The 55,325-nt window shown below is 54.3% G+C and carries 60 protein-coding genes (2 of these 60 running past the window's edge); 26 read left to right on the forward strand and 34 right to left on the reverse strand.

The features are described 5' to 3' along the window. From wecA to trxA, 3 genes are all read right to left on the reverse strand, one after another. A protein-coding gene (gene wecA, locus HWQ14_RS04035; RefSeq protein ID WP_001050933.1) for a UDP-N-acetylglucosamine--undecaprenyl-phosphate N-acetylglucosaminephosphotransferase crosses the window boundary here: on the reverse strand, positions 1–454 show its beginning. Its footprint begins 650 nt before the window's first position; 454 of the gene's 1,104 nt are visible here — the first part of the coding sequence; its start codon is at positions 452–454; its stop codon lies beyond the left edge, outside the window. A gap of 242 nt (positions 455–696) precedes the next feature. Continuing rightward, complete coding sequence (gene rho / locus HWQ14_RS04040; protein WP_001054528.1) at positions 697–1,956, reverse strand: transcription termination factor Rho; 1,260 nt, start codon at positions 1,954–1,956, stop codon at positions 697–699. A 341-nt stretch (positions 1,957–2,297) separates the two neighbouring features. Continuing rightward, the gene (gene trxA / locus HWQ14_RS04045) at positions 2,298–2,627 is read right to left on the reverse strand and encodes a thioredoxin TrxA (protein ID WP_006812392.1); all 330 of its coding nucleotides are present in this window, start codon (positions 2,625–2,627) and stop codon (positions 2,298–2,300) included. A gap of 144 nt (positions 2,628–2,771) precedes the next feature. On the opposite strand from trxA, the gene rhlB reads away from it, so the two are divergent. Then, complete coding sequence (gene rhlB / locus HWQ14_RS04050; protein WP_148421650.1) at positions 2,772–4,040, forward strand: ATP-dependent RNA helicase RhlB; 1,269 nt, start codon at positions 2,772–2,774, stop codon at positions 4,038–4,040. Between the two features lie 6 nt (positions 4,041–4,046). After that, positions 4,047–5,531, forward strand: a complete 1,485-nt coding sequence (gppA, locus tag HWQ14_RS04055) for a guanosine-5'-triphosphate,3'-diphosphate diphosphatase (RefSeq protein WP_176609021.1) — start codon at positions 4,047–4,049, stop codon at positions 5,529–5,531. 42 nt (positions 5,532–5,573) lie between these two features. Here gppA and rep read toward each other — a convergent pair whose 3' ends face one another. Next, positions 5,574–7,598: a DNA helicase Rep gene (gene rep, locus HWQ14_RS04060; protein WP_176609022.1), complete on the reverse strand. Its 2,025-nt coding sequence runs from the start codon at positions 7,596–7,598 to the stop codon at positions 5,574–5,576. 85 nt (positions 7,599–7,683) lie between these two features. Between rep and ppiC the strand changes: the two genes are divergently transcribed. Then, on the forward strand, positions 7,684–7,965 hold the full coding sequence (gene ppiC / locus HWQ14_RS04065; RefSeq protein WP_006812396.1) for a peptidylprolyl isomerase PpiC: 282 nt from the start codon (positions 7,684–7,686) through the stop codon (positions 7,963–7,965). 53 nt (positions 7,966–8,018) lie between these two features. Here ppiC and cysE read toward each other — a convergent pair whose 3' ends face one another. The 5 genes from cysE to HWQ14_RS04090 all read right to left on the reverse strand — a co-directional run bounded on the left by cysE (position 8,019) and on the right by HWQ14_RS04090 (position 11,129). After that, positions 8,019–8,840, reverse strand: coding sequence for a serine O-acetyltransferase (gene cysE, locus HWQ14_RS04070; RefSeq protein WP_012908151.1), 822 nt, complete (start codon positions 8,838–8,840; stop codon positions 8,019–8,021). 75 nt (positions 8,841–8,915) lie between these two features. Next, positions 8,916–9,935 carry an NAD(P)H-dependent glycerol-3-phosphate dehydrogenase gene (gene gpsA, locus HWQ14_RS04075; protein ID WP_148421653.1) on the reverse strand — a complete coding sequence of 340 codons (1,020 nt, stop codon included), beginning with the start codon at positions 9,933–9,935 and terminating at the stop codon, positions 8,916–8,918. Then, positions 9,935–10,402, reverse strand: coding sequence for a protein-export chaperone SecB (secB, locus tag HWQ14_RS04080; protein WP_003860835.1), 468 nt, complete (start codon positions 10,400–10,402; stop codon positions 9,935–9,937). The genes gpsA and secB overlap by 1 nt, the downstream gene beginning before the upstream one ends. Before the next feature lie 32 nt (positions 10,403–10,434). Next, entirely contained in the window at positions 10,435–10,686 is a 252-nt protein-coding gene (gene grxC, locus HWQ14_RS04085) for a glutaredoxin 3 (RefSeq protein ID WP_148421654.1), read from the reverse strand. Between the two features lie 11 nt (positions 10,687–10,697). Next, positions 10,698–11,129, reverse strand: coding sequence for a rhodanese-like domain-containing protein (locus HWQ14_RS04090; protein ID WP_003860840.1), 432 nt, complete (start codon positions 11,127–11,129; stop codon positions 10,698–10,700). A 250-nt stretch (positions 11,130–11,379) separates the two neighbouring features. Here HWQ14_RS04090 and gpmM point away from each other — a divergent pair, with 250 nt between their 5' ends. The 3 genes from gpmM to HWQ14_RS04105 are packed head-to-tail and all read left to right on the forward strand — an operon-like array spanning position 11,380 to position 15,153. Beyond that, positions 11,380–12,924, forward strand: coding sequence for a 2,3-bisphosphoglycerate-independent phosphoglycerate mutase (gpmM, locus tag HWQ14_RS04095; protein ID WP_176609023.1), 1,545 nt, complete (start codon positions 11,380–11,382; stop codon positions 12,922–12,924). A gap of 33 nt (positions 12,925–12,957) precedes the next feature. Further along, positions 12,958–14,217, forward strand: coding sequence for a murein hydrolase activator EnvC (gene envC / locus HWQ14_RS04100; RefSeq protein ID WP_245166457.1), 1,260 nt, complete (start codon positions 12,958–12,960; stop codon positions 14,215–14,217). 3 nt (positions 14,218–14,220) lie between these two features. Next, complete coding sequence (locus HWQ14_RS04105; protein WP_176609025.1) at positions 14,221–15,153, forward strand: divergent polysaccharide deacetylase family protein; 933 nt, start codon at positions 14,221–14,223, stop codon at positions 15,151–15,153. Here the strand turns inward: HWQ14_RS04105 and HWQ14_RS04110 are convergent, their stop codons facing one another. After that, entirely contained in the window at positions 15,154–15,954 is an 801-nt protein-coding gene (locus tag HWQ14_RS04110) for a glycosyltransferase family 2 protein (RefSeq protein ID WP_176609026.1), read from the reverse strand. A 287-nt stretch (positions 15,955–16,241) separates the two neighbouring features. Here HWQ14_RS04110 and HWQ14_RS04115 point away from each other — a divergent pair, with 287 nt between their 5' ends. Then, on the forward strand, positions 16,242–17,339 hold the full coding sequence (locus HWQ14_RS04115; RefSeq protein WP_176609027.1) for a glycosyltransferase family 9 protein: 1,098 nt from the start codon (positions 16,242–16,244) through the stop codon (positions 17,337–17,339). A 28-nt stretch (positions 17,340–17,367) separates the two neighbouring features. Here HWQ14_RS04115 and tdh read toward each other — a convergent pair whose 3' ends face one another. Next, a complete protein-coding gene (gene tdh / locus HWQ14_RS04120; RefSeq protein ID WP_148421660.1) occupies positions 17,368–18,396 on the reverse strand; it encodes an L-threonine 3-dehydrogenase in 1,029 nt (342 codons plus the stop codon). A gap of 9 nt (positions 18,397–18,405) precedes the next feature. Continuing rightward, positions 18,406–19,602 (reverse strand): glycine C-acetyltransferase, encoded by a 1,197-nt coding sequence (gene kbl, locus HWQ14_RS04125; protein WP_176609028.1) that lies wholly within the window; start codon positions 19,600–19,602, stop codon positions 18,406–18,408. 215 nt (positions 19,603–19,817) lie between these two features. Between kbl and rfaD the strand changes: the two genes are divergently transcribed. From rfaD to HWQ14_RS04155, 6 genes are all read left to right on the forward strand, one after another. Then, positions 19,818–20,750: an ADP-glyceromanno-heptose 6-epimerase gene (gene rfaD / locus HWQ14_RS04130; RefSeq protein WP_148421661.1), complete on the forward strand. Its 933-nt coding sequence runs from the start codon at positions 19,818–19,820 to the stop codon at positions 20,748–20,750. A gap of 2 nt (positions 20,751–20,752) precedes the next feature. After that, on the forward strand, positions 20,753–21,799 hold the full coding sequence (gene rfaF / locus HWQ14_RS04135; protein ID WP_176609029.1) for an ADP-heptose--LPS heptosyltransferase RfaF: 1,047 nt from the start codon (positions 20,753–20,755) through the stop codon (positions 21,797–21,799). Positions 21,800–21,802: 3 nt separating this feature from the next. Further along, a complete protein-coding gene (rfaC, locus tag HWQ14_RS04140) occupies positions 21,803–22,783 on the forward strand; it encodes a lipopolysaccharide heptosyltransferase RfaC (protein ID WP_176609030.1) in 981 nt (326 codons plus the stop codon). Between the two features lie 3 nt (positions 22,784–22,786). Further along, positions 22,787–23,866 (forward strand): glycosyltransferase family 9 protein, encoded by a 1,080-nt coding sequence (locus tag HWQ14_RS04145; protein ID WP_176609031.1) that lies wholly within the window; start codon positions 22,787–22,789, stop codon positions 23,864–23,866. 64 nt (positions 23,867–23,930) lie between these two features. Further along, on the forward strand, positions 23,931–24,704 hold the full coding sequence (locus HWQ14_RS04150) for a sugar glycosyltransferase (RefSeq protein WP_245166436.1): 774 nt from the start codon (positions 23,931–23,933) through the stop codon (positions 24,702–24,704). Positions 24,705–24,775: 71 nt separating this feature from the next. Beyond that, a complete protein-coding gene (locus HWQ14_RS04155; RefSeq protein WP_176609032.1) occupies positions 24,776–25,939 on the forward strand; it encodes an O-antigen ligase family protein in 1,164 nt (387 codons plus the stop codon). 2 nt (positions 25,940–25,941) lie between these two features. Here HWQ14_RS04155 and HWQ14_RS04160 read toward each other — a convergent pair whose 3' ends face one another. Further along, positions 25,942–26,916: a polysaccharide deacetylase family protein gene (locus HWQ14_RS04160; RefSeq protein ID WP_176609033.1), complete on the reverse strand. Its 975-nt coding sequence runs from the start codon at positions 26,914–26,916 to the stop codon at positions 25,942–25,944. A 150-nt stretch (positions 26,917–27,066) separates the two neighbouring features. Between HWQ14_RS04160 and rfaQ the strand changes: the two genes are divergently transcribed. The 7 genes from rfaQ to coaD all read left to right on the forward strand — a co-directional run bounded on the left by rfaQ (position 27,067) and on the right by coaD (position 33,959). Next, entirely contained in the window at positions 27,067–28,134 is a 1,068-nt protein-coding gene (gene rfaQ / locus HWQ14_RS04165) for a putative lipopolysaccharide heptosyltransferase III (RefSeq protein WP_176609034.1), read from the forward strand. Next, positions 28,134–29,261, forward strand: a complete 1,128-nt coding sequence (locus HWQ14_RS04170) for a glycosyltransferase family 4 protein (RefSeq protein ID WP_176611149.1) — start codon at positions 28,134–28,136, stop codon at positions 29,259–29,261. Before rfaQ ends, HWQ14_RS04170 begins: the two co-directional genes overlap by 1 nt. Positions 29,262–29,263: 2 nt before the next feature. Beyond that, positions 29,264–30,334, forward strand: a complete 1,071-nt coding sequence (locus HWQ14_RS04175) for a glycosyltransferase (RefSeq protein WP_176609035.1) — start codon at positions 29,264–29,266, stop codon at positions 30,332–30,334. A 41-nt stretch (positions 30,335–30,375) separates the two neighbouring features. Continuing rightward, positions 30,376–31,365 carry a glycosyltransferase gene (locus HWQ14_RS04180; protein WP_148421670.1) on the forward strand — a complete coding sequence of 330 codons (990 nt, stop codon included), beginning with the start codon at positions 30,376–30,378 and terminating at the stop codon, positions 31,363–31,365. Positions 31,366–31,431: 66 nt separating this feature from the next. Further along, the gene (waaA, locus tag HWQ14_RS04185; protein ID WP_148421671.1) at positions 31,432–32,706 is read left to right on the forward strand and encodes a lipid IV(A) 3-deoxy-D-manno-octulosonic acid transferase; all 1,275 of its coding nucleotides are present in this window, start codon (positions 31,432–31,434) and stop codon (positions 32,704–32,706) included. Further along, a complete protein-coding gene (locus HWQ14_RS04190) occupies positions 32,706–33,476 on the forward strand; it encodes a glycosyltransferase family 2 protein (protein ID WP_176609036.1) in 771 nt (256 codons plus the stop codon). The genes waaA and HWQ14_RS04190 overlap by 1 nt, the downstream gene beginning before the upstream one ends. A 3-nt stretch (positions 33,477–33,479) precedes the next feature. Beyond that, complete coding sequence (gene coaD, locus HWQ14_RS04195) at positions 33,480–33,959, forward strand: pantetheine-phosphate adenylyltransferase (protein WP_148421673.1); 480 nt, start codon at positions 33,480–33,482, stop codon at positions 33,957–33,959. Between the two features lie 2 nt (positions 33,960–33,961). Here coaD and mutM read toward each other — a convergent pair whose 3' ends face one another. The 4 genes from mutM to radC form a co-directional block, all read right to left on the reverse strand. Continuing rightward, positions 33,962–34,771, reverse strand: a complete 810-nt coding sequence (gene mutM, locus HWQ14_RS04200) for a bifunctional DNA-formamidopyrimidine glycosylase/DNA-(apurinic or apyrimidinic site) lyase (protein ID WP_176609037.1) — start codon at positions 34,769–34,771, stop codon at positions 33,962–33,964. A 72-nt stretch (positions 34,772–34,843) separates the two neighbouring features. Then, the gene (rpmG, locus tag HWQ14_RS04205; RefSeq protein WP_003024094.1) at positions 34,844–35,011 is read right to left on the reverse strand and encodes a 50S ribosomal protein L33; all 168 of its coding nucleotides are present in this window, start codon (positions 35,009–35,011) and stop codon (positions 34,844–34,846) included. 22 nt (positions 35,012–35,033) lie between these two features. Then, complete coding sequence (gene rpmB, locus HWQ14_RS04210) at positions 35,034–35,270, reverse strand: 50S ribosomal protein L28 (RefSeq protein WP_002436699.1); 237 nt, start codon at positions 35,268–35,270, stop codon at positions 35,034–35,036. A 217-nt stretch (positions 35,271–35,487) separates the two neighbouring features. Next, the gene (radC, locus tag HWQ14_RS04215) at positions 35,488–36,153 is read right to left on the reverse strand and encodes a RadC family protein (protein WP_176609038.1); all 666 of its coding nucleotides are present in this window, start codon (positions 36,151–36,153) and stop codon (positions 35,488–35,490) included. 173 nt (positions 36,154–36,326) lie between these two features. Between radC and coaBC the strand changes: the two genes are divergently transcribed. The 3 genes from coaBC (at position 36,327) to slmA (ending at position 38,691) form a co-directional block, all read left to right on the forward strand. Then, positions 36,327–37,538: a bifunctional phosphopantothenoylcysteine decarboxylase/phosphopantothenate--cysteine ligase CoaBC gene (coaBC, locus tag HWQ14_RS04220; RefSeq protein WP_176611150.1), complete on the forward strand. Its 1,212-nt coding sequence runs from the start codon at positions 36,327–36,329 to the stop codon at positions 37,536–37,538. Continuing rightward, positions 37,516–37,974, forward strand: a complete 459-nt coding sequence (gene dut, locus HWQ14_RS04225) for a dUTP diphosphatase (protein WP_015570042.1) — start codon at positions 37,516–37,518, stop codon at positions 37,972–37,974. Before coaBC ends, dut begins: the two co-directional genes overlap by 23 nt. 120 nt (positions 37,975–38,094) lie before the next feature. After that, positions 38,095–38,691 (forward strand): nucleoid occlusion factor SlmA, encoded by a 597-nt coding sequence (gene slmA, locus HWQ14_RS04230; protein WP_063868771.1) that lies wholly within the window; start codon positions 38,095–38,097, stop codon positions 38,689–38,691. A 68-nt stretch (positions 38,692–38,759) separates the two neighbouring features. Here the strand turns inward: slmA and pyrE are convergent, their stop codons facing one another. Together pyrE and rph are read right to left on the reverse strand one after the other, a co-directional pair. Next, positions 38,760–39,401: an orotate phosphoribosyltransferase gene (gene pyrE / locus HWQ14_RS04235; protein WP_148421676.1), complete on the reverse strand. Its 642-nt coding sequence runs from the start codon at positions 39,399–39,401 to the stop codon at positions 38,760–38,762. A gap of 66 nt (positions 39,402–39,467) precedes the next feature. Further along, positions 39,468–40,184, reverse strand: coding sequence for a ribonuclease PH (gene rph / locus HWQ14_RS04240; protein WP_148421677.1), 717 nt, complete (start codon positions 40,182–40,184; stop codon positions 39,468–39,470). Positions 40,185–40,309: 125 nt separating this feature from the next. On the opposite strand from rph, the gene HWQ14_RS04245 reads away from it, so the two are divergent. Then, entirely contained in the window at positions 40,310–41,173 is an 864-nt protein-coding gene (locus tag HWQ14_RS04245) for a YicC/YloC family endoribonuclease (RefSeq protein ID WP_148421678.1), read from the forward strand. A gap of 82 nt (positions 41,174–41,255) precedes the next feature. Here HWQ14_RS04245 and HWQ14_RS04250 read toward each other — a convergent pair whose 3' ends face one another. From HWQ14_RS04250 to HWQ14_RS04305, 12 genes are all read right to left on the reverse strand, one after another. Continuing rightward, on the reverse strand, positions 41,256–41,894 hold the full coding sequence (locus HWQ14_RS04250; RefSeq protein ID WP_176609039.1) for a hypothetical protein: 639 nt from the start codon (positions 41,892–41,894) through the stop codon (positions 41,256–41,258). Then, positions 41,887–42,936 (reverse strand): plasmid segregation protein ParM domain-containing protein, encoded by a 1,050-nt coding sequence (parM, locus tag HWQ14_RS04255; protein ID WP_176609040.1) that lies wholly within the window; start codon positions 42,934–42,936, stop codon positions 41,887–41,889. Before parM ends, HWQ14_RS04250 begins: the two co-directional genes overlap by 8 nt. A 41-nt stretch (positions 42,937–42,977) precedes the next feature. Beyond that, a complete protein-coding gene (locus HWQ14_RS04260; RefSeq protein ID WP_176609041.1) occupies positions 42,978–43,574 on the reverse strand; it encodes a C40 family peptidase in 597 nt (198 codons plus the stop codon). Positions 43,575–43,781: 207 nt separating this feature from the next. Next, on the reverse strand, positions 43,782–44,711 hold the full coding sequence (gene lafU / locus HWQ14_RS04265; RefSeq protein ID WP_148420473.1) for a putative lateral flagellar export/assembly protein LafU: 930 nt from the start codon (positions 44,709–44,711) through the stop codon (positions 43,782–43,784). After that, the gene (gene motA, locus HWQ14_RS04270) at positions 44,711–45,574 is read right to left on the reverse strand and encodes a flagellar motor stator protein MotA (protein WP_148420472.1); all 864 of its coding nucleotides are present in this window, start codon (positions 45,572–45,574) and stop codon (positions 44,711–44,713) included. Before motA ends, lafU begins: the two co-directional genes overlap by 1 nt. A gap of 7 nt (positions 45,575–45,581) precedes the next feature. Continuing rightward, entirely contained in the window at positions 45,582–46,283 is a 702-nt protein-coding gene (locus HWQ14_RS04275; RefSeq protein WP_148420471.1) for a FliA/WhiG family RNA polymerase sigma factor, read from the reverse strand. 13 nt (positions 46,284–46,296) lie between these two features. Continuing rightward, entirely contained in the window at positions 46,297–46,767 is a 471-nt protein-coding gene (locus HWQ14_RS04280; RefSeq protein ID WP_176609042.1) for a flagellar basal body-associated FliL family protein, read from the reverse strand. 11 nt (positions 46,768–46,778) lie between these two features. Continuing rightward, positions 46,779–47,855, reverse strand: a complete 1,077-nt coding sequence (locus tag HWQ14_RS04285) for a flagellar hook-length control protein FliK (protein WP_176609043.1) — start codon at positions 47,853–47,855, stop codon at positions 46,779–46,781. Next, entirely contained in the window at positions 47,855–48,154 is a 300-nt protein-coding gene (locus HWQ14_RS04290) for a hypothetical protein (protein WP_227009605.1), read from the reverse strand. Before HWQ14_RS04290 ends, HWQ14_RS04285 begins: the two co-directional genes overlap by 1 nt. 2 nt (positions 48,155–48,156) lie before the next feature. Further along, positions 48,157–48,549 (reverse strand): flagellar export chaperone FliS, encoded by a 393-nt coding sequence (gene fliS / locus HWQ14_RS04295; protein WP_176609044.1) that lies wholly within the window; start codon positions 48,547–48,549, stop codon positions 48,157–48,159. Positions 48,550–48,570: 21 nt separating this feature from the next. Continuing rightward, positions 48,571–49,905, reverse strand: coding sequence for a flagellar filament capping protein FliD (gene fliD, locus HWQ14_RS04300; protein ID WP_176609045.1), 1,335 nt, complete (start codon positions 49,903–49,905; stop codon positions 48,571–48,573). A gap of 203 nt (positions 49,906–50,108) precedes the next feature. Then, a complete protein-coding gene (locus tag HWQ14_RS04305) occupies positions 50,109–51,002 on the reverse strand; it encodes a flagellin (protein ID WP_176609046.1) in 894 nt (297 codons plus the stop codon). A gap of 776 nt (positions 51,003–51,778) precedes the next feature. Between HWQ14_RS04305 and HWQ14_RS04310 the strand changes: the two genes are divergently transcribed. Both HWQ14_RS04310 and HWQ14_RS04315 read left to right on the forward strand, forming a co-directional pair. After that, on the forward strand, positions 51,779–52,711 hold the full coding sequence (locus HWQ14_RS04310) for a winged helix-turn-helix domain-containing protein (protein ID WP_176609047.1): 933 nt from the start codon (positions 51,779–51,781) through the stop codon (positions 52,709–52,711). Continuing rightward, a complete protein-coding gene (locus tag HWQ14_RS04315; protein WP_176609048.1) occupies positions 52,683–53,150 on the forward strand; it encodes a hypothetical protein in 468 nt (155 codons plus the stop codon). The genes HWQ14_RS04310 and HWQ14_RS04315 overlap by 29 nt, the downstream gene beginning before the upstream one ends. A gap of 25 nt (positions 53,151–53,175) precedes the next feature. Here the strand turns inward: HWQ14_RS04315 and HWQ14_RS04320 are convergent, their stop codons facing one another. The 3 genes in view from HWQ14_RS04320 to flgK are tightly spaced (at most 22 nt apart) and all read right to left on the reverse strand, a layout consistent with a single transcriptional unit that may run on beyond the window. After that, positions 53,176–54,186 (reverse strand): hypothetical protein, encoded by a 1,011-nt coding sequence (locus tag HWQ14_RS04320; protein ID WP_176609049.1) that lies wholly within the window; start codon positions 54,184–54,186, stop codon positions 53,176–53,178. Positions 54,187–54,192: 6 nt separating this feature from the next. Continuing rightward, the gene (flgL, locus tag HWQ14_RS04325; protein ID WP_176609050.1) at positions 54,193–55,107 is read right to left on the reverse strand and encodes a flagellar hook-associated protein FlgL; all 915 of its coding nucleotides are present in this window, start codon (positions 55,105–55,107) and stop codon (positions 54,193–54,195) included. Between the two features lie 22 nt (positions 55,108–55,129). Continuing rightward, positions 55,130–55,325, reverse strand: the final stretch of a protein-coding gene (flgK, locus tag HWQ14_RS04330; RefSeq protein WP_176609051.1) for a flagellar hook-associated protein FlgK. It continues 1,172 nt past the right edge of the window; the window shows 196 of its 1,368 coding nt (coding positions 1,173–1,368); its start codon lies off the right edge, out of view — the gene reads right to left on this strand; the stop codon is at positions 55,130–55,132.

Below are 55,325 nucleotides of genomic sequence, written 5' to 3' on the forward strand. Positions count from 1 at the left end.
AGGCATTGATGGCGGCCCAGACGGCAAACAGCGTCAGGAAGAAGCCGAATGGCCCAAGCACAAGCTCCCAGGGACCAAACACGTAGCCCAGGCTTCTGAGATAGAGACCGCCCACCACCATCATAATGATGCCGATGGCCGCCTGTACCGTGGCGCGGAACTTCACGCTGATATCAAAACGGTCATCAAGGGCGCCGACTAACACCAGCACGCCTGCACATGCCAGGTAGAGCGCGGCATGAGGAATGTAGTAATCCGCGATCCCGAATGTGAAACAGATGCCTGCGTACACCGAAATACCGCCCACCAGCGGAATAAGCCCCTGATGGCGTTTACGGAAATTCGGTTTGTCCACTAACCCAATTCTTTTTGCTACCTTGCGCGCAATGAACAAAAAACAGGTTGTGAATAAAAAAATACTGATCAGCTCAGTTACTGCAGTGAGTAGATTCACAATGGATTGCTCTCAACAAATGTTAGTCCCGGAAGTATAACCATGAAGCCTCTGCCTCAGAAGGATTAAAGACGGCCTCTCACAACTCCCTTTGTATATTTTTCAATCAATTATTTCTTTGACTGTACAAACCTGCTTATTGTCGCACCGACCGGTCAAAATTGGGAGTGTGTGGTAATAGCGTATAGTCCATAAATAAAAAACGCCACGTAAAAACGTGGCGTTTACTGGGAATATTTGCGTTACGAGCGTTTCATCATGTCGAAGAAATCGTCGTTCGTTTTGGTCATCGCCAGTTTGTTAATGAGGAATTCCATGGCGTCGATCTCACCCATTGGGTGAATGATTTTGCGCAGGATCCACATTTTCTGTAGCTCTTCCTGAGTGGTAAGCAGCTCTTCTTTACGGGTACCGGAACGGTTGTAGTCGATAGCCGGGAAGACGCGTTTTTCTGCGATCTTACGAGAAAGGTGCAGCTCCATGTTGCCTGTCCCTTTAAACTCTTCGTAGATAACTTCGTCCATTTTGGAGCCCGTATCGATCAGCGCCGTCGCGATAATGGTCAGGCTACCGCCCTCTTCCACGTTACGCGCCGCACCGAAGAAACGCTTCGGACGATGCAGGGCGTTGGCGTCCACACCACCGGTCAGTACTTTACCGGAAGCCGGCACCACGGTGTTGTAGGCACGCGCCAGACGCGTAATGGAGTCGAGGAGGATGATCACGTCTTTTTTGTGCTCAACCAGGCGTTTTGCCTTCTCGATAACCATTTCGGCAACCTGAACGTGGCGAGATGCCGGTTCGTCGAAGGTAGACGCAACCACTTCACCTTTCACCAGACGTTGCATCTCGGTCACTTCTTCAGGACGTTCGTCAATCAGCAGCACCATCAGCACGCAGTCTGGGTGGTTGTAGGCAATGCTCTGCGCGATGTTTTGCAGCAGCATGGTTTTACCCGCTTTTGGCGGTGCCACAATCAGACCACGCTGACCACGACCGATTGGCGAGGCCAGATCCAGAACGCGAGCGGTTAAGTCTTCAGTAGACCCGTTACCACGCTCCATGCGCAGGCGAGAGTTCGCGTGCAGCGGCGTTAAGTTCTCGAACAGGATCTTATTGCGCGAGTTTTCCGGTTTGTCGTAGTTAACTTCGTTAACCTTCAACAGCGCAAAGTAGCGTTCACCCTCTTTTGGAGGACGAATCTTACCTGAAATGGTGTCACCAGTGCGGAGGTTGAAACGGCGGATTTGGCTAGGGGATACGTAGATGTCGTCAGGGCCGGCGAGGTAGGAGCTGTCTGCAGAGCGGAGGAAACCAAATCCGTCTTGCAATATCTCCAGCACACCGTCGCCAAAGATATCTTCGCCACTCTTAGCGTGCTGCTTCAGGATGGCGAAAATGATGTCCTGCTTGCGCATACGAGCCTGGTTTTCCAGTCCCATATTTTCGCCGAGAGTGATCAGCTCAGAAACCGGCGTATTCTTTAATTCGGTAAGATTCATAATGGTGTGGGTTCTTAAACTCGGGGTGATTCTCGAACTTAATGTTGTGAATGGTATGGCAGGGTCATCCATGCCTGTTTAGCGGCCATCACCTCATGTCTGTTCGCTGTCTGGTCACAGGGAAAGAACGCAGAACTGAAACGACAAGACGGATTGAGTGACAAGCCCGGAATCTAGCAACTTCACGCAATGTTTATGTTAACAACGGGAAGTATCGGGTAAAACAAGATTCAAACAACAAGATATGTTTAAAACGTAGTCATAGCTAACTTAGCACGACTAAAGCCGGGCGTCCAGAGTTCACCATTAATTAGGCGATCTGGACGCTCGGCTGAGAAACCTTACGCCAGGTTAGCGTCCAGGAACTCTTTCAGTTGACCTTTGGACAGTGCGCCCACTTTGGTCGCCGCCACGTCGCCGTTTTTGAACAGCAGCAGGGTCGGAATGCCACGGATACCGTATTTTGGCGCGGTGCCCGGGTTCTGGTCGATGTTCAGCTTGGCAACGGTCAGTTTGCCCTGATATTCGTCAGCGATTTCATCCAGAATCGGAGCGATCATTTTGCAAGGACCACACCATTCAGCCCAGAAATCAACGAGGATCAGCCCGTCAGCTTTAAGTACGTCCGTGTCAAAACTGTCGTCAGTCAGGTGAATAATTTTATCGCTCATATATAACTCCACAGGAATAAGCCTGGTACGTTGGTTTTATCTCCACCAACGACGTGTTGATGTCGCATTAACCAACTAAAGGTTGACTTTATTTCACCGGATACGCTTTCGTAAAGCAATAGTAAGCTGATATTCTACCACACTATGAGCAAAACACATTTAACAGAACAGAAGTTTTCCGACTTCGCCCTGCACCCGAAGGTGATCGAAGCCCTTGAAACAAAAGGGTTTCATAACTGCACGCCCATTCAGGCTCTCGCCCTGCCGCTGACGCTGGCCGGTCGCGACGTTGCAGGGCAGGCGCAAACCGGTACCGGCAAAACGATGGCGTTTTTAACGTCAACGTTTCATTATTTACTTTCTCACCCGGCGATTGCAGACCGCAAAGTTAACCAGCCGCGCGCGCTAATTATGGCCCCGACGCGAGAACTGGCGGTACAGATCCACGCAGACGCTGAGCCTCTGGCGCAAGCCACCGGCCTGAAACTCGGCCTGGCCTATGGCGGGGACGGCTACGATAAGCAACTGAAGGTGCTGGAAAGCGGCGTGGATATCCTGATTGGGACCACTGGCCGTCTTATCGACTACGCCAAACAGAACCATATCAACCTCGGCGCAATCCAGGTGGTGGTGTTGGATGAAGCAGACCGCATGTACGATCTGGGCTTCATCAAAGACATCCGCTGGCTGTTCCGCCGTATGCCTGCCGCAGACCAGCGTCTGAACATGCTGTTCTCCGCAACCCTGTCATATCGCGTGCGTGAACTCGCATTCGAGCAGATGAACAACGCCGAATATGTAGAAGTGGAACCGGAGCAGAAAACCGGCCACCGCATTAAAGAAGAGCTCTTCTATCCATCTAATGAAGAGAAAATGCGCCTGCTGCAAACGCTGATTGAAGAAGAGTGGCCGGATCGCGCCATTATCTTTGCGAACACCAAGCACCGCTGTGAAGATATCTGGGGCCACCTGGCGGCAGATGGTCACCGCGTAGGCCTGCTGACCGGCGACGTTGCGCAGAAAAAACGCCTGCGTATTCTCGAAGAATTTACCCGCGGCGACCTCGATATTCTGGTCGCAACCGACGTGGCGGCCCGTGGCCTGCATATTCCAGCCGTGACGCACGTCTTTAACTACGACCTGCCAGACGACTGCGAAGACTATGTACACCGTATCGGTCGTACCGGTCGTGCGGGCGCAAGCGGTCACTCTATTAGCCTCGCGTGTGAAGAGTATGCGCTGAATCTTCCGGCCATTGAGACCTATATCGGTCACTCTATTCCGCAGAGCAAATACAACCCGGACGCGCTGTTAAGCGAGCTGCCGCCGCCTAAGCGCCTGACCCGCCCGCGCTCCGGCAATGGCCCGCGTCGTTCCGGCGGCGCACCGCGTAATCGTCGTCGTTCAGGTTAAGAAAATATGCTCAGCTCCACCTCGCTTTATGCGGCAATCGATCTCGGTTCGAATAGCTTTCATATGCTGGTTGTGCGCGAGGTGGCAGGAAGCATACAAACGCTGACGCGCATCAAGCGCAAGGTCCGCCTCGCGGCGGGCCTGAGCGGCGATAACCACCTCTCTCCTGAAGCCATGGAACGTGGCTGGCAGTGCCTGCGTCTGTTTGCCGAACGTCTGCAGGATATCCCCCTCAGTCAAATTCGCGTTGTTGCCACGGCAACCCTTCGTCTGGCGGTTAACGCTGGCGATTTCATAGCCAGAGCGCAGGACATTCTGGGCTGCCCGGTGCAGGTCATCAGCGGTGAAGAAGAAGCGCGCCTGATCTATCAGGGTGTAGCGCACACTACCGGCGGCGACGATCGCCGTCTGGTCGTGGATATTGGCGGAGCAAGTACCGAACTGGTGACCGGCACGGGCGCACAGGCTACGTCGCTTTTCAGCCTGTCGATGGGCTGCGTGACCTGGCTGGAGCGTTACTTTACCGACCGCAACCTTGCGAAAGAAAACTTCGATGAAGCGGAAAACGCTGCACGTGAAGTGCTGCGCCCGGTCATGGACGAACTGCGCTATCACGGCTGGAAAGTCTGCGTAGGGGCATCCGGAACCGTACAGGCGTTGCAGGAGATCATGATGGCGCAGGGGATGGACGAGCGAATCACGCTTGCCAAGCTCCAGCAGCTGAAACAGCGCGCCATCCAGTGTGGTCGCCTGGAAGAGCTTGAAATTGAGGGGCTGACGCTCGAACGCGCGCTGGTTTTCCCAAGCGGGCTCGCCATTCTGATCGCCATTTTCACCGAGCTGAATATCCAGTGTATGACGCTGGCAGGCGGCGCGCTGCGCGAAGGTCTGGTTTACGGAATGCTGCACCAGTCTGTCGATCAGGACATCCGTAGCCGCACGCTGCGTAACGTTCAGCGCCGCTTTATCGTCGATACCGACCAGGCGCAGCGGGTGAGCCAGCTGGCCTCATTGTTTGCCGATCAGGTAAAGAAAAGCTGGGATATTGAACCTTTAAGCCGCGATCTGCTGCTTAGCGCCTGCGCGTTACATGAAATTGGTTTGAGCGTGGAGTACAAGCAGGCGCCGCTGCACGCGGCCTGGCTGGTGCGCAATCTCGATTTGCCGGGCTTTACGCCCGCGCAGAAGAAGCTGCTGGCCACCCTGTTGCTGAACCAGACCAACGCCGTCGATCTCTCTTCGCTTCATCAGCAGAACGCTGTGCCCCCGCGCGTGGCCGAGCATCTTTGCCGCCTGCTGCGCCTGGCCATTCTGTTTGCCAGCCGCCGTCGCGATGATTTGCTGCCGGACATTACGCTGGTGGCGGACGACGAGAAACTGACGCTGACGCTACCGAAAAACTGGCTTGAAGATCACCCGCTTGGCGCAGAACTGGTTGAGCAGGAGTTCCAGTGGCAAAGCTATGTGCACTGGGCGCTTGAGGTGAAGTAATCGTCTGTACAGTGCCGGGGGCGCTTACCCGGCCTGCAAAAATTATCCTTTCTCTTTGGCTTTTGCCAGCATCGCGCGAATGTTTGCCACGTTTGCCTGGCCTTTGTGCATGCGCTCTTCAGCGGTAATGACTTTGCGTTCCTGCTCCCAGATAAGATCGTCCTGCGGCAACTCCAGCAGGAAACGGCTCGGCTCCGGGCGCACCAGCTCGCCGTACTGGCGGCGCTCTTTGCACAGCGTGAACGTCAGCTCTTTCTGCGCACGGGTGATCCCCACGTAGGCCAGACGGCGCTCTTCGTCGACGTTATCTTCATCGATGCTGCTCTGGTGCGGCAGTAACCCCTCTTCCATACCCACCAGATAGACATACGGGAACTCCAGCCCTTTCGACGCATGCAGCGTCATCAGCTGAACCTGATCGGCCTCTTCTTCACTTTCGCCGCGCTCCATCATATCGCGCAGCGTGAAGCGGGTGACCACCTGCGTCAGGGTCATTGGCTCGTCTATCTCAGTACCCTCCAGCATTTCGGTCATCCAGCTGAAAAGCTGGTTAACGTTTTTCATACGCATCTCTGCCGCTTTCGGGCTGGCGGAGGTTTCGTACAGCCAGGATTCATAGTCAATGCCGTGGATCAGATCGCGCACCGCCGCCACGGGCTCGCGCTCGGCCAGGCGCTGCACCTCACCCAGCCAGTGGGTGAAGCGGGTCAAGGAGTCATAACCGCGCCCGGTCAGGGTCTGGCTCAGCCCCATGTCGAAGCTGGCGGTAAACAGGCTCTTGTTGCGGGTCATCGCCCATTCGCCCAGCTTTTGCAGCGTCGCAGGACCAATCTCGCGCTTCGGCGTGTTCACGATACGCAGAAAAGCACTGTCGTCGTCCGGATTCGTCAGCACGCGCAGATAGGCCAGCAGATCCTTGATTTCAGGACGCGAGAAGAACGACGTGCCGCCGGAAATTTTGTACGGAATGCGGTTCTGCATCAGCATCTTTTCAAAGACGCGGGACTGGTGATTACCGCGATAGAGGATCGCATAATCCTTGTATTCGGTTTTGTTGACGAAGTGGTGGGCAATCAGCTCCCCCGTTACGCGCTCCGCTTCGTGCTCTTCGTTATTGGCGCTAAGCACTTTCAGTTCGGTACCGTAGCCCAGCTCGGAAAACAGACGCTTCTCAAACACGTGCGGGTTATTGGCAATCAGGATGTTCGCCGCCTTCAGAATGCGTCCGGAGGAACGGTAGTTCTGCTCCAGTTTAATCACCTGCAACGCCGGAAAGTCTTTGCTCAGCAGCACCAGGTTTTGCGGACGCGCGCCGCGCCAGGAGTAAATGGACTGGTCGTCGTCGCCTACGACGGTAAAGCGCGCCCGCTGTCCTACCAGCAGCTTAACCAGCTCGTACTGGCTGGTGTTGGTATCCTGATATTCATCCACCAGCAGGTAGCGGATTTTGTTCTGCCAGCGCTCGCGCACCTCTTCGTTACGCTGGAGCAGCAGCGTCGGCAGCAGGATCAGGTCGTCGAAATCCAGCACGTTACACGCTTTCATATGCGCGTCGTACAGCCCGTAGCAGTGGGCAAAAATGCGATCGCGCTCGCCTTTGGCGCTCGCCGCCGCCTGGGCTGGCGTCATCAGATCGTTTTTCCAGTTGGAGATCGTCGAGATCAGCTGTTGCAGCAGAACCTTGTCGTCCTCAATCAGCCCTTCCGTCAGCTCTTTAAGCAGCGCCACCTGGTCAGTGTCATCGAAGAGCGAAAAGTTGGACTTCATCCCCAGCGCCGCGTATTCGCGCTTGATGATATCCAGACCCAGCGTGTGGAAGGTGGAGATCATCAGCCCGCGCGCCTCTTTACGGCCCAGCGTCTGGCCCACGCGCTCTTTCATTTCGCGCGCCGCTTTGTTGGTAAAGGTGACCGCCGCGATATGGCGCGCCTGGTATCCGCAGCCGCGAATCAGGTGGGCGATTTTGTTGGTGATCACGCGTGTTTTACCGGATCCCGCCCCCGCCAGCACCAGGCATGGTCCGGTGACGAATTCGACAGCTTGTTGTTGTCCGGGGTTTAAACGCATAAACGATCGCTCAATGAAAGTAGGGAGAGGAGGAAAAACGCGTGGTAGTATACCGATCGTAAACAAGTCGACTCAAGGCACGATCATGGCAAAAACAGCAGCAGCACTGCATATCCTTGTTAAAGAAGAGAAACTGGCACAGGATCTTCTGGAGCAGATCAAAAACGGCGCCGACTTCGGCAAGCTGGCGAAGAAGCACTCTATTTGCCCTTCAGGCAAACGCGGTGGTGATTTAGGCGAGTTCCGCCAGGGCCAGATGGTTCCGGCATTTGATAAAGTGGTCTTCTCCTGCCCGGTGCTGGAGCCAACCGGCCCGCTGCACACGCAGTTCGGATATCACATTATCAAAGTGTTATACCGCAACTAATCCAAAGCCCGGTGCATTCACTCACCGGGCTTTTTTTTCGGGATTGCCGGCGCTTAAATTCCATCGCCGTATTCGAAGGTGTGGTGGATCCCGTTGAAGTGCTGATCCATATCCATCGACGGTTTATCGCTGTCTGGCTTACCGACGATGCGCGCCGGGACGCCAGCGGCAGTGGTATGCGGCGGTACCGGCTGTAGCACAACCGACCCCGCGCCAATCTTCGCTCCGCGTCCGACTTCGATATTGCCCAGGATTTTAGCGCCTGCGCCAATCATCACCCCTTCACGAATTTTCGGATGGCGATCGCCGCTGGTTTTACCGGTACCGCCCAGCGTAACGGATTGCAGGATCGACACGTCATCCTCAATCACCGCCGTTTCCCCGACGACAATGCCGGTGGCGTGATCGAGCATGATCCCGCGGCCAATTTTCGCCGCCGGGTGAATATCGACCTGGAAGGTCACGGAGACCTGGTTTTGCAGGAAGATAGCCAGCGCGCGGCGGCCCTCTTTCCATAACCAGTGACCGATGCGGTAAGCCTGTAAGGCGTGAAAGCCTTTGAGATACAGCAGCGGCGTGGAATATTTATCGACGGCCGGGTCACGCGTGCGCACGGCCTGAATATCACAGGCGGCAGAGGCGATCATCTCCGGATCTGCGGCGTAGGCTTCTTCCACCACTTCGCGGATGGCGATAGCAGGCATGATAGGGGAAGCCAGCTTATTGGCGAGCATATAGCTCAGGGCGCTGCCGAGATTTTCGTGCTTGAGTAGCGTCGCGTGATAGAAACTGGCCAGCATAGGCTCACAGTCTGCCAAAGCTCGCGCTTCGGCTTTAATATTGTTCCAGACGATATCCAGTTCTTCACACGGCATTGCTTGCTCCAGACGATAGTTAATGACCAGCCAGTTCTGCGCTGGCTGGGTCATTCAGGTGACGATATTTCCCGGCTAATTGCTGCTGCGCTCGTCCTTGCGCGCACGACCTAATAAGGTCAATGCTGCCTCGCGCGCATTTTTTCCGCAATACAATACCTGATAAATTTCCTCGGTTATTGGCATTTCGACACCAAAACGGTGCGCCAATTCGCGAACTTCTTTGGTATTGCGATAGCCTTCAACCACCTGACCAATCTTCTCCTGCGCGCTTTTAACATCGCTGCCCTGTCCGAGCATCATGCCAAAGCGGCGGTTACGCGACTGGTTGTCGGTGCAGGTCAGCACCAGGTCGCCCAGGCCTGCCATCCCCATAAAGGTGGCCGGATCGGCACCCAGCGCTTCGCCAAGGCGGGACATTTCGGTCAGCCCGCGGGTAATCAGCGCCGTACGCGCATTCGCGCCGAAACCGATGCCGTCGGACATCCCGGCGCCAATAGCAATGACGTTCTTCACCGCACCGCCCAGCTGCACGCCGATAAAATCGGGGTTACTGTACACGCGGAAGCTCTTGCCGCAGTGCAGCAGCTGCTGGAGATCGTCGGAGAAGGCCTGGTCGGTGGATGCCAGCGAAATCGCTGTCGGCAGGCCAGCAGCCAGCTCTTTGGCAAAGGTCGGCCCGGAGATCACCGCCAGGGGGATCTCCGTACCCAGCGCTTCGCGGGCAACGTCCTGCAACAGACGTCCGGTTTCGGCTTCCAGCCCCTTCGTCGCCCACACAACGCGCGCATCCGCACGCATCAGCGGCTTAATCTGACGCAGCACTTCGCCAAACACATGGCTCGGCACCACAATCAGAATATTGCGGCTGGCGGCCAGCGCGGTCGCAAGGTCGCTTTCCAGATGCAGGGAATCAGGGAACGGAACGTCCGGGAGAAACGCCACGTTGCAGCGGTCGTGTTGCAGCGTCGCGATATGTTTTGGATCGTGGCCCCACAGGACCACGTCGTGACCATTTCTTGCCAGCGTGATGGCAAGAGCGGTGCCGTAAGAGCCGGCACCGATCACAGTCATTGACGCATTAACAGTGCTCATCAGGCATCCTGATGTTGTTCGGCACCTTCGCCAGCCTGCTGTTGCAGGTAGTTCATGAACAGCGCATCAAAGTTCACTGGCGCAAGGTTCAGCTGTGGGAACGTACCGCGAGAAACCAGGCTGGTGATGCATTCACGTGCATACGGGAACAGGATGTTCGGGCAGTATGCACCCAGGCAATGCGCCATCTGGTTGCCTTCAATACCGCCGATGGAGAAGATGCCGCCCTGCTGTACTTCGCACAGGAATGCAGTTTCTTCGCCCAGAGAAGCGGTTACGGTTACACGCAGTACGACTTCATACACGTCATCCGCCAGCTGGGTGGATGCGGTATCCAGATCAAGTTTAACCTCTGGCTGCCAGTCTTTCTGGAAAACGTGCGGCGCATTTGGCGCTTCGAAAGAGACATCCTTGGTGTAGATGCGCTGGATCTGGAAAGTCATTTCGGTGTTGTTTTGTTCTGACATGGAAAAACCCTTTTTAATTGTCCTAAAGTCTCTTAGCGCAGCAGCGGATCGAGTCCGCCACGCGCGTCGAGCGCATACAAGTCATCACAGCCGCCAATGTGCTGCGCATCAATAAAAATCTGTGGAACCGTCGTGCGGCCACTGCGTTGGATCATCTCTTCGCGTTTAATCGCGTCACCATCGATCGGCAGTTCCTTGAACGTTACGCCTTTGCTGGTCAGCAGCGCTTTCGCCCGGTGGCAGAACGGGCACGTTGCTTTGGTGTAGATCTCAATATTGGCCATCACTTAACTCCTTATTTGCCGCGCACTAAAGGAAGATTCTCCCCGCTCCAGCCGGAAATGCCTTCTTTCAGTACCGTTACGTTTTCAAAACCTGCTTTATGCAGTGCGTTGGCAGATTCCTGCGCCTGCATGCCGGTGCCGTCAACAACGATAATCGGCTGGGCTTTATGCTTCTCCAGCTCACCAATGTTGTTTGCTTTGATTTCCGCAGGCAGCAGGTTGATAGCACCTGCAATGTGGCCCTTACGGAAATCGTCGCGCTGACGCAAATCAACCACAACGGCGTCCTCTTTGTTGATCAGACGAGTCGCTTCACCGCGGGTGATCACCTTAATTTTAGACGTCAGTCCCTTAAATGTGGTGAACAGTACAGCGACCAGCAGGCCAATCCACGCGATGCTCAGGACCGGATGGCGGCTAACGAATTGCATAATTTCTTGCATGGGGGGTAACTACTCCCGACGTAGTGATTAAAAAAAACCAGGACAGGAGTATACCTGTGCGTTGTGGCAAATACAGCCAGCGACATAAAGCTAATCTATTTTCTGCGGCATGCCACGTAAAAAAAAGCCTCAAAATGTCCTGAGAACAGCATTGCCTCCGCTCTTTCTTTGATCTTCTGCGGCTATTTTATCGATTCAGCTGTAGTAAAATTACGCAAATTTTTTGTCTCTTGAGCATGAGGTTGTCGCAATGTCGGTGTCTAAAAAACCTATGGTACTGGTGATTCTGGATGGCTATGGCTACCGTGAAGATCAACAGGATAATGCCATTTTCAACGCCAAAACCCCGGTTATGGATGCGCTATGGGCAAAACGTCCCCACACGCTGATTGATGCGTCTGGCCTGGAAGTGGGTCTGCCAGATCGCCAGATGGGTAACTCTGAAGTGGGTCACGTTAACCTGGGTGCGGGCCGTATCGTTTATCAGGACCTGACGCGTCTGGACGTTGAAATCAAAGAACGTACCTTCTTTGCCAACCCAACGCTCACCGGGGCGGTTGATAAAGCCGTTGCCGCAGGTAAAGCCGTTCACATCATGGGCCTGCTCTCTGCGGGCGGCGTTCACAGCCACGAAGATCACATCATGGCGATGGTAGAGCTGGCCGCCGAGCGCGGTGCGGAAAAAATCTATCTGCACGCGTTCCTGGATGGCCGTGATACGCCTCCGCGCAGCGCTAAAGGTTCTCTGGAAGCGTTTGAAAACAAATTAGCCGCGCTGGGCAAAGGCCGCGTGGCGTCCATCATTGGCCGTTACTATGCCATGGATCGCGACAACCGCTGGGATCGCGTAGAGCAGGCCTATGACCTGCTGACCCTGGCAAAAGGCGAGTTCCAGTTCGCGACCGCCGTTGAAGGCCTTGAAGCCGCTTACGCGCGCGATGAAAACGACGAGTTCGTGAAGGCAACCGTTATCCGCGCTGAAGGCCAGGCCGATGCCGCCATGGAAGATGGCGATGCGCTGATCTTCATGAACTTCCGTGCTGACCGCGCGCGTGAAATCACCCGTGCCTTCGTCAACGCCGATTTCGACGGTTTCGCCCGTAAGAAGGTGGTGAAGATCGATTTCATCCAGCTGACCGAGTACGCAGCGGATATCAAAGCCCCTTGCGCTTATCCGCCCGCGTCGCTGGAAAATACCTTCGGTGAGTGGATGGCGAAAAACGATAAAACCCAGCTGCGTATTTCTGAAACTGAAAAGTATGCACACGTGACCTTCTTCTTTAACGGCGGCGTGGAAGAGCCGCTCAAAGGCGAAGACCGCATTCTGATTAACTCACCGAAAGTTGCGACGTACGATCTGCAGCCGGAGATGAGCTCTGCGGAGCTGACCAAAAAACTGGTGGCCGCGATCGAAAGCGGTAAATACGACACCATCATCTGTAACTACCCGAATGGCGATATGGTAGGCCACACCGGCGTGATGGAAGCCGCGGTGAAAGCGGTTGAAGCGCTGGATCGCTGCGTTGAGCAGGTTGCGAAAGCGGTCGAATCCGTAGGTGGCCAGCTGCTGATCACCGCCGACCACGGCAACGCGGAACAGATGCGCGATCCGGCAACGGGACAGGCGCACACCGCACATACCAACCTGCCTGTTCCGCTGATTTATGTAGGTGATAAATCAGTAAAAGCAGTGGAAGGCGGCAAGCTTTCCGACATCGCGCCAACCATGTTGTCGCTGATGGGTATGGAAATCCCTAAAGAGATGACTGGCAAGCCGCTGTTCATCGTGGAATAATCGCTCCCCATGAGGGGAAAGGCGATTTTTTCAATCACATGGGTCGTGAAGCCGCTTAGGTTATCAGTCAGACCTCTGCTTTACGCCAGCGCACTCAGCGCTGGCGTATTGCTGTGCGCCGCATCCGCCCACGCGGATGACCGCGACCAGCTTAAATCCATTCAGGCTGATATCGCCGCTAAAGAGCGCGCCGTACGCCAGCAGCAGCAGCAGCGTTCAGCCCTGCTTGCCCAGCTTAAAAAGCAGGAAGAGGCCATCTCCGCCGCCGCGCGTAAGCTGCGTGAAACGCAAAACACCCTTGCTCAGCTCAATAAGCAAATCGATGAAATGAACGCGTCGATTGCGAATCTGGAGCGTCAGCGTGACGCACAGGAGCGCAACCTTGCTGCACAGCTTGATGCCGCCTTCCGCCAGGGTGAGCACACCGGCCTACAGCTGATCCTCAGCGGTGAAGAGAGCCAGCGCGGGCAGCGCCTGCAAGCCTACTTTGGCTACCTGAATCAGGCGCGTCAGGAGACTATCGCGCAGCTCAAACAGACGCGCGAAGAGGTCACCACGCAAAAAGCCGAGCTGGAAGAGAAGCAGAGCCAGCAGCAGACGCTGCTCTACGAACAGCAGGCCCAGCAGGCGAAGCTTGAGCAGGCGCGGAATGAACGTAAAAAGACGCTCGCCGGACTGGAGTCCTCTATTCAGGCAGGACAAAGCCAGCTGAGCGAAATGCGCGCCAACGAATCGAAGCTGCGTAACAGCATCGCCCGTGCGGAAGCCGCGGCCAAAGCGCGCGCTGAAAAAGAGGCGCGTGAAGCACAGGCCGTGCGTAATAAGCAGCAGGAAGCCTCCCGTAAAGGCACCACCTATAAGCCTACTGAAAATGAACGTTCCCTGATGTCGCGTACCGGCGGCCTCGGTTCACCTCGTGGCCAGGCCTACTGGCCCGTTCGCGGTACGATTCTGCATCGCTATGGCGAACAGTTGCAGGGTGAGCTACGTTGGAAGGGGATCGTTATCGGTGCGTCTGAAGGTAGCGAAGTGAAAGCCATCGCCGATGGTCGCGTTATTCTGGCCGACTGGCTGCAGGGTTACGGACTTGTGGTGGTGGTTGAACACGGTAAAGGCGACATGAGCCTTTACGGCTACAACCAGAGCGCGCTGGTCAGCGTCGGCACTCAGGTGCGCGCCGGCCAACCCATTGCCCTTGTGGGCAGCAGTGGCGGTCAGGGCCGCCCGTCACTCTATTTCGAAATTCGTCGCCAGGGTCAGGCGGTCAATCCACAGCCGTGGTTGGGAAGATAAGTTTTGCTTCAATTTCGTCGAATTATTCTCTCCGTCGTCAGCGCGCTGGCGCTGGCTGCACCGGTTTATGCAGGCAAACTCGCGATAGTGATCGATGACTTCGGTTATCGCCCTCACTACGAAAATCAGGTGCTGGCGATGCCGCCAGCCATCTCCGTCGCCGTTCTTCCTAACGCGCCACATGCCCGTGAAATGGCGACGAAAGCCCATAATAGCGGCCATCAGGTCCTCATCCATCTGCCGATGGCGCCCCTCAGCAAGCAGCCGCTGGAAAAAGATACTCTGCGCCCGGATATGAGCAGCGACGAGATCGATCGCATCATCCGCGACGCCTATAACAAAGTGCCGTATGCCGTGGGCCTGAATAACCATATGGGCAGCGCGATGACCTCCAGCCTGTACGGCATGCTGAAAGTGATGCAGGCGCTGGAGCGTTACAATCTCTATTTCCTCGACAGCATGACCATCGGCAACAGCCAGGCAATGCGTGCCACTCAGGGGACGGGCGTGAAGGTCATCAAGCGCAAGGTCTTCCTGGACGACTCCCAGAACGAGGCGGATATCCGCGTGCAGTTCAACCGTGCGGTACAGCTGGCGCGCCGTAACGGGTCGGCGATTGCCATCGGCCATCCGCATCCGTCTACCGTACGCGTGTTGCAGCAAATGCTGCCGACCTTACCTGCCGATATTACGCTGGTGCGTCCGGGCGATCTGCTCAATGAACCTCAGGTGGATACGTCTCGTCCGGGTAGCGCGCAGCCACCAGCAACACAACCGCGTAATCCGTTCCGCGGCGTGAAGCACTGCACGCTGAAACAGCCGCCTGAACCGGTGCATGCAACCCGCTTCTTCACGGTAATCAGCGAAAGCGTGAGCCAGAGTACGCTGGTGCAGTATTTCCAGCATCAGTGGCAGGGCTGGGGGAAAAAGTCGTAACTATCTAATAAGATGTGAATCCGTATGCTTTCGGGCTGCGGGTTCCCCTTCATCCTGATGGCGATACCAGGCTTTGAAATATTTTAAAAAACTGTACAAGGTTGCATAGAGTCCCGTAACCACCCCAACTTTTCCCTGTCTCCATGCACCGCTAAATAAATACCATTTAAAGAAGGCGCCAATAGCACTGACGATACCGCGTACGATTGAAGGTCTGGGTGCCTGATACTTTACCACTCGCGATGTATACGTATTTAACTTATCAAACACTTCATGCAGGGAATAAAAGGTATCGTGTCGGACATGACCCGGTATTCGCATCACCTGCCCTGCACCAACGGCTTTATCATCTACTGGTCGATTGTTAAATGTGACATAACGACGATTGAATAACCTCAAGGGATAGTCAGGGGAAGAAACCGGGTAGATTGTTCGGGTGCGCTCGCCTAATACATACCAGTAACGAGACAGACTCCACCCCCAGTCTGCTGGAGGTTCCTCTCTGGATTTTAGCGCGATGATATATTCCAGGGTATCTTCATCCAGTATTTCATCACTGTCCATGCATAAAACCCAATCGTTACTTGACCGAGAAATGGCTATATTCATCTGTTCACCATGCATTGCATAGGGATGATAAATTGGTGAGATTCCATATTCTTCGAGAACAGATAACGTTTCATCATGGCTCCCGGAATCAACCACAACAATCTCATCCGCAATACGTATCAAAGGAGGTAAAACCTGATGTAACAAACGAGCAGAGTTGTACGTCAAAAGGCATACGGTTAGCTTGAACATATTGTCCCCTGATCTTAATCAATTCGATCATGAGAGGATAGCTTCAGCCATTACCACTGTCATATCCGGGTCTGAACCATAATTTTTATTTACAAAACGGTGCTGGCATTAGCGAGTAGGGGTGACGCACGTCAGAAACGGGATAAACCAGAGAGCATATGATTTAACTACTTGTTAAGTAACAATAAAATGATGCAGGCCCCTCTCTGGCATCGCAATCATTCCTTTTGGCAGACGTTAAGATTATACTATCGTCAATATACTGCTTAAGTTGGTTTGGCGCGAACATGAAGAAAATTATTAGTTACCTGAAGGAAATTAACAGGCAACGAAACCATAAAACGAAAGAATTAAAAAGACGGTTAAAGCTACTTTCAGTAGCGCGCCAGCTCCATGATAAGCGGCAGGAAAAAATTGATGTTTCCCGTGTGAAGCGCATCCTTTTCCCTTTTGTAGACCTTGGAATTGGTGATGCTGTTTGCCACACCGGGACCTGGCATAGTTTAAAAGAAGCAGGGTATACGCTGCAGGTCATCGTCGAGGAACGAAATCGCGATTTATTCGAAAAAATGACGGATATTGATGAAGTTTATATTGCTGATATCAATAACATCGATGCAATGAACACCATCGAGACAGATTTAGTCATTAGCCATTACGCATGGATGAAAAGAAAAGAATTGTTCAATACGCTTCTCCTGCGTAAAGTGCATTATAAATATGCCGTTGGATTTGGCGGCTGGCTGGATAAGCCTTATAACTTAATGTTGCCAATTGATTCCGAGTTCCACATTACCCATCCTCAAAAAGAAATACTTAACATATTGAATGTTAAGCCTGAATTCCTTCGTTATTCGTTACCCGATTTGCCGGAGCACGATGACTTTATTGACAGTTATCTGCAATCGCATTCTGGTAAAACGTGCGTTGTTCTCAATCCATTCGCAAGCGTTGCAGAGCGCAGCCTCTCGCCTTCACAGTTAGAAAAATTGGCGAATGAGATTACACAAAACCCAGATGTTCATGTGTTTATCATTGGCGAAGGTAAGAAACTTGCTGGCCTCCACATTGAAAATAGCCAGGTCACCATTTGTCGTTTCAACTCGCTCTGGGATGCCATAACACTTATCAAAAAAGCCGATTTGATTGTCTCTGTAGATACAGCCATCGTACATATCGCCTGCGCCTTTGATAAAAAACTTATTGCTATCTATTTTTCCATGCTGCTGGATCATAATAAAAAATTCGAAGGCAATATCATTTTCGCGCCTGTTGGTAATAACTCAGAGCAGCTAATATTCGATAAACACCACAACAAACTTGATATCCAGTCTATTGCTGCAAAAGTACTCATCAAGCTTGGTTGCGAAAGAACTGCTGCATAAGTAAAAGGGGCCCTCGGCCCCTTTCTCATTATTTACCCCAGCTCAGAATCACTTTCCCGGACTGGCCAGAACGCATAGCGTCAAAGCCCTGCTGGAACTCATCGACAGAGAATCGATGGGTAATAATCGGGGACAGATCCAGGCCAGACTGAATTAATGCCGCCATCTTGTACCAGGTTTCGAACATTTCACGGCCATAGATGCCTTTAATGAACAGCCCCTTGAAGATCACTTTATTCCAGTCGATAGACATATCTGACGGCGGAATACCCAGCATCGCGATACGCCCGCCGTGGTTCATGGTGTCAAGCATGGTGCGGAACGCCGGTGGCGCACCGGACATCTCCAGACCCACATCGAAGCCTTCAGTCATGCCCAGTTCTTCCATCACGTCGGTCAGGCTCTCCTTAGAGACGTCCACCGCGCGGGTAACGCCCATTTTACGTGCCAGCGACAGACGGTATTCGTTGACGTCGGTGATCACGACGTTGCGTGCACCCACGTGCTTCGCCACCGCTGCCGCCATAATACCGATTGGGCCCGCGCCGGAGACCAGCACGTCTTCACCCACCAGGTCGAAGGAGAGCGCCGTATGTACCGCATTGCCGAACGGGTCAAAGATGGAGGCCAGGTCGTCAGAGATATTGTCCGGAATTTTGAACGCGTTGAACGCCGGGATCACCAGATACTCCGCGAAGCAGCCCGGACGGTTTACGCCCACGCCGACGGTATTGCGGCACAGGTGCGTACGACCACCGCGGCAGTTACGGCAGTGACCGCAGGTAATATGGCCTTCACCGGAGACGCGATCGCCGATGTTGAACCCTTTTACTTCCTGGCCGATGCCAACCACTTCACCCACATATTCATGGCCGACCACCATCGGGACAGGAATGGTTTTCTGTGACCACTGGTCCCAGTTGTAGATGTGAACGTCAGTACCGCAGATGGCGGTTTTACGAATTTTGATCAGCAGATCGTTATGACCGACTTCCGGCTCCGGCACGTCGGTCATCCAAATCCCTTCTTCCGCTTTCAGTTTGGATAACGCTTTCATCACACGTCCTCAGGCAATTACGCCCAGCTGTTTGCCGATGCGGGTAAAGGCTTCCACCGCACGCTCAATTTGTTCAGGCGAGTGCGCCGCAGACATCTGGGTGCGGATACGCGCCTGACCTTTTGGTACCACCGGGAAGAAGAACCCGGTCACGTAAATCCCTTCTTTCTGCAGCTCGCGAGCAAATTTCTGCGCGACGACCGCATCGCCCAGCATCACCGGAATGATCGCGTGGTCGGCACCGGCCAGGGTGAATCCTGCGGCACTCATTTTTTCGCGGAACAGGCGGGCGTTAGCCCACAGGCGGTCGCGCAGCTCAGCACCGGATTCCACCATCTCCAGCACTTTAATGGAGGCGGCCACGATCGCTGGCGCCAGGGAATTGGAGAACAGATACGGGCGGGAGCGCTGACGCAGCCACTCAACCACCTCTTTACGCGCGGCGGTATAGCCGCCGGATGCGCCGCCGAGCGCTTTGCCCAGCGTACCGGTGATGATATCCACGCGGCCCATTACGTCACAGTATTCGTGGGAGCCACGGCCATTTTCGCCCACAAAACCAACCGCGTGCGAGTCGTCTACCATCACCAGCGCGTCGTATTTGTCGGCCAGGTCGCACACGCCCTTCAGGTTAGCGATCACGCCGTCCATAGAGAACACGCCATCGGTGGCGATGAGCACATGACGCGCGCCGGCTTCGCGGGCCTCTTTAAGGCGGGCTTCCAGCTCAACCATGTCGTTGTTGGCGTAGCGGAAACGCTTCGCTTTACACAGGCGGACGCCGTCGATAATAGAGGCGTGGTTCAGGGCGTCGGAGATAATTGCGTCTTCTGCGCCCAGCAGCGTCTCAAACAGACCGCCGTTGGCGTCGAAGCAGGAGGAGTAGAGGATTGCGTCTTCCATTCCAAGGAAGTTCGCCAGCTTTTGTTCAAGCTGCTTGTGGCTGTCCTGGGTGCCGCAGATAAAGCGCACGGAGGCCATGCCGAAGCCGTGGGTATCCATGCCGCTTTTCGCTGCGGCAATCAGCTCAGGGTGATTCGCAAGACCCAGGTAGTTGTTCGCACAAAAGTTGATCACATGGCTGCCGTCGGCAACGGTGATGTCCGCCTGCTGAGCAGACGTGATAATACGCTCTTCCTTGAACAACCCTTCCGCACGGGCGGTTTCGAGGTCGCTGTTTAACTCTTTGTAAAAATCACCACGCATTGCAATTCTCCAGACTCGGCAAATTTCGGCACATATTACCCAAACCTATAGTTCATGACGAGATGACGCAGTATCACTTCTCGTTTTTGCAGCATAAATCACGTGTACCCCTGCTGCATATCGGTGAATGGCTGAAGACCGGGCATTGTGATGATATGATAAAGACATTAGCGTCCGGGATTGTCCCCGGACTCAACACTTCAAAGGTTACAGTTATGATCATCGTTACCGGCGGCGCGGGCTTTATCGGCAGCAATATTGTTAAAGCTCTCAATGACAAAGGCATCACCGACATTCTGGTGGTGGATAACCTGAAAGACGGCACCAAGTTCGTCAACCTGGTGGATCTGAACATCGCTGATTATATGGATAAAGAGGACTTCCTTATCCAGATTATGGCAGGCGAAGAGTTCGGCGAGATCGAAGCCATCTTCCACGAAGGTGCATGCTCATCCACCACCGAGTGGGACGGCAAGTACATGATGGACAACAACTATCAGTACTCCAAAGAGATCCTGCACTACTGTCTGGAGCGTGAAATTCCGTTCCTGTACGCCTCCTCTGCGGCAACCTACGGCGGCCGCACCTCTGATTTCATCGAGTCCCGCGAATATGAGCAGCCGCTGAACGTTTACGGCTATTCCAAGTTCCTGTTTGATGAGTACGTGCGCCAGATCCTGCCTGAAGCGAACTCCCAGATTGTTGGCTTCCGCTACTTCAACGTTTACGGTCCGCGCGAAGGCCACAAAGGCAGCATGGCGAGCGTGGCGTTCCACCTGAACACCCAGCTGAATAATGGCGAAAGCCCGAAACTGTTTGAAGGCAGCGACGGCTTCAAGCGTGACTTCGTCTACGTAGGCGACGTGGCGGCCGTCAACCTGTGGTTCCTGGAAAATGGCGTATCCGGTATTTTCAACCTGGGCACAGGCCGCGCGGAATCCTTCCAGGCCGTGGCTGACGCAACGCTGGCGTACCATAAAAAAGGCAGCATTGAGTACATTCCTTTCCCGGATAAGCTGAAGGGCCGCTACCAGGCGTTCACGCAGGCTGACCTGACCAACCTGCGTGCCGCAGGCTACGACAAGCCGTTCAAGACCGTTGCCGAAGGCGTAACGGAATACATGGCCTGGCTGAACCGCGACGCATAAGTATGAAAATTCTGGTGATCGGCCCGTCATGGGTGGGTGACATGATGATGTCGCAAAGTCTCTATCGCACGCTCAAGGCGCGTTATCCCCAGGCGATAATCGACGTGATGGCACCCGCGTGGTGCCGTCCGCTGTTATCGCGTATGCCAGAAGTGAACGAGGCGATCCCAATGCCGCTCGGCCACGGTGCGCTGGAAATTGGCGAGCGTCGCAGGCTCGGCCATAGCCTGCGCGAAAAACGCTATGACCGTGCCTATGTGCTACCTAATTCCTTCAAATCCGCCCTTGTGCCCTTTTTTGCTGGCGTGCCGCACCGTACCGGCTGGCGAGGCGAAATGCGCTACGGCCTGCTGAACGACGCCCGCGTGCTGGATAAAGAGGCCTGGCCGCTGATGGTTGAGCGCTATGTGGCGCTGGCCTATGACAAAGGCGTAATGCGCAGCGCGAAAGACCTGCCGCAGCCGCTGCTGTGGCCGCAGCTTCAGGTCAACGATGGGGAGAAGTCCCACACCTGCAACGCGTTTGGCATGTCGTCCGAGCGTCCGATGATTGGTTTTTGCCCTGGCGCGGAATTTGGTCCGGCAAAACGCTGGCCGCACTATCACTACGCCGAACTGGCGAAACAGCTGATCGACGAAGGCTATCAGATTGTGCTGTTTGGCTCGGCAAAAGATCACGAGGCGGGCAATGAAATTCTCGCCGCGCTGAGCATCGATCAGCAGGCCTGGTGCCGGAACCTTGCGGGGGAAACGCAGCTTGAGCAGGCCGTAATTTTGATTGCCGCCTGTAAAGCCGTGGTCACTAACGATTCCGGTTTGATGCACGTCGCCGCCGCGCTGGACCGCCCGCTGGTCGCGCTGTATGGCCCCAGCAGCCCGGACTTCACGCCGCCTCTGTCACACAAAGCGCGCATTATCCGGCTAATCACCGGCTACCATAAGGTTCGCAAAGGCGATGCCGCAGAGGGCTATCATCAGAGTCTAATCGACATCACGCCGCAGCGCGTTCTCGAAGAACTCAACGAACTGCTGTTGAGCGAAGAAGGATAACGGATGCGGGTATTGATCGTTAAAACCTCCTCGATGGGTGATGTCCTGCATACGCTGCCGTCGCTGACGGACGCCATGCGGGCCATTCCCGGCATCCGTTTTGACTGGGTGGTGGAAGAAGGCTTCGCGCAAATCCCCACCTGGCATGAGGCGGTCGATCGCGCGATCCCGGTGGCGATTCGCCGCTGGCGCAAAGCGTGGTTCTCCGCACCGATTAAAGCCGAACGTAAAGCCTTCCGCGAAGCGGTGCAGGCGCAGCGTTACGACGCGATCGTCGACGCCCAGGGGCTGGTCAAAAGCGCGGCGCTGGTGACGCGTCTGGCACACGGCGTAAAGCACGGTATGGACTGGCAAACCGCACGCGAACCGCTGGCGAGCCTTTTCTACAACCGACGCCACCATATTGCGAAGCAGCAGCACGCCGTGGAGCGCACCCGCGAGCTGTTCGCGAAAAGCCTGGGCTATGCAAAACCTGAAGCCCAGGGTGACTACGCTATCGCACAGCATTTTTTGCGCGAGACGGAGCATGCCGAGCCGTATCTGGTGTTCCTGCATGCCACAACGCGCGACGATAAGCACTGGCCGGAAACGCACTGGCGAAGGCTGATTGAACTAATGCAACCTTGCGGTATCCATATTAAACTCCCGTGGGGCGCTGAACATGAGCGTCAGCGTGCGGAGCGTCTGGCCGCAGGCTTTACCCACGTCGAGGTTTTACCCAAACTTACGCTGGCGCAGGTTGCCGCGCAGCTGGCGGGCGCGAATGCCGTCGTTTCCGTGGATACGGGGCTAAGCCATCTAACCGCCGCACTGGATCGTCCTAATATCACGATTTTCGGCCCGACAGACCCCGGGCTGATCGGGGGTTACGGTAAAAACCAGCATCAGATGGTCAGCCCGACGCAACAAACGAAGGATATCAGCGCAGATGCTATTTTTTCATTTTTACAGGGCAGCCAGCTGCTTTCCAACAGGGATATTTAACCCATGAGTTACGTATTTCTGCTGATTTTACTCTTTCCGGTGAAGCTCTTTCGGAAGCTGTTTCGAAAAGACACGGGCAGGAACCTTGTCATTCAGACGGCCAAAATCGGTGACTTTATCAATGCGACGCCCCTACTGGCGCATCTGCAAAAAAGCGATGTGTTGATCAGCCGCAGCGTCGGCGCGCTGGCGAAGCATGACGAGAACATCGAGCAGATCTACTTCATCGAACAGCATAAGCGCAACCTGTGGCGTAAGCTCTGCTTCGCCTGCAGGATCATGAACCGTTACGATAATGTCTACCTGCTACAGCCGAATAGCGTGAATCTCTTCTTTGCCGCCGTCTGTAATGCAAAAAACAAACAATTTTTAAGCATTTACACCCGCAGATGGTATCACGGTATTTTTTATCTCACCGCCGACGGTACCGTTGAGCACGGCAAAAAAACGCTATCAGTAACCAACTACCTGAAGCTGGCCGACCGTTCACTCACGTGGCAGGACTCTCCCAAACACGCCACAAAGCCGCTGTTTAAACCGGCGACCTATCCGGCCATTCTCGACAAACCTGACGTTATCCGCATCGGTATCAGTATTGCGGCAGGCAATAAAGCTAAAACGGTGCCGCCGGTTATCTGGAAGCGAATTGTCGATCGCCTCGCCGGCTTACCCTGCGAGTTTTATGTTTTCGGCGCCCCAAATGAACAGTCGTGGATGGACGATATCACCCGCCTTTACGGTGAGATCCCGAATTTTATCAATCTCATTGGTAAAATTTCGCTCGAAGAGCTTCCCTGGGCCATTTCGAAGATGGACTGCTATATCGCGTCTGATTCGGGGAATATTTACATTGCAGATGCTGTGGGCGTGCCGGTAATCATGTTATTTGGCCCATGCTGTCATTACGAGCAGCGTCCTCTCGGCGAGGTTCTGTTGATTGGTAACGATGAAAATATTAACTCTTACGTTTTTGAAACGCGTTACTACTTCAGCCAACCGAAAGAAGAGTTGTTTGCAGTAAGCGACGCGGATTTGGATAACATTGTGAGTTTATTAACGACCGTGAATAAAAATAAAAAATAATTTCCTGAGGCGTAAAATGAACTCGTTGACCAAGCAACTGTATCGGTATACGCATAAGCGCAATATGCGACATAATGAAAAATTATGGCCCTTCGTTAAAATATCGCGTGCTGAAACCGGTGAAATATCAGAATTAAAGTATAAGGGACGCAGTATCGATCTGATCCCGCTCTCCTCACTTCATCATCGGTTCGATGGCGATATACTTATTGCGGCGACTGGCCCTTCAATCAAAGCTATCGATTTCAAGACTCTACCATCGACGGTAATCACGGCGGGCGTGAACGGTGCCTGGCACCTTCACCACGCGCTAAGTTTTTCTCTCTATTTCGTCGTTGATATGACGTTTATCGATCGTCAGACTGCATTGTTGAAGCGTATTGTAAGCTGTAAAGATGTCATTCTCTTTACTACGGTTATGGGCATCGTTAAACTTATAGAGCGTTTTTCATACGACAAAATCCAGTGTGAATTATGCATTATTGAAGATATTTGTTATGAGACCTATAAACCCTCTATTAAGCAAGCTGATTTACGCGAGGCTCTAGCGGGTACGCCAGGTATCATATTTTCAGAGACACATCCTAATACAGCCTTTAGTTGTGATGTTCGTCACGGGGTCGTAGATGCCGGAACCGTGATGTATTGGGCTCTCCAGGTACTCTATTTTCTGGGCTTTAAAAAAATATATATTGCGGGGCTTGATATGAATAATTTCAATCAACCTCGATTTTATGAAACCAATAGTACAATGTTACCAACTTTCCTTGATAAAAAGGTGAATAATATTGTCATTCCGGCGTTGATGCTGGCAAGTACTGTTTTCAAAAAAAAATAAGATCACTGTCATCAATCTATCTCCTCAAAGCGCAATACCTGACTCTGTTTTCCCCAGAAAGGATTTTACTGATGTCTTCAACTAATCTTCAACGTTTTATATTCTATCCTTTTATGCTCTTTATCTTTTTGAGCATGATTTTTTGTGGCGTTTCAAAAGTAAATATTTTCTTCCACATTGCCCTTGCACTGTTTATCATCGCTATGATGATAAATCATGAGGTAAGAACGCGTTTTATTAGCGATCGTGACTTTCTACCCGCACTGGGCTTTACTGGTGCATTTTTATTATATTTCTCATTAACTAATTTTTGGGCTGATTCGTCCCACCTCAGGTCTGCGCTAACCCATTCATTTTATTTGTTTATTTTTATCTGCCTGTATCGTCAATGTGAACTACAGGACAGAAAAAAATATATCATAGGTGCAGCATATTTCGGCATTGTGGCTTTAACGATATTAACTCTAATTTATGTCAATAAAGAGCACATATTTCAAAACAGGCTATCGCGAGCTTTTCCTTTCTCTCCGGATAACGTAATTGATCTTGGAGGATACATGGCGCTGGGTATTTTATTGAGCGCCATACTGGTTCGTGAAACGCGTAACTTCTGGTTTTATATTCCAGTTCCTCTGCTTTTGGTCTGCTTGATTCTGACCCAAAGTCGAGGGCCACTCCTTTCACTTGTTGTCGCCGCGGTTGTCGCTTTCCTCTGTAAACCGAAATGGGATATTAAGCTGCTGACAGGTTCACTTATTCTACTGGCGATCATCGGTGCAAGCCTCTATTTTAGTGGCTCGCTCGATATGTTCTTCAAACGCGTAGAAGATTCTTCACGAGCAGGATCCGTCCGTTTCGGTATTTGGCAGCATGCTTTTGAAGTGGCAAAACAGAAAGCACTCTTCGGATGGGGTTTCAATAAAGAACTTCAGTTCATTAATGGTTTTGGTCAGCATGTTACCACGACGCATAGCCTCTATTTAGCAACCTTTCTAAAGGGAGGTGCGGTAGGACTGCTGCTGCTTTTAGGCATGATTTTATTTGCCGCCAGACAAAGCCTTCGCCACCTTGCAGCTAATCATAAAGCTGAAATCGCGGTTATCGTATTTGCGCTAATGTTCTACGTGACGCAGGGCATGTTTGTTATCAGCAACCCACGAGAATATTGGGTGTTGTTCTGGCTTCCTTTTGCCATTATTTTTAGTGCGCCGATAAAAACGGCGCTGCAAAAATAACGTTAAGGCGCCGATGTTTCGGCGCCTTTTTTATAAGAATAAAACTCCGCCAGCGTCATTCCCACCGTCTTATCTGATAACCAGCTAAACAGCTGCTCAAGATCCTGATACAGCCCTTCAATCGCGGCGTCATCTTTAAACGCAGGGCTTCCGCCAGGCATAAATTCCGACGAATGAAGCATAAACTCCACATAGTCATTTCCCTGGGACAGGCATTGCTGCGCTACCTTAATCATCTCCTGGGCGTTACCGCCGGACGGACGTAACCAGTTAACTGAAGGAGAGCGGTATTTACCGCGAAGACGATCGTAACCCTGCTTAAGCGAATTCAGCCATGCCGGATGTTTGTACTGGATGCTCATCGGCACTTCGAGTAAAGGGCTGTTTCCCGGACGGGAAATATCATCTGCATCTAAGAAGTAAGCGCGATCGGGGAAATGCTGGTAATTCGTCCCGCCACTTCCCTGGGGGGCGCCTTTCGCGTTACGCCAGTTCACGCGCGGCGTGACGGAGCAGTCGACCTGATAACCCAGTTCAATCAGCAGCCTGGCGTAACGGCTATCAAACGCCCAGCGCCCGGCGCGATGGCTAAGCATTTTAGTCTGGAAGGTCTCTTCCAGTAAGCGGGTCATAAATACCACTTTCTCACGCATGACCTCGTCTGAAAACTCAATCAGATAAGGCTGCCAGCGCCAGTCATCACCGGTCAGATCGTGCTCAGGAGGGCTGTTCCAGGCATGGAGATGCATTCCCACCTCGCCCTGGCCCCGGGCGATTACATCTTTAGCGAACTCAATGAACACCGGCTCAACCGCCATCTCGTAGTTGGTCAGCCAGACGGGCTTGAAGCCGAAACGCTCACAAAGCGTCTGGAACCGTGCCAGATAGCGCGCATTTTCCGTTTTGATCACCCTGTGGTTTTGCCAGAGATTATCCCCTTCGGTATCGATCGTGATGATAAACGCCGGTTTTTTCATAATGAGCCCGCAAGACAAAATAGTTAGCGCTATGTTACGCACTCCCGAAAGCAGGAGTAAACCCTTCCAGGGAAATTCCTGACATTATGGAGAAAGAGTGCAAGTCGCTACCAGGTCTATTAGAATTGCCATTAGTACAACGCCGATAAGATGATGATGAATAACTTACCCGACACGCCTGATTTGCGCATTTTACTGATCAAACTTCGCCATCATGGCGACATGTTACTCACCACTCCCGTCATCAATTCGCTACGCCAAAAATGGCCAGAAGCCCAAATCGACGTGCTCCTGTATGAAGAGACGCGAGACATGCTCGCCGCGCACCCGGCAATCAATACGATTTATGGCATCGACCGTAAGTGGAAGCAGCTGGGCACGCTGAAGCACCTGCAAAAAGAGTGGCAGTTGCTGCGTACGCTACGCGCGCAGCATTACCATCTGGTGATTAATCTTGCCGATCAGTGGCGCAGCGCGATTGTCACCCGCCTCACGGGTGCCCCCGTTCGGCTTGGGTTTGCCTTTAACAAGCGCAACAATGCGTTCTGGCGTTTTTGTCATAGCGAACTGGTTTCTGTCGCCAGCCATCAGTCACTGCACACCGTTGAACAAAACCTTTCGATACTGGCACCGTTACCGGTTGTCGCCAAATCCGCCGTCACCATGGCTTACCGCGCGGATGACTGGCACCATGCACAGCAAAAGCTAACGCAACAGGGTGTGGGAGAGCGCTACATCGTTATCCAGCCCACCTCACGCTGGTTCTTTAAGTGCTGGGATGAAGGGAAAATGGCGCAAACTATCGCCGCGCTGCAGCAGGACGGCCACACTGTCGTCCTGACGGCGGGACCGGATAAGAAAGAGCTGGCGATGGTAGACCGCATCCTTGCCGCCTCCCCGAAAACGGGTGTTGTTTCGCTGGCAGGACAGTTAACCCTGCGCCAGCTGGCCTCGCTCATCGACCACGCCAGCCTGTTCATTGGCGTTGACTCTGTTCCTATGCACATGGCCGCCGCCCTGCAGACGCCCTGCGTGGCGCTATTTGGCCCATCAAAATTGACGTTCTGGTCGCCATGGCAGGTAAACGGCGAAGTTATCTGGGCCGGGAATTACGGCCCGCTTCCCAACCCTGACGCCATTGATACGAAAACCACCGAACGCTATCTCGACGCCATTCCCGTTGATGCTGTCGTCTCTGCCGCAAGGAGATACCTGTGATGAAGCCTCATCGCCTGGCCATTGTGCGTCAAAAATATCGCCCGGATGGCGGAGCAGAACGTTTTGTCTCCAGGGCACTCGCTGCGCTGAGCAATCAGAACCTTGAGCTGAACGTCATCACCCGCGAGTGGCAAGGCGAAAAACAGGACGACTGGCATATTCATATCTGCGATCCCCGAAAATGGGGTCGCATCAGCCGCGAGCGCGGCTTTGCGCACGCCGCGCGCGCCCTGTGGCAACAGCAGCAGTTTGATATTGTACAGAGCCACGAGCGTATCCCGGGCTGCGACATTTACCGTGCCGGCGACGGGGTGCATCGCCGCTGGCTGCTACAGCGTACGCGTATACTTCCCGCCTGGCGCGCGAAGCTGCTTATGCACGATCGCTATCACCGCTACGTGATGAACGCGGAACGTGAAATGTATCAGGCTCCCGAGCTAAAGGCGGTTATCTGTAATGCGGAGATGATCAAGCGCGAAATCGTCGAAGACTTTGATATTGACGCAAAAAAGATACATGTGATTTATAATTCAATAGATTCCAGCCGCTTCGTTCCGGCAGAAGAGAGACAGCGCGCCGTACTGCGTCAGCAATTTGGGCTACCCGCTGATGCCGTCATTTTCTGCTTCGTGGGGTCAGGGTTTGAACGCAAGGGGCTGGCGAGCGCTATCCAGGCTATTGCAGGGACATCGGCATGGCTGATTGTGGTCGGTCAGGATAAAGCGGAAAGCCGCTATCGCGACCTCGCCCGTTCATTAGGCTGTGAGGGGCAAATCCGTTTCCTGGGAATGCAAAAAGAGACGCTGCCGTTTTATCAGCTTTCCGATGGTTTACTGCTGCCGACGCTGTATGATCCTTTCCCTAACGTCATACTTGAAGCAATGGCCTGTGGATTACCCGTCATTACGTCAGAGAGCTGCGGTGGGTCAGAATTTATTGAGCAAGGCCAGAACGGGTTTTACTGTGATGCACTTGATATTCGCACCCTGAAGGAGGCCGTCGTGTCCATTCCTTCTCTGGAAAAGAATAACAATATGGGGCTTGCGGCGCGCGAACGCGTCAGAGAAGCAACGCCAGAAAAACTGTCAAGTCAGCTTATTTCGCTTTATCAAAAATTACTGGATTAATAATGCGCATCCTAATGATTATTGATGGTTTACCCGGTGGAGGAGCCGAAAAAACGGTTCTCACCCTCTCCAGCGGACTGACGGAACTGGGACATCAGGTTACCCTTTTCTCCCTGCGGAAGGTGTGCGACTACGCCATTCCGGAAGGCATCGATTTTCAGGTTGTGCAGGATACGTGTAAAAAACCCTGGCGCAAGCTGACAGAGATCCCGCGGCGCGCCCGCTTACTGGATCGCGCTATTGAGCGGGCTGAGCGCAGCGGTAAATTTGACGTGGTCTTCTCGCACCTCCATAAAACCGATCGTATCGTGGCGCACAGCCGGGTGCTGGATCGGGACAAGGTGTGGTTCTGCGTACACGGGATGTTCTCGTTCTCCTATTTACGCCATCGCAGCGGCCTTTCCCGCTGGTTTAAACATTCTAAAATTCGACATACCTACGAAAACCGCAACGTTGTCGCGGTATCCGGAGCCGTACTGCACGATCTCTCAGAGACGCTCGCTATCCCCCTGCGACGCAAAGCGGTGATCCATAACCCCTTTGATATTCCTGAAATTCAGCGTCTGGCAGAAGCGCCTTTTGAGATGCAGGGGCAGAATTACATTATCCACGTTGGCCGTTTTCATGAGCACAAACGTCACGACCGCCTGCTGCGGGCGTTCGCGCTAAGCAAGCTCGACACAACCCTGGTGATGATGGGCAACGGCTCCGCAACGAAAATAGACCAGCTCAGGCAGCTTGCCGCCGGGCTTGGCATTGAAAACAAGATCATTTTCCGCCCGTTCGAAGCCAATCCCTACCCGTGGATCAAAGGAGCACGCCTTTTAGTGTTAAGTTCCGACTGCGAAGGTTTTGGTAATGTACTCGTGGAGTCGATTATCTGTCAGATTCCACCGGTCAGTACAAACTGCCCTGGCGGCCCTGCTGAGATCCTCACCGGCCCCCTGGCCCGCGGTCTGACGGCGTTAACAGACGAATCACTGGCGAAAACGCTGGCAGAACTGTATGCCTCTCCGCCGGTGGTTGATCGCGACACGATTGCCTCGTTCGGTATCAACGCCATTTGCCGGTAATACATTGCTTTGGTCGACACCCAAAAATAATCAGGTTTCATATGCAAAATTCAGCGCCATTATTAAGCGTGGTGGTTGCCGTTTATAACGGTGAAGCTTTTCTTGATCAGTTCTTTACCTGCCTTGTAAATCAAAACATCGACAGTATGGAAGTCATCATCGTCAATGACGGCTCCACCGACCGTTCGATGCAGATCGTCGATAACTGGCGCGAAAAGCTGCCGGATATGCAGGTCATTGAACAGCCTAATCAGGGCGTTTCCATCGCGCGTAATACCGGCCTGGCCGTTGCGACCGGCCGCTATCTCTCCTTCCCGGATATTGATGATGTTTTCAGACCCGGCATGTATCAGCGCCTGCTGGATATGGCCGTCACGCAGAATCTGGACGTCGCCACCTGCAACGGCAACTACGTCTGGGAAAATAACAAGAAACCGTCTCGCCCCATCTTCCCGGAAGACAAGCTCGCCTCAACGGGCGTTATGAATGGCGCGGCATGGCTAAAAAAGGCGCTGGACTCGCGTAAGTTCCTGCACGTTACCTGGCTGAATATCTATCGCCACGATTTCATTCGCCAGAACGGCTTCCGCTTCGAGCCCGGCCTGCGCCATCAGGATATCCCGTGGACTACCGAGGTGCTGCTTGCCGCGGAACGCGTTCAGTACACCAGCGAACGCTTTTATGACTACTACATTCACTCCGCTTCGGTATCGCACACTCCGGATAACGACGACACGCTTATCCGCTCAGCGCGCCATTACATGAAGATCCTGAAGATGCTCGATGCCATTAATCAGCGCTATCCGGATAAAGTGAAAAATATCCCTGCCTGCCACTGGCAAATCGCTAAAGAGGGGCTGGGGATTATTCATACCTTCGATAACATGAAGGATGAGGCGAAGAAAGCAATGATAATCAAAGAGTTCTTCGACACCGGGATCTGGAAGCTTATCTGGAAAAGTGCCAAAAGCCCGCGTTTGCGCTGGCGCCTGGGCCGACGCTACTTCCGTTTAAAACGGTATCTGGCATAAGAGATAGCTTTAGCACGCTTAAATGCTTAGAATTTCCCGGCCGAAACTAAAAAAACGGATAATCGCTTGGAATTGTTGTATACCGCCCTGCTCTACATCATTCAGCCACTGGTGTGGCTGCGACTGTTGCTTCGTAGCCGTAAAGCGCCTGCGTACCGTAAACGCTGGGCCGAACGCTATGGCTTCTGCCGCAATAAAGTCGCGCCGGACGGTATTCTGCTGCATTCCGTATCCGTCGGGGAAACGCTGGCGGCCATTCCGCTGGTGCGCGCCCTGCGCCACCGTTATCCGTCACTGCCGATCACCGTCACCACCATGACGCCGACGGGCTCAGAACGCGTGATGTCCGCATTCGGTAAAGATGTCCATCACGTCTACCTCCCGTACGATCTCCCCTGCGCCATGAACCGTTTCCTGAACACCGTTCGCCCCAAACTGGTGATCGTGATGGAAACCGAGCTGTGGCCGAACATGATTTCCGCCCTGCATGCCCGTAAAATTCCTTTAGTTATCGCGAACGCGCGTCTGTCAGAGCGTTCGGCGAAAGGCTACGGCAAGCTGGGTAAATTTATGCGTCGCCTGCTCAGCAAAATCACGCTGATCGCCGCGCAAAATGAAGAAGATGCCGCGCGCTTTATCGCCCTGGGCCTGAAACGCAACCAGCTTGCGGTAACGGGTAGCCTGAAATTCGATATTTCCGTCACGCCTGAACTCGCCGCCCGTGCGGTGACGCTGCGTCGACAGTGGGCGCCGCGCCGTCAGGTCTGGATTGCCACCAGCACCCACGACGGTGAAGAAGAGATTATTTTGCAGGCTCACCGCAAGCTGCTGGAAACCTTCCCGGACCTGCTCCTGATTCTGGTTCCTCGCCATCCGGAGCGTTTTAAAGATGCCCGCGAAATGGTGCAAAAAGGCGGTTTCAGCTTTACCCTGCGCAGCAGCGGCGAAATCCCCTCTGGCAGCACGCAGGTCGTCATTGGCGATACGATGGGTGAACTGATGCTGCTGTACGGCATTGCGGATCTCGCCTTTGTCGGCGGCAGCCTGGTAGAGCGCGGCGGCCATAACCCGCTCGAGCCGGCCGCGCACGCCATTCCGGTGCTGATGGGGCCACACACGTTTAACTTCAAGGACATCTGCGCGAAATTGCAGCAGGCCGATGGCTTAATCACCGTCACCGACGCAGATTCGGTGGTCAAAGAGGTCTCCACCCTCCTGACCGACGAAGATTACCGCCTGTGGTACGGTCGTCATGCCGTTGAGGTTCTGCACCAGAACCAGGGCGCGCTGACCCGTCTGCTGCAGCTCCTGCAACCCTATCTGCCTCAGCGGAGCCACTAATGTCAACGCGTCTGTCGGTGGTGATGATCGCCAAAAACGCCGCCGACCTGCTTCCGGATTGCCTGGCGTCTGTAGCCTGGGCTGACGAGATAATCCTTCTTGACTCCGGCAGTACGGACAACACGCCAGACGTGGCCCGTGCAGCGGGGGTAAACGTCTATACCGACACCGACTGGCAGGGTTACGGCATTCAGCGTCAGCGCGCGCAGGGTTACGCCACGGGCGATTACGTGCTGATGATCGACACCGACGAGCGCGTTACCCCGGAACTCCGACAGGCCATTCAGACGGTACTTGCCGCTCCCCAGCCTGGCGCGGTCTACAGCATCGCGCGTCGTAACTATTTTCTTGGGCGCTTTATGCGCCACAGCGGCTGGTATCCAGACCGCGTGATGCGTCTCTACGAGCGCGAACGCTACCAGTACAACGACAGCCTGGTTCATGAGTCTCTGGCCTGTGACAACGCCAGGGTAATTCCCCTGACGGGCGATCTGCTTCACCTGACCTGCCGGGATTTCGCCAGCTTCCAGCGTAAACAGCTGAACTATGCCACCGCCTGGGCACAGGAGCGGCATGCGCGCGGCAAGAAGGCCTCGCTTACCGGGATCTTCACCCACACGCTGGGCGCGTTTCTGAAAACGCTGCTGCTGCGCGGCGGCGTGCTGGACGGCAAGCAGGGCTGGCTACTGGCGGTGGTGAATGCCCAGTATACTTTCAACAAATACACCGAGCTGTGGGCGCTGAACCGCGGCTACTCAGAGAAAACGTGAGCCATGAGCACAAAAGCGATTTATCCGGGTACCTTCGATCCGATCACCAACGGTCATCTTGATATCATCACCCGTGCGGCGTGTATGTTCGACAAGGTCATTCTGGCTATTGCCGCCAGCCCGAGCAAAAAGCCAATGTTCGATCTGAACGAACGCGTGGCGCTGGCATCCGGGGCGATTGCGCACCTGCCGAACGTTGAGGTCGTCGGGTTCAGCGATTTGATGGCAAATTTTGCCCGCACCCAGCAGGCCAATATACTCATCCGCGGCTTACGTGCCGTGGCGGACTTCGAATATGAGATGCAGCTGGCGCACATGAACCGCCACCTGATGCCGGAGCTGGAGAGCGTGTTCCTGATGCCCTCCAAGGAGTGGTCTTTTATCTCTTCTTCACTGGTGAAAGAGGTCGCGCGCCATCACGGGGACGTTACCCACTTCCTGCCGGATAACGTCCACCAGGCGCTGATGGAAAAATTAAAGTAACGTTACTTCTGACACTGACGGCAGTAAAACGTGGCGCGCTGGGCGTGCTTCGTGGCAATTATCGGCGTTCCGCAGGCTCTGCACGGTTCACCTTTACGGCCGTAGACCTGCAGCTCCTGCGCAAAATAGCCCGGCTTCCCGTCGCTTTGCAGGAAATCCTTCAGCGTCGTCCCGCCCTGTTCAATCGACCGCAGCAGCACCGCTTTAATGACGCTAACCAGCAGCTCGCACTCCTGCGCCGACAGCGAAGAGGCCAGCCGATCGGGATGGATCCCGGCGGCAAACAGCGATTCGCTGGCGTAAATATTCCCCACGCCCACTACCAGCCTGTTATCCATAAGCCAGGGTTTAATCGGGGTTTTCTTCCTGGCACATTTCTCTTTGAGGTATTCCGCGTTAAACGCCTCTGAGAGCGGCTCTGGCCCGAGATGCGCCAGCACGTTGTGCCCTTCAAGCTCTTTGGCCCACAGCCATGCGCCAAAACGCCGTGGGTCGGTATAACGCAGCACTTTGCCGTTGCTCATCACCAGATCGACGTGGTCGTGCTTTTCCGCAGGCAGGTCCTCTGTGAGGATACGCAGGCTTCCCGACATGCCCAGATGGATGATGATCCAGCCGTCAGGCAGTTCCAGCAGCAGGTATTTAGCGCGGCGCTGGACGCTCAGGACGGGTTTGTCGCTTAGCGCATGGATCTCATCGGAAACCGGCCAGCGCAGACGCCCGTTGCGAACGACGGCATGCAGAATAGTCGCGCCGACCAGATGCGGCTCAATACCGCGGCGGCTGGTCTCTACCTCAGGTAATTCAGGCATGGTTCCTCCGTTGAGATGCAGAATGCAAAAAACCCCGCAGATGCGGGGTTTTTCAATACAAGGAGACTAAAATTATTTGATTTTAGCTTCTTTGTACAGTACGTGCTGGCGTACAACTGGATCGAATTTTTTCAGTTCCAGTTTTTCCGGCTTAGTACGTTTGTTCTTCGTGGTGGTGTAGAAGTGACCTGTACCAGCAGAAGAAACCAGCTTGATTTTCTCGCGAATACCTTTAGCCATGATTTATTTCCTCTTTAAGTACTTAGTACTTTTCGCCACGGGCACGCAGTTCGGACAGAACTGTATCGATGCCTTTCTTATCGATTACACGCATACCTTTAGCAGATACGCGCAGGGTGACAAAACGCTTCTCGCTCTCAACCCAGAAACGGTGAGAGTGCAGGTTCGGCAGGAAACGGCGTTTAGTCGCGTTCAGTGCGTGGGAACGGTTGTTACCGGTCACCGGACGCTTGCCAGTAACTTGGCAGACTCGGGACATGTCTATTCTCCAAAAATCAAATTAGCTCGAGCTTCGTATGGGGTATCGGCGCCTCGTCAGGCTTTACAGCCCGGTCATCGCATAGTTCTATTGAACTCTCGATTGCCAGGCCCAAATGCCAAACCCGAGATTCTCAAAGGTGGCGTAGTATACGCTGACTCGGCGGTGTGCTCAAGTCCCGAACAGACAAAGATCCCGATGGATCGCGAGAAAAGGCCTAAATCCAGCCGCGTTCGGCAAAAGATATGTACTCTCCGCGGCCAATTATCAGATGGTCCAGCACACGAATGTCCATGAATTGACAGCATTTGATAATACGTTCGGTAATAGCTTTGTCAGCTCTGCTTGGTTCTGCACAGCCAGAGGGGTGATTATGCGCGAGGATCACGCCGGCTGCATTCACTTTTATCGCTTCCCGCACGATTTCACGCGGATGCACCTCAACGTGGCTTAACGTCCCCGAAAAAAGGCGGGTATGTTTAATCACACGATTTTTGTTGTCGAGAAAGATCACCATAAAGATCTCCCGCTCCAGATCGGACAGCTGGCTTTGCAGAAATTCGCGGGTCATGTCAGGAGTAAGAATGGGGTCTTCCTCCTCCATACGCACGTTATAAAATCGTCGGGCAAGTTCTGCAATTCCCCGCAGCTGGGCATATTTCGCCACGCCGATGCCCTCTACGTGCGTAAATTCCGCCAGGTCCGCGGTCAGCAAACCATACAGTGAACCAAAATGGTCTATTAAATCCTTCGCCAGGGTAAAAACCGTTTTTCCCGGCGTGCCCGTGCGTAAAAAGAGCGCCAGCAGCTCGTCGTCTTTTAATAACGTGACGCCATGGCGCAGCATTTTTTCGCGCGGTAGCAGCTGTTCAGTCTCTTCCATGCCCGCCCTCCTTCTGTTTGCCACTATGCTGCCACAGGCACCTCCCGGGCTCGACGCTCGCGTTTCGTTCTTGCGTAACGCCTCGCAAAGTGAATAAAGGACTTCATCACCCCGTTTTTGGGATTGTGATAAAATGCCCGCTCTCTGGTGAAACCCAACAGGAAAGAATCATGATGAGCCTGGCCGGTAAAAAAATCGTTCTTGGCGTAAGCGGCGGTATTGCTGCCTATAAAACGCCGGACCTGGTGCGCCGTTTGCGCGAGCGCGGGGCCGATGTGCGGGTCGCGATCACCGAAGGCGGCAAAGCCTTTATCACTCCGCTGAGCCTGCAGGCCGTATCGGGATACCCGGTATCCGACAGCCTTCTTGATCCGGCGGCCGAAGCCGCAATGGGCCACATTGAGCTGGGTAAATGGGCCGATCTGATTATTCTTGCCCCCGCCACGGCGGATTTAATTGCCCGCGTGGCGGCAGGTATGGCGAACGATCTGGTTTCAACCATTTGCCTCGCCACCCCGGCGCCCGTCGCGGTCGTGCCCGCCATGAACCAGCAGATGTACCGCAACGCCGCTACCCGGCATAATCTGGAAACGCTGGCCTCGCGCGGCCTGCTGATCTGGGGCCCCGACAGCGGCAGCCAGGCCTGCGGCGACGTGGGTCCGGGCCGAATGCTCGACCCGCTAACGATTGTTGATATGGCCGCGGCCCATTTCTCGCCTGTCAACGATCTGCAACATCTCAACATCATGATTACCGCGGGTCCAACGCGCGAGCCGCTGGATCCGGTGCGTTACATTACTAACCACAGCTCCGGCAAAATGGGCTATGCGATTGCCGCCGCGGCGGCCAGGCGCGGTGCGAACGTCACGCTGGTGAGCGGCCCGGTGTCGCTTACCGCGCCTGCGTCGGTGCAGCGTATTGATGTCATCACCGCACTGGAAATGGAAGCCGCCGTACAGGCGCATGCACAACAGCAGCATATTTTTATTGGCTGTGCTGCCGTGGCGGATTACCGGGCAGAAACCATTGCTGACGCCAAAATTAAAAAGCAAGGCGATGAATTAACGATAAAAATGGTCAAAAACCCGGATATCGTTGCCGGTGTGGCCGCGCTAAAAACGCATCGTCCTTACGTTGTTGGGTTTGCCGCCGAAACGAATAATGTGGAAGAATATGCCCGGCAAAAACGTACCCGCAAAAACCTCGATTTGATTTGCGCGAACGACGTATCGCTGTCCACGCAAGGATTTAACAGCGACAGCAACGCATTGCACCTTTTCTGGCAGGATGGAGATAAAGTCTTACCGCTTGAGCGCAAAGAACTCCTGGGCCAACAATTACTGGACGAGATCGTTACCCGTTATGATGAAAAAAATCGACGTTAAGATTCTGGACCCGCGCGTTGGCGAGCAATTTCCGCTGCCAACTTATGCCACCTCCGGCTCTGCCGGTCTTGACCTGCGCGCCTGTCTCGATGACGCCGTAGAGCTGGCCCCGGGTGCAACTACCCTGATCCCGACCGGACTGGCGATCCACATTGCTGACCCGTCGCTGGCGGCGGTGATCCTGCCGCGCTCTGGCCTGGGCCATAAGCATGGCGTCGTGCTGGGTAACCTGGTTGGCCTGATTGACTCTGACTATCAGGGTCAGCTGATGGTATCCGTCTGGAACCGTGGCCAGGACAGCTTCACCATTGAACCGGGCGAGCGTATCGCGCAGATGGTATTTGTCCCGGTGGTGCAGGCAGAATTTAACCTGGTGGCAGACTTTGATGCTACTGACCGTGGCGAAGGCGGCTTCGGCCATTCCGGGCGCAAATAACCGCCCGACAGACACGCATTTCACAGCGCCATAATGCAATAACAAACCGCAAACGCCAGTTTGCGGTCGCTGTGTGGATGACGGCCTGACAAGTGCTTATTTTCAGGGGTATTTTGTAACATGGCAGAAAAACAAACCGCGAAAAGGAATCGTCGCGAAGAAATACTTCAATCTCTGGCTCTGATGCTTGAATCCAGCGACGGCAGTCAACGCATCACCACCGCAAAACTGGCGGCCTCTGTAGGCGTGTCAGAAGCGGCGCTGTATCGACATTTTCCGAGCAAAACCCGGATGTTCGACAGCCTGATCGAGTTTATCGAAGATAGCCTGATTACGCGCATCAACCTGATTCTGAAGGACGAAAAAGACACCAGCGCGCGTCTGCGTCTGATTGTGCTGCTGATTCTGGGCTTTGGTGAACGTAATCCGGGTTTGACCCGTATTCTGACCGGCCACGCGCTGATGTTCGAACAGGATCGCCTGCAGGGCCGTATAAACCAGCTTTTTGAGCGTATTGAAGCCCAGCTGCGCCAGGTACTGCGCGAGAAGAAAATGCGTGAAGGCGAAGGTTACACCACGGATGAGACATTGCTGGCAAGTCAGATCCTGGCGTTTTGCGAAGGGATGCTCTCTCGTTTTGTGCGCAGCGAGTTTAAATACCGCCCGACGGACGATTTTGACGCCCGCTGGCCGTTAGTGGCAGCTCAGTTGCAGTAACCTCGCTGCCGGTTATCCGGTCTACAGAGTGCATTGCCCGATAAGCCTGACGCCATCGGGCAATGCAGTTACACCCCGTACGCTTCCCGATATGCCCGTACCGCCGCCAGATGATCCGCCATCTCAGGCTTCTCTTCCAGATACGCAATCAGGTCCTTCAGGGTGATAATCGACGTTACCCTGCAGCCGTAATCGCGTTCCACTTCCTGAATAGCGGAGATTTCGCCGCGCCCGCGCTCCTGACGATCGAGCGAAATCAGCACGCCCGCAAGCGTTGCGCCATTTGCCTGGATAATTTCCATTGATTCACGAATCGCGGTGCCTGCGGTGATCACGTCATCCACCAGCATCACGCGGCCCTGCAGCGCGCTGCCGACCAGATTCCCGCCCTCGCCGTGAGTTTTGGCCTCTTTACGGTTAAAGCAGTACGGCACGTCGCGGTCATGGTGCTCCGCCAGCGCCACTGCGGTGGTCGTCGCAATCGGAATGCCTTTGTACGCAGGGCCAAACAGCAGGTCGAAATCAATCCCGGCATCCACCAGCGCTTCGGCATAGAAGCGGCCTAACAGTGCCAGATCGCGCCCGGTATTAAACAGCCCGGCGTTGAAGAAATAGGGGCTTTTACGCCCGGATTTCAGCGTAAACTCGCCAAACTTGAGTACCTGTTTGTTAAGCGCAAACTCAATAAACTGGCGCTGATACGATTTCATGGATTTGCTCCTTTGTCTTTTCTGTCTTACGGGCAAAAAAAAGGCGACTCATCGGTCGCCTTAAAATCAATTTTCTAACGCCGCTTTCTGCGTCGCTACAATAGATTCGATTCCCCCTCGGGCCAGCGCCAGCAGGGTAAGAAGCTCTTCATGGGTGAATGGCTCGCCTTCTGCCGTGCCCTGCACCTCAATGATGCGACCATCTTCGGTCATCACCACGTTCATGTCGGTTTCTGCGGCAGAATCTTCAACGTACTCCAGATCGCAAAGCGCTTCGCCGTTAACGATACCGACGGAAACCGCGGCAACCATCCCTTTCATCGGGTTGGTTTTCAGCTTACCGGCGGCCACCAGCTTGTTCAGCGCGTCTGCCAGCGCCACGCAAGCTCCGGTAATGGAGGCCGTACGCGTGCCGCCATCGGCCTGGATCACGTCGCAGTCCAGCGTGATGGTGAACTCACCCAGCGTTTTCAGATCAACCGCGGCGCGGAGCGCACGCGCGATCAGGCGCTGGATCTCCATGGTACGGCCGCCCTGCTTACCCTTCGCCGCTTCACGGGCATTACGGGTATGGGTTGCGCGCGGCAACATGCCGTATTCGGCGGTGATCCAACCCTGGCCCTGACCTTTCAGGAAGCGAGGCACGCCCTCTTCGATAGACGCGGTGCAAAGCACTTTGGTGTCACCAAACTCAACCAGCACGGAGCCTTCAGCGTGTTTTGTATAGTTACGGGTCAGGATGACGGGACGCACCTGATTGGCGCTACGACCTGATGGACGCATGATGGATTCTCCGGCTTGAAACGAATGTGGCTGCGCATTATACGGATAAAGGACGCTTATTCCTATCCTGAGAAGCCCCCGAAAGCTATAATCCCCCCATCTCTCCTTTAAAAACGGGAATGTCTATGATCCGCAGTATGACCGCCTACGCCCGGCGTGAAATCAAGGGTAGCTGGGGTAGCGCTACCTGGGAAATGCGCTCGGTAAACCAGCGCTATCTGGAAACATATTTCCGTATGCCGGAACAGTTCCGCAGCCTTGAGCCTGTGGTGCGTGAGCGTATCCGTACGCGTCTGACCCGCGGAAAGGTGGAATGTAACCTGCGCTTTGAGCCCGATGCCAGCGCGCAGGGCGAGCTGATCCTCAACGAAAAGCTGGCGAAACAGCTCGTGAATGCGGCGAACTGGGTCAAAATGCAAAGCGATGAAGGCGAGATCAACCCGGTTGATATTCTGCGCTGGCCTGGCGTAATGGCCGCAGGAGAGCAGGATCTGGACGCGATCGCCGCTGAAATCCTGGCGGCGCTCGACGGCACGCTGGATGACTTTATCGTGGCCCGCGAAACCGAAGGCCAGGCGCTGAAGGCGATGATTGAGCAGCGTCTTGAAGGCGTGAGCGCCGAAGTGGCGAAAGTTCGCGCCCATATGCCAGAAGTGCTGCAGTGGCAGCGCGAGCGCCTTGTCGCTAAGCTTGAAGAGGCCGAAGTCCAGCTCGAAAACAACCGGCTGGAGCAGGAGCTGGTGCTGATGGCACAGCGCGTGGACGTGGCTGAAGAGCTGGATCGCCTGGAAGCGCACGTTAAAGAGACCTACAACATTCTGAAGAAGAAAGAAGCCGTAGGCCGCCGCCTCGACTTTATGATGCAGGAGTTCAACCGCGAGTCGAACACGCTGGCGTCTAAGTCTATCAATGCCGAGGTGACCAATTCAGCAATTGAGCTGAAGGTCCTGATTGAGCAGATGCGCGAGCAGATTCAGAATATCGAGTAACGTTCCGCGTATACTTGTTCATAAAAAAGACCATTGTAATTTATGGTCTTTTTTTAGCGCATCGTCCGTCGCTCCCCCGGCCCTAAAAAATGCCTTTCTTGCGGATTTGCTTCATTTTTTCCGTTGGCGCATTCAGGGCATTCACGTCCAGCGTTTCCGTAAGCCCTTTTTTAGCCGTTTCGGCCTCGGCGGCACGGCCGGACATCCGTAGCTGTTGTAGCAGCACGTTTTGCTGGTCGAGCAGGGCCTTGAGCTGCGCCACTTCGCTATGTAACTGCTCCAGCGCCTGGCGTGAGGCTTCATCCGGCGCGCTCTGTCGCTGTAGTGCGTCCGACATCAGCGCGCGCATCTGCCGCAACTGCTGCTTGCTAAACTCACCGCTCGACGCGGGCGCTTCTGGCGCGGACGCCGTAGCGGCTGGCAGGAGTTCGCCGCTTGCCAGCTCGCTGCACAGCGCCTCCAGAGTTAACGCTTCGCGCCCCAGCGACTCGGCAATATGGCTGCACAGCGGCGGGCTCAGCAGCTGTAGCTGTAGACCGGCAAGGTAAACGTTGCGATGGAAACGACGCATTTCCATGCTGATATCACCCGGGTTACTGCCCGCCTGGCTAAGCGCCTGATGCCACTTTTTCAGCTGTAGCATCGCGCGCAGGTCCGCGCGCGATTGCTCTGGCGACAAATGCAGCGATAGATCAACGCGGCGAATGCGCCTGTTACTCATCTTCGCCCACCTCGGCCATGCGCGGCTCGGCTACCGTCTCCACGCCGCTCTCGGCGTGATAGAGGCATATCTCGCGGGAAAGCGCGCTCTGCGGGTTATCAATCGCAATCACCCGGTCGCCGAGCGTCGCATAGGCCTCGCGAACGGCGGATTCCACCAGGTGCGCACCGCCCCCGACCAGATAAACCCGGTTAGGGTTTTTGGCGAATTTCTTCGCTTCATAAGCCACCTGGTCACCCAGCTCCTGGATCTTAATTTCCACCCGCTCCAGGATCTCTTCAATACGCGACTCATCGTTGATGACGCTTTTGACAAAATCCATATCGTGACGGCGTTTAATCAGCTCATTCGCTACCAGATAGCTGGAGTCGCTGTCGGCCGCCGCCAGCAGCTTGCGGGTAGCATCGGTCACCATCGCTACGCCAATCTCGTTGTTCCCGTAAATCGCGGAGACATCGTCGAACTCGCCGACAATAACCCCCATATCCAGCGTGGTGCCGCCGCAGTCAATGACCAGCGAGCGGGTGAATTCGGTAACGCTGGAGTTCAGAAGATGCGAAAGCGCGGCGGGCAGGCTTTCCGGCATCACCTGAACATCAACGATACGGAACAGCTCACCTTTATTGAGAGAGATATCCCGCATCAGGTTACGGCGCTTAGCCTCAATGCGGCTTTCGTTGCGCTGGCAGTCATCCGGGTTGTAGAACTGGGTAATCGGCAACGTGACGATCACCTCCACGTCACACGGCGTAATGCCGGTCAGCAGCAGCGCATGGTGTACCGCCAGCAGGTTAAGATCGTCATATTGATAGTCAATATGGGTGGTGGATAACGCCTTATCGGAGGTCGCATCATAGGTATATTTGGTGGTGCCGATGGTGTAGTTGTAGACCGACTGACCGCGCAGCAGTGCCGCACTTTTCCAGTCCTTGCGGAAGGAGTTCGGTGATACCACCGTCTTCAGCGTGCCGTTCTCAATCCAGCTAATTTTTACGTTTGTAGATCCATCATCAATGGCGAATTTCATACGGGTTACGGTCATGATTTTCTCAGTCCAAAAGGGAGTTTAGAGGTCAGGCCAGGCTACAGAACGCGCCGGGCACCCAAATAACGGGATTGCCAGAAATTGTCAGAAAGCTGGCTGATACGAATCTTCAGTCCGGTACGTGGCGCTTCAATAAAACGGCCATCACCGAGATACACACCAACGTGATCCGCGCCGGGTCGCTGGTTAATGTTGAAAAAGACGAGATCGCCACGCCGCAGCTTTTGCTGCTTGACGGGCTTCAGGGCGTTGTCCTGAAACATGCCGTTGGCGGTGCGCGGCAGCTTGCGATCCAGTACATGATTAAAGGCGTAGAAGACCAGCCCGCTACAGTCGAAGCCGTCGCTCGGGCTATCGCCGCCCCACAGATAGGGTTTACCAAGCTGGCTCTCCAGGCGATGTATCACCGTTCGCAGCTTGATGAGCGTCTTTTGCGGGGAGCGCGTCGTCACTACGCCATCCTGCACCTCATCCCAGAGCGCTTCGGAGCCGCCCAGGTTGCCAGGAGCCCAGCGGGCGTGCATCGCCAGCATCTCCCGATTTCGGGCGCGCTCGGCCTGCTGCCGCGCAATCTCAAGACGCTTCTGCTCTGGCGTCGGCGGCACCACGGCGACACGCTTTTTCGCTTTTGCCATCAGCCGCAGACGATTTTGCTTGCGCTTTTGCGCGTCACTGTGAGCGCTGGACTCCGGGATTTTTGCCTGTAAAGGGGCTGCGCTGGCGTGCCCCGGCAACAACAGCAGCAGCAAAATAAAGTAAAAAAAACGTACCTGGTGGGAGGCAGTCCGCCCAGGTACAAATGCAGTGGTAAGGAGGAAAAGGTTCACAGCACAACAATCGGGTTAATGGTCTTGAGTGAGTTTTTCGGTCAGTGGCTTAATGACTTTTTCACCGTGCTGACCGAAAAATTGATACAGCGAATCACTGGCCGAGTGTGTCAACACCATGATTTCAATACGGCGGTTAGCCGAACTCAGCGGATGCTCGGGATCGAGCAGCATCTGGTCAGCCATGCCGCTGACCTGCAAAACTTTATTGGGATCCAGGCCGCTGCGGGTCAGCACCGAGCGCGCCTGCATGGCGCGCTCGCCGGAGAGATTCCAGTTGTTATAAAGCACCTGATCGCGAAAGCGCGTGGCATCGGTATGTCCCGTGATGATGATTTTGTTATTAATTTTGTTCAGTTCGGGCGCAAACTCGGTGAGCAAGCGCTTAAAGAATGGCGTCAGGATGGCGCTGCTGCGCTGGAACATCTCGCGTTTGCGATCGTCGGTGATGAGGATGCGCAGCCCCTGCGGCACAATCTCCATCTTCAGGTTGGCCTGTGCATCATAGGCTGAGGTGATCTTCATAATGATGCGCGCCAGATCCTCAATCTCGCTTTTAGACCGCGCGTTAACCTCTTCCAGGCTCTCCGTCTTCTCACTCTGAACCGCTGGCGTGACTTCTTTCTTCGCCTGCGTTTCAGGCCGATCTTTTTTTCTGGCGTGACGCGTGTCAAACAGCGAAATTTCGCCGCCGTTCCCCTCTTTTTGGGTGACAGGAGTTAACGTATTACCTTCAAAAATAGACTCGCCGTTCAGAAGCGAGACAATCTCTTTACGTTCCTCTTCCGTCACCGCGCCCATAATCCAAAGCACCATAAACAGCGCCATCATCGCCAGCGTAAAATCGGCGAAGGCAACCTTCCACGCGCCGCCGTGAAAAGCGTCATGGCTTTTGCGCGAGGAGCGTTTGATGATGGTGGTATGTCCTTTTTTGCTGTTACGCATCAGGATCCACCCGTCATCTGTTCCACCCAACCGTCAAGGGTGGCAAACGTAGGCTTGGAATCCATTGGCAGCATTTTGCGGCCCGCATCCACCGCCAGTAGCGTCGGCTTACCGGCCACGTGATTAACCAGCACCGTACGCACGCACTCCAGTACCGCGAGCTGTTTTTTTGTGCGCTGCTCCATCGCGTTCGCAACAGGATCCATTAAGCAATAGCAGAAGAAGACGCCGAGAAACGTCCCCACCAGCGCAGCGGCCACTTTCACCCCAATCACCGCAATGGAACCGTCGATGGACTGCATGGTAATGATGATGCCCAACACCGCGGCGCAGATACCGAAGCCCGGCATCGCTTCAGCGGTACGCTGCAGGGAGCGGGACGGCTGGAGAAGGTTCTCTTCCATGGCAACCAGCTCCTGCTCAAGAATGCCTTCCAGCTCGTGTTCGTTAATCTTGCCCATTGCCATCAGGCGGAAGTTATCCGAGATAAACGTCACCAGCGCCTTATCGTGCAGCATGAGCGGGTATCGCTGGAAAAGCTCGCTGTTTTCTGGCGCCTCGATGTGCTCATCCAGCACCTTCAGGCCGCCGTCCTGCACCAGCTCAAGCAGTTCATATAACAGCATCAGCAGCTGGCGCTGATATTCACTGGTGTATTCGTTTTTGCGCATAATGCCGCGAAACTGGCGGTACATTTCCGACAGAACGGCGCGAGGGTTGGCAAGCACCATGGCGCCTAAGCCCGCGCCAAGAATGATGATAATTTCACCGGGCTGCCAGAACGAGGCGAGATGGCCGCCGGACATGAGAAAGCCGCCAACCACGCAGCCCAGGATAATTACGATACCGAAGAATTTCTGCATACACCTTTCACTTCTGGAAAAAAGACTGAATTTTTTGGGCGATTTTTTTATTGAGCTGACACACTCTGGCTTCCGTTAAATCAAGAACCAGAGCGATTTCTTTCAGGCTCATCTCGTGCTGGTAATAGAGCGTCATGATCAGCTGTTCACGCTCGTCCAGCGCTGCCAGCGCGCTGCGCAGCGTCCGGCTGGTGACGATTTCGTCTTCCAGCTTTCGGCTATCCAGCGCACCCGTAAGGGCGTCATTGCCTAACAGTTCATCCAGGCTCTCTATCGTTTTGGCGCAGTCCAGCAATAAATATTCCTGATACTCCTCCGCGGAGATGGACAGATGGCGGCTAATATCTTCAAACGTGGGCGTCCGCCCAAGCTGGCGCGCAATATCGCGGATACTGTCGTTTAGCTTGTGCGTTTTTTGCCGCAGGCGACGGGGGCGCCAGTCCAGCAGACGCAGTTCGTCCAGTACCGCCCCGCGAATGCGCTGTACGGCGTAGGCGGCAAACTGGGCATCCGGATGCCCGTAGCGGCGCAGCGAGGTCAACAGCCCCATCAGGGCAATCTGCTCCATATCTTCCCGATCGATCACGCTGCTGGTCTGATACGAGAGCTGTTTGACCACTTTGTTGACCAGCGGCAAATACGCGCTGACATAGCGCGCTTCATCTGCCGCCGTCAGGGTGTCGCTGGCGATAAAGTCCATCATTTCCATTACGGCTTAACCGTCACTGGAAGACCATTTTGCTGATGATGACGTCTTCAAAGGGGACATCCATCTTCAGGCTTTTGAACCGTTCGACGTAGGCTGCCTGCAGCTTATCGTGCAGCTGGTTAACGCTCATTGCGCGCACGTCGTCGTAGTCGAGATCGGAAAGCAGGCTCACCGTGGCGCCACGCACCGCGGGGATCATGTCTCTCGCTTTACTCGCGTCTTCCGTACTGCTGGTCGCCAGGTTCAGCTCCAGCAACAGATAGCGTTCCGTGTCCCCGTTTCCTTTCAGGGTGATAACGACGTTTTTAATCTCCACAAACTCCACGGTCTCTTTGTCAGAGCTGGTGAATATCCCGGATAAGAAACTGCTGCCTGTTGCTTCATCCATGCGCAGCAGATGAGTACCCACTACCGTCATTCCCGCCGCCAGCATGGCGGTGAAGAGCGCGATAACGAGGCCGAAAGAGAGTGTTTTTACGTTCATATAGTCTTGTCTTAAACCGTCAGTAGTACCGAGTCATCGCTGCGGAGATCCTGCGACGCCGTCGTATGGGTCGCGATTTCCGCTCCCGCCAGAATGGCGTTATGCTGCCCGGTGAAGGATTGCCCTCTGCCCTGCTGCTGCCCCCCGGACTGGGATGACACCTGCACGTTGACCTGGACAAAATGTTGCTCCGTCAGGCTCTGACGAAGGTCGTTGCTCGTTTGCTGCAGGGCGCGATAGACCTCAGCATGGCTGGCGTTGATCTGCACCTGCACGCGTCCGCTTTCGACCTGCATGGAAATATCAATTTTGCCCATATCCGGCGGATCGAGGCGGATGGTGGCATGCTGGACCTGCTGCTTTACCTGCACCTGCAAACGCTCGCCCAGCGCACGCTGTAGCTGTTCACCCCAGCGCGAAGGCTCCGGATCCATTTTCAGGGTGGTGGTGGTCGTTGCCGGTGCGGCCGCCGGCGTGGCGGTAATATCGCTTGTCGGCAGCGGCGCAAAGGTGTTCGTCTGCGCCGCCGGAACCATCGCCGTTATCAGCGCTGGAGCGACGCTATGAATAACGGGCTGCGGGCTCGCCGCGGAATCGGTGGGACTCACCGGTGACGGCACCGGATACTGATGCAAAAGCGAGGCAGAGATGCCCATCGGCACTCCCTTCGCCGCTCCCTGCATCACCCCCTGCGGCTGCAGGTTTTTCAGCATGACATCATCGACGGGCTGCGCTTTACCGGGAAAGCCAGCAGAAGCGTGCACCGGAATTTGGCTGGTCATCAGCAGCGCTTCCAGCAGCTGCTGCGGCGCATCAGCCCTGAGCAGTGAATCTCCCGGCACCGGCTCGTTAGCGGTTTCCTCGTCATCGTCACTGCCTTGCGGGAGCGGCACCGCGCTTACGGCAATATCGCGTGTCGCCTTCCCCTGCCCGATCATGAGTGAATCAATCACGTTCAGCAGCGCGTCGTTAAACGCCGCCGGGGTTTGTGTGGTATGCGCTACCGCTTTCGGGCCTGCAATGGGTTCGGCCTGCATCGGCAGGCCAGAACCGTTAACCAGGCCCTGCGCCAGGTTGAGGATATCCATCAGCGCATTCCTTCATCGTCAGCAAACTGGGCATACGCGGCCGCCCCTTCACGATTGCGCATCGTCAGGTTAAGCTTGACGGCCAGCCTGTCGCTCTCTACCTGGCAGTAATCACGCGCCTGAAGGTGGATCTTTTTCAGGTTATCCAGCGCCTGTCGCTCGTCCACCTCCAGCGTTTTCCCCTGAATCGCGGTCAGTAGCTCGGCGATTTTGGCGTCAACGTTCATGACGGCGGACCAGTTATGATCCTCCGTCGCCTGGCGTAAACCCCGCGTCAGGGCCTGAATGACGTGCAGCATCCTCATGCCCCCTGGCCCATTCGCTGCCAGCCGTCCTGGATGTTGCCAAGGATCGTTTCCACTTCGTCAATGATGTCGACCGAGAGCTTATGGCTGGCGTCATACAGGCGATAAACGCAGTAGTCGTATAGGTTCGCCAGGCTCAGCGCCAGTTCGCCGCCCTTTTCAAAATCCAGCGCGCTGGTTAGCGCGTTGAGAATGTCGATGCACTTATTGATGCTCTGGGCCTTACGCTCGTAGCGACGGGCAACAATATGGCTTTTGGCACGAACAAGCTCATCCATCAGGCCGTTAAACAGCATCAGCACCAGCTGATGCGGATTCGCCGCCGAGGCCTGAATAGCCAGATCGGATTGTTGATACAGGCCGTAGCCTTCCTGATCATTTCCGTACATTGAAAGTCGGTTCCCTTAGAATTAAACAAACATGCTCATGGTGTTGTTCATCTGCGTCATGACTTTTTGCAGCTGCGTAAACTGCTTGTAGTAGCGGTTGTAAGAGGCGTCATAACGCAAGTTCATTTTTTCGGTTTTGGTATCGATGTCAGTTTTTTGCCGATCGAGGATTTCCTGGCGTCCCTTCAGCATGCCGCTGCTGGTGCTGAGGTATTTATCCAGCGATTTATCCATCGCCTTGAGCATGCCGTCGTTGCCGTTGAAGAATTGCGCGACGGTCTGCGGATCGTTTTTGAGCTGCTTCTCCAGCACGTCAGCATCGAGGGTGAGCTTGCCGTCTTTATCGGCGGAGATGCCGAACTTACTCATGTTCTGGTCACCAAAGGTGCCGCGCAGCAGATTGCCAATATCGGTGCCGAGCGAGGACATCGTGGCATCACCGGCAAACGCGCCGCGCTTTTCCGAGCTGCTGCCGCTTTTCGTCATGCCGGTGAGGGTATCGCGCAGGGTGTTATAGGCATCGAGAAACGCCTGGATCTGGTTTTTCGTTTCGGTGTTATCGGTGTCGATCGAAATCACCAGCGGTTTGTTCTTTTCGGTAGTGCCGGTCAGCTTAATAGAGACGCCATCGACCAGATCGTCCAGGGTGTTGGAACTGCTGGCATACTGTCTGGTGGAATCGCCGAGCGTGAAGAGCGCGTCCTTTCCGTCAGTAATCGTTTGTTGGTCTGCAAAAATATCCTGCCCGGCAGACATGCCGCTGGTATCCATCTCGATTTTGTACTTCTCGCCACTCTGGTCACTGCTCAGCATGAGCGAGACTTTGCCGTCAATTCGCATCAGTGAAGCGGTAACTCCGTTCTGCCCGCTGGCCGCCGTGGTGGAAGTGGGATCCGACGCGCTCGGGAAGTCAGTTTTATTAATCGCATCGGCAAAATCAGCAAGGCTGTCCAGACCATCCATATCAATCTCCATGCTCTCGCCATTGAGATTGATCTTCAGGGTTCCGCTCGCATTTTTAATCGCGTCATCGTCCAGCTTGTCGAAACTGATCTGCTGAGCGGTCGCCAGCTGGGTGACGTTCAGGCTGTAGGTCCCTTTACGCGCGCTGGCGCTGGCGTTGATCGTCGCAATCCCCTCCTGGTTCATGGTGGCGATATTTTTCAGGACGCTGGCGCTGGTGGAATTCAGGGCATTAATTGACGTGCGGAACGTCGTTAGCGCGGTACGCAGCGACGAAAGGGCTGACGACTGGGCTTCATAGGTTTTTGTCTGGGTGGCGATCGCGTTTTGCAGTGCAAGGACGTCGTAGGTCGCCAGTGTTGTCGCCATCTGTTTTGGATCGAAATCAGACATTATTGGTTCTCCTGGCACGCAAATGTAGTTCGGTATGCTTCAGACATAGCAACTATCGTGCCAATTTTTTATTTGTGGTTTTTCAGGTGGTTATGCACAAGCTGGAAGGAGGACTTCCGCTTTTTCCGCCCGGGGGAAAGGCGAAGCCGGATACAAAAACACCGCCATACAGCGGTGTTTTTTCAGCTTTTATCCAGATTGGATTAGCCCAGCAGAGACATAACCATGCCGGACATGCTGTTGGACTGCTTCAGCATGGACATACTGGTTTGTGCCAGCATCTGGTTACGGGTCATGCTTGACGCTTCGGAGGCCATGTCAGCATCGCGGATATTGCTCAGCGCCAGATCGGTGTTGTCTTTCATGTTTGCCAGGTTCGCCGCCGTGTGGCTCAGACGGTTAATGCTCGCACCCATTTTGGAACGAACGGCACCGACTTGATCCAGAGTCGTTTCCAGCGAGCTCATCAGAGCTTTTGCACTTTCGGCGTCCGTCAGTTCAAGCTTACCGCTGGCGTTTACTGCACTAGCCGTGCCCTGAATAGTTGAGAACAGACCACCAGAGGTAGTCAGCGCGCCTGCGCCGCTAGCGCCGAGTTCAGCAGACAGGTTAATCTTCATGGTTTCATCAGTAGAAGAACCGATCTGGAAGTTCAGCTCTTTAGAGAACTTACCGGATGCGCCGAACAGTTTGTCACCCGCGTAAGAGGTGTTGTTCATGATGTTGCCCAGCTCAGCGTTCAGGTCGTTCAGCTCGGAGTTGATCGCGTCACGGTCTTTCTGAGTGTTGGTGTCGTTCGCTGCCTGCGTTGCGAGGTCTTTCATGCGGTACATGATGTTGCTCACTTCATCGAACGCCCCTTCAGAGGTTTGCAGCAGCGCGGTCGCATCGGCGATGTTACGCTTTGCAACGTCCATACCGTTGGTCTGGCCCTGCAGACGGGTCGCGATCTGCAGACCTGCCGCATCGTCAGCAGCGGAGTTAATGCGTTTACCGGTACCCAGGCGCTCCATTGCGGTGGACAGCATGTTGTTGGCTTTATTCATCGCATTGGTAGATGCCATGGAGGAAGAGCTGGTAAAAATTGAGAATGACATAAGGATTCCTTTTTCGTCCTGGTGATACAGATGGTGTATTCAGTAAAGACGACACGGCAGGCGCGAAGATTAAATCAACGGTTACCGAATGCTTATTTTTTACGCAGGCATAGAAATAGCAGGTTGATTTCTAAGGATTAAAAAATTGCTAAAAGGCTCACGCCAACGATCTTTTTTCATCGTGTCTTTTCACCGGCAGGACAGGGGCATTTTGGTATCTTTATTAATAATATTTAATATAAAAAGTAACGTTCTTATTTATCCGGTTTCATTCGGAAACAAATATAAAAGCTTTATTAAAGCGGCCAAAAATTCAATAAATTAAATGGGAATTATTATTTTTTTAAGTTCGCCACAGAAACAATGATCATTATCAAACAGATCACAACAATAACACAACACCTTCACTTTTTAATCATCTAAATAACATAAGTTTTATTTAATGATTCTTGTTAACCATAAAACAAACTGCTTCATTTCTTCCTGCTCGCTAAGTTAAAAATGGTGTTGCGCATCACATTTTAATCGCGTAAAAAGAGGGCAGGAAACGATCATTCCTTCCCTTATGGGCGTAAAACAGATGAAAACCTTCCCGCTGTAGCATAAAATCGAGCAACAACAGGGAAGACTACGTCCTCTTTTAATCTCCGCAGGCATGCGGCATTCATTAAGAATTCTAAATGGAGTTAACAACTCAATCGGATAACCTCTGATCCCTCCGGGTGTTCAACAGGTTATCGCCATAATAATGGGGTGGTTGAATCCATAACATATAAATGAATAAACGTTATTGCTCCGTAAATAATTGGCTGGTTGACGTCGCTTCAGGCTCTATTCTCCATTTAACCACAGGGGAACGAAAGCGCCTGGGTGAATATCAGCTCAAGCTGCTGGATATTCTGGTTCAGGATGCGGGTAAAATATTTACCCGCGAAGAGTTAACGACCCTGGTCTGGGAACGCCGGGTCATCGGCAATAATAGCTTGCCGAATGCCATTCACGCATTGCGCACCGCATTAGAGGATGATGGTAAAAACCAGCGCATCATCAAGACTATTCCGCGCAAGGGCTATCTGATTGAGCCCGAGTATTGTCGTCTGATCGAAACCGATGAGCCTTGCGATGGGGAAGATGCGGAGGCTGACGTTCCGCCTGCCGAGGCGTCGCTTAACGCTGAGCCTCTGACTGAACCGGAGCAGCCTGAAGGTAACGACGATCCTGCACCGGTAATGGAGCCCGTCCCGGTGCTGAAGCCGAAATGGCGTCGTCATGGCATCGTTAGCTTTTTACTGGTGATGGCCGCCACGGCCCTCTTTACGACAGCCGCCTGCTGGTACCTGCTGGGCGGCTACAGCGAACATCTGGTTTCACGGGAGATCCAGCCGGGCGTTTACAGCAATATCCACATTTATGCCGTCGAAACGGCAGGCGATCCGCCCTATATCTCCGTGAACCTGTACGGCAAGTTAAAAGACTCGCTGTATGCCATCAACCAGCAGATCCAGATGCAGTCCGCCACGATGCAGATCTTCTTTCACAGCACCAATTCGTCGCTGAACTACAGCTTCACGCTGTCCAATAAATGCGACAATAAACAGCTGGCGATGTCCATCTACCACTGGCGTACCGATACGGACCAACTCAACAACCTGATCCTGCGAGAAACCCGAAGGAAGCTTCATGAACTGGCTACGTGCAAAACGCCTTAACGTGGCGATCGTCATCGCCGTTCTGGCGACGCTCGTCGTTCTGGCGTTTAAGTATTTCACCACGACCTCAACGCTACAGTACGGCAATGTGGAAGATGACTTCCAGATGGGCTTTTACGACCTGATGTCACAGCAAAAAGAGATTTACGATGTGAGCCTGAAAACCACGCGCGGCGTACTGATGGCCAATATCACCAGCCCGGACGACAACCGCTTTGTCCTGAAGGGAAAGTTTACGCCGACGCAGAAAAAACACGGGCGAATCTACTTTACGCTCACCCCAATTTACTACAGCACCGAGCAGAAGGGGCTAATGATAGATGGCCTTGTCGACCAGCTCATGTACTCCAACTACTGGATGGAGCCGCTCTCTTTTAATCACAAGTCGCTGGTGGTGGGACAAAACGGCGCGATATTCCTCTACCCGGCGTCCCGATGACGTGGCTGTCCGGCATTAATGGCCCTTAGCCCAGCAGGTTTTTAACCGTTGCCAGCCGGACGTTGGCCTGAGCACCCAGCGCCTGCGACAGCTGGCTAAAACTGTCGGCGCTGCGAGCCAGCCCCTCACCCAGGCTGCGTGAAGTGTGCAGCGCCTGCTGTGAGCTGTACACCGTCGCCATATCGTTTATACGGGCGCTGACGCGGTCCTGCTGCTGGCGCAGTTTGCTGCGCTGGCTGGTGATGTGATTAAGGGTATCCTGCAACTTCATTTGCCCCTCTCGCTCCCGCCGCGCGGAGAGCGCCATCATCTCATCGCTGTTCGCGCTTTCCGCCTGCGGGGCCAGCAGGGTGAAGGCATCGGCTGGATAAAGTTTACCTTCGCCACGCACCGAAAAGTGCTGCTTCACCTGCTCCCACCTGCTCTCATCAACGCTGAACAGCAGCTGGCCGCTGTCCGTCTGGCTGGCATGGATCCCTAAGCGCCCCAGACCAACATTCAGCTTTGTCAGCGTCTGTCGCGGCGTCGCCTCTTCCGGCAGCGCAACGGCAGCCATCTCCCGTCGGGTGCCCCCAAGCGCGAAGATCAGCGTTTCCCCGGCCGGGAACTGCACTAATTTTTCGCTGCCCGGCAGGGTGAAATTAACCGCGTTCTTCTTCTCCAGCGAGGCGTTGAGATGGCGATCGATCGTACCGCCGGAAAGCTGCATACGGCGTGAAAGGTGCTTTTGCAGCGCAGCAGTCTGCACGCTGGCATCCCCGCTGCGACCGGAAGTCTGGCGCAGCTGGAGCAGCTGCGTTTCGGTTTTCGCCAGATAGCTGTCCGCCTGCTGCACGGCGGTCAGCTGCTGATTGAGCTGTACGTTATAGCGCATCGGCCGGCGCGACAGCAGTGCGGATTCAGGAAATGAATGACGGGTAAATTCAGCGTCGGGCAAATGTACCCGCCCGACGGTCTGCGGTGCATCGATATTCCCGCGCCCGGCGGGTGCCGGTGCGCTGGAGAGCGGTGAGGATGTTTTTAAACCGACTTGCATATCATTTTACAACATACTGAAAAGATTGAGATTGCTGACCATGCTGTAGGCCTTATACGAGATCTGGACCGAGGTATTGTACAGCTGGAGCTTCGTGTAAGTCGTCGCGTAATCCGCCTCATTAAGATCGGTCTCCAGCTGGCCGTTCGACAGGCTAACATCGGTATGGGCATCATCAATAAGCGTCAGTCGGTTCTGCCGGCCGCCGAGATCGGTAAACAGCGCTCCCAGGCTATCGCTGGTCGTCTGGGTCATATCGATCATCGCCGTCAGGTCGTCCTGGTAATCCGTCAGGCTGGCGTTCGGATCCTGCATTTTCTCACTCAGCGCTTTGAGCTTGTTCAGCATCTCCAGATCGTTGCCTGAGCTGGAAAACGCGTGGGAAATATTGGTGTTTTCGGTAATGCTAACGCCGTTGGCCACCGTCGTTTCCCGGGTCTTTTCATTGCCGCCGAATACGTACTGACCGTTTTCGTCCAGCGTGACGGTTTTGCTGTCGGTCATGGTGCCGGAGAACAGGTAGCTCCCGTTTTCGTTTTTGCTGTTCATCGTCGCCACCAGCGAGTCCAGCATAGATCCCAGCTCCGCACCGTAGCTCGCCAGATCTTTCTGACTCAGCGAACCGTTATTCGCCAGCTTAAGCTTATCGCTCACGGACATCACCTGGTTGCTGAGGGCGTTGATATGGGACTCCTGTATCGACAGCGCGCCGCTCAGGCTGGTGATGTTGCTTTGATATTGCTTAATGGCTGACTGCTCGCGATTAAGCTGTACCAGACGGCTGGCGATAACCGGATCGTCCGACGGTACGTTAATACGCTTTTGCGTCGACAGTTGTTCCGTGAGTTTGCCCATCTGGTAACTATTAACGCCCATTTGCGACATCATGGCGTTATAGAGAAAAAGGCTGCTTACTTGCATATTTCAGATCCCGTGGTTGCGCTTAAAACATACTTAGCAGATCGCTAAAAACCTGATTACCCGTGGAAATCACCTTCATACTCGCCTGGTAGGCCTGCATGTAGGCTTGCAGATTCATCGCCTCACGATCCTGATTCACGCCGCTCAGGTCATCACGCTGCTTTTGCGCGTCGTCCCTTACCGCGACGGCCGCATCCATTTCGGTTTTACTCTGCTTG

The sequence above is a fragment of the Enterobacter cloacae genome (assembly GCF_013375935.1).
Classification (GTDB): domain Bacteria; phylum Pseudomonadota; class Gammaproteobacteria; order Enterobacterales; family Enterobacteriaceae; genus Enterobacter; species Enterobacter pasteurii.

What these genes read in the sequence shown, in the direction of transcription:
- HWQ14_RS04290 (WP_227009605.1), bottom strand. Translation starts at nt 48,154, where the DNA reads ATGCTGCACGTCATTCAGGCCCTGACGCGGGGTTTACGCCAGGCGACG.
- HWQ14_RS04285 (WP_176609043.1), bottom strand. Translation starts at nt 47,855, where the DNA reads ATGGATATCCTCAACCTGGCGCAGGGCCTGGTTAACGGTTCTGGCCTG.
- HWQ14_RS04190 (WP_176609036.1), top strand. Translation starts at nt 32,706, where the DNA reads ATGTCAACGCGTCTGTCGGTGGTGATGATCGCCAAAAACGCCGCCGAC.
- fliS (WP_176609044.1), bottom strand. Translation starts at nt 48,549, where the DNA reads ATGTACGGAAATGATCAGGAAGGCTACGGCCTGTATCAACAATCCGAT.
- rpmB (WP_002436699.1), bottom strand. Translation starts at nt 35,270, where the DNA reads ATGTCCCGAGTCTGCCAAGTTACTGGCAAGCGTCCGGTGACCGGTAAC.
- tdh (WP_148421660.1), bottom strand. Translation starts at nt 18,396, where the DNA reads ATGAAAGCGTTATCCAAACTGAAAGCGGAAGAAGGGATTTGGATGACC.
- HWQ14_RS04160 (WP_176609033.1), bottom strand. Translation starts at nt 26,916, where the DNA reads ATGAAAAAACCGGCGTTTATCATCACGATCGATACCGAAGGGGATAAT.
- coaD (WP_148421673.1), top strand. Translation starts at nt 33,480, where the DNA reads ATGAGCACAAAAGCGATTTATCCGGGTACCTTCGATCCGATCACCAAC.
- rpmG (WP_003024094.1), bottom strand. Translation starts at nt 35,011, where the DNA reads ATGGCTAAAGGTATTCGCGAGAAAATCAAGCTGGTTTCTTCTGCTGGT.
- rfaC (WP_176609030.1), top strand. Translation starts at nt 21,803, where the DNA reads ATGCGGGTATTGATCGTTAAAACCTCCTCGATGGGTGATGTCCTGCAT.
- slmA (WP_063868771.1), top strand. Translation starts at nt 38,095, where the DNA reads ATGGCAGAAAAACAAACCGCGAAAAGGAATCGTCGCGAAGAAATACTT.
- rfaF (WP_176609029.1), top strand. Translation starts at nt 20,753, where the DNA reads ATGAAAATTCTGGTGATCGGCCCGTCATGGGTGGGTGACATGATGATG.
- HWQ14_RS04315 (WP_176609048.1), top strand. Translation starts at nt 52,683, where the DNA reads ATGAACTGGCTACGTGCAAAACGCCTTAACGTGGCGATCGTCATCGCC.
- HWQ14_RS04090 (WP_003860840.1), bottom strand. Translation starts at nt 11,129, where the DNA reads ATGCAAGAAATTATGCAATTCGTTAGCCGCCATCCGGTCCTGAGCATC.
- HWQ14_RS04155 (WP_176609032.1), top strand. Translation starts at nt 24,776, where the DNA reads ATGTCTTCAACTAATCTTCAACGTTTTATATTCTATCCTTTTATGCTC.
- rep (WP_176609022.1), bottom strand. Translation starts at nt 7,598, where the DNA reads ATGCGTTTAAACCCCGGACAACAACAAGCTGTCGAATTCGTCACCGGA.
- HWQ14_RS04180 (WP_148421670.1), top strand. Translation starts at nt 30,376, where the DNA reads ATGCAAAATTCAGCGCCATTATTAAGCGTGGTGGTTGCCGTTTATAAC.
- cysE (WP_012908151.1), bottom strand. Translation starts at nt 8,840, where the DNA reads ATGCCGTGTGAAGAACTGGATATCGTCTGGAACAATATTAAAGCCGAA.
- HWQ14_RS04310 (WP_176609047.1), top strand. Translation starts at nt 51,779, where the DNA reads ATGAATAAACGTTATTGCTCCGTAAATAATTGGCTGGTTGACGTCGCT.
- HWQ14_RS04170 (WP_176611149.1), top strand. Translation starts at nt 28,134, where the DNA reads ATGAAGCCTCATCGCCTGGCCATTGTGCGTCAAAAATATCGCCCGGAT.
- motA (WP_148420472.1), bottom strand. Translation starts at nt 45,574, where the DNA reads ATGCAGAAATTCTTCGGTATCGTAATTATCCTGGGCTGCGTGGTTGGC.
- dut (WP_015570042.1), top strand. Translation starts at nt 37,516, where the DNA reads ATGATGAAAAAAATCGACGTTAAGATTCTGGACCCGCGCGTTGGCGAG.
- radC (WP_176609038.1), bottom strand. Translation starts at nt 36,153, where the DNA reads ATGGAAGAGACTGAACAGCTGCTACCGCGCGAAAAAATGCTGCGCCAT.
- secB (WP_003860835.1), bottom strand. Translation starts at nt 10,402, where the DNA reads ATGTCAGAACAAAACAACACCGAAATGACTTTCCAGATCCAGCGCATC.
- HWQ14_RS04150 (WP_245166436.1), top strand. Translation starts at nt 23,931, where the DNA reads ATGCGACATAATGAAAAATTATGGCCCTTCGTTAAAATATCGCGTGCT.
- HWQ14_RS04260 (WP_176609041.1), bottom strand. Translation starts at nt 43,574, where the DNA reads ATGGCAAAAGCGAAAAAGCGTGTCGCCGTGGTGCCGCCGACGCCAGAG.
- HWQ14_RS04145 (WP_176609031.1), top strand. Translation starts at nt 22,787, where the DNA reads ATGAGTTACGTATTTCTGCTGATTTTACTCTTTCCGGTGAAGCTCTTT.
- HWQ14_RS04305 (WP_176609046.1), bottom strand. Translation starts at nt 51,002, where the DNA reads ATGTCATTCTCAATTTTTACCAGCTCTTCCTCCATGGCATCTACCAAT.
- HWQ14_RS04280 (WP_176609042.1), bottom strand. Translation starts at nt 46,767, where the DNA reads ATGAACGTAAAAACACTCTCTTTCGGCCTCGTTATCGCGCTCTTCACC.
- rfaQ (WP_176609034.1), top strand. Translation starts at nt 27,067, where the DNA reads ATGATGATGAATAACTTACCCGACACGCCTGATTTGCGCATTTTACTG.
- HWQ14_RS04275 (WP_148420471.1), bottom strand. Translation starts at nt 46,283, where the DNA reads ATGGAAATGATGGACTTTATCGCCAGCGACACCCTGACGGCGGCAGAT.
- HWQ14_RS04245 (WP_148421678.1), top strand. Translation starts at nt 40,310, where the DNA reads ATGATCCGCAGTATGACCGCCTACGCCCGGCGTGAAATCAAGGGTAGC.
- rph (WP_148421677.1), bottom strand. Translation starts at nt 40,184, where the DNA reads ATGCGTCCATCAGGTCGTAGCGCCAATCAGGTGCGTCCCGTCATCCTG.
- grxC (WP_148421654.1), bottom strand. Translation starts at nt 10,686, where the DNA reads ATGGCCAATATTGAGATCTACACCAAAGCAACGTGCCCGTTCTGCCAC.
- HWQ14_RS04175 (WP_176609035.1), top strand. Translation starts at nt 29,264, where the DNA reads ATGCGCATCCTAATGATTATTGATGGTTTACCCGGTGGAGGAGCCGAA.
- gpmM (WP_176609023.1), top strand. Translation starts at nt 11,380, where the DNA reads ATGTCGGTGTCTAAAAAACCTATGGTACTGGTGATTCTGGATGGCTAT.
- rfaD (WP_148421661.1), top strand. Translation starts at nt 19,818, where the DNA reads ATGATCATCGTTACCGGCGGCGCGGGCTTTATCGGCAGCAATATTGTT.
- lafU (WP_148420473.1), bottom strand. Translation starts at nt 44,711, where the DNA reads ATGCGTAACAGCAAAAAAGGACATACCACCATCATCAAACGCTCCTCG.
- rhlB (WP_148421650.1), top strand. Translation starts at nt 2,772, where the DNA reads ATGAGCAAAACACATTTAACAGAACAGAAGTTTTCCGACTTCGCCCTG.
- parM (WP_176609040.1), bottom strand. Translation starts at nt 42,936, where the DNA reads ATGACCGTAACCCGTATGAAATTCGCCATTGATGATGGATCTACAAAC.
- coaBC (WP_176611150.1), top strand. Translation starts at nt 36,327, where the DNA reads ATGAGCCTGGCCGGTAAAAAAATCGTTCTTGGCGTAAGCGGCGGTATT.
- rho (WP_001054528.1), bottom strand. Translation starts at nt 1,956, where the DNA reads ATGAATCTTACCGAATTAAAGAATACGCCGGTTTCTGAGCTGATCACT.
- ppiC (WP_006812396.1), top strand. Translation starts at nt 7,684, where the DNA reads ATGGCAAAAACAGCAGCAGCACTGCATATCCTTGTTAAAGAAGAGAAA.
- fliD (WP_176609045.1), bottom strand. Translation starts at nt 49,905, where the DNA reads ATGTCTGATTTCGATCCAAAACAGATGGCGACAACACTGGCGACCTAC.
- HWQ14_RS04110 (WP_176609026.1), bottom strand. Translation starts at nt 15,954, where the DNA reads ATGTTCAAGCTAACCGTATGCCTTTTGACGTACAACTCTGCTCGTTTG.
- trxA (WP_006812392.1), bottom strand. Translation starts at nt 2,627, where the DNA reads ATGAGCGATAAAATTATTCACCTGACTGACGACAGTTTTGACACGGAC.
- HWQ14_RS04115 (WP_176609027.1), top strand. Translation starts at nt 16,242, where the DNA reads ATGAAGAAAATTATTAGTTACCTGAAGGAAATTAACAGGCAACGAAAC.
- flgL (WP_176609050.1), bottom strand. Translation starts at nt 55,107, where the DNA reads ATGCAAGTAAGCAGCCTTTTTCTCTATAACGCCATGATGTCGCAAATG.
- gppA (WP_176609021.1), top strand. Translation starts at nt 4,047, where the DNA reads ATGCTCAGCTCCACCTCGCTTTATGCGGCAATCGATCTCGGTTCGAAT.
- kbl (WP_176609028.1), bottom strand. Translation starts at nt 19,602, where the DNA reads ATGCGTGGTGATTTTTACAAAGAGTTAAACAGCGACCTCGAAACCGCC.
- mutM (WP_176609037.1), bottom strand. Translation starts at nt 34,771, where the DNA reads ATGCCTGAATTACCTGAGGTAGAGACCAGCCGCCGCGGTATTGAGCCG.
- HWQ14_RS04250 (WP_176609039.1), bottom strand. Translation starts at nt 41,894, where the DNA reads ATGAGTAACAGGCGCATTCGCCGCGTTGATCTATCGCTGCATTTGTCG.
- pyrE (WP_148421676.1), bottom strand. Translation starts at nt 39,401, where the DNA reads ATGAAATCGTATCAGCGCCAGTTTATTGAGTTTGCGCTTAACAAACAG.
- gpsA (WP_148421653.1), bottom strand. Translation starts at nt 9,935, where the DNA reads ATGAGCACTGTTAATGCGTCAATGACTGTGATCGGTGCCGGCTCTTAC.
- HWQ14_RS04320 (WP_176609049.1), bottom strand. Translation starts at nt 54,186, where the DNA reads ATGCAAGTCGGTTTAAAAACATCCTCACCGCTCTCCAGCGCACCGGCA.